Annotated in this window: 57 protein-coding genes and 1 riboswitch (2 of these 58 running past the window's edge); of the genes, 25 read left to right on the top strand and 32 right to left on the bottom strand. The window is 42.8% G+C overall.

Going from position 1 to position 57,671, the window contains the following annotated elements:
* The 15 genes from DPF91_RS17245 to rfbB form a co-directional block, all read right to left on the bottom strand.
* On the bottom strand, positions 1–46 hold the start of the coding sequence (locus DPF91_RS17245; RefSeq protein WP_117235684.1) for a mannose-1-phosphate guanylyltransferase/mannose-6-phosphate isomerase. Its footprint begins 1,400 nt before the window's first position; 46 of the gene's 1,446 nt are visible here — the first part of the coding sequence; the start codon lies at positions 44–46; its stop codon lies beyond the left edge, outside the window.
* 194 nt (positions 47–240) lie between these two features.
* Complete coding sequence (locus DPF91_RS17240; RefSeq protein WP_117235683.1) at positions 241–1,305, bottom strand: glycosyltransferase family 4 protein; 1,065 nt, start codon at positions 1,303–1,305, stop codon at positions 241–243.
* On the bottom strand, positions 1,302–2,918 hold the full coding sequence (locus DPF91_RS17235; protein ID WP_117235682.1) for a glycosyltransferase: 1,617 nt from the start codon (positions 2,916–2,918) through the stop codon (positions 1,302–1,304). The genes DPF91_RS17240 and DPF91_RS17235 overlap by 4 nt, the downstream gene beginning before the upstream one ends.
* A gap of 23 nt (positions 2,919–2,941) precedes the next feature.
* Positions 2,942–3,751 carry a glycosyltransferase gene (locus DPF91_RS17230; RefSeq protein ID WP_164684226.1) on the bottom strand — a complete coding sequence of 270 codons (810 nt, stop codon included), beginning with the start codon at positions 3,749–3,751 and terminating at the stop codon, positions 2,942–2,944.
* The gene (locus DPF91_RS17225; RefSeq protein ID WP_117235680.1) at positions 3,748–4,590 is read right to left on the bottom strand and encodes a glycosyltransferase family 2 protein; all 843 of its coding nucleotides are present in this window, start codon (positions 4,588–4,590) and stop codon (positions 3,748–3,750) included. The genes DPF91_RS17230 and DPF91_RS17225 overlap by 4 nt, the downstream gene beginning before the upstream one ends.
* A gap of 10 nt (positions 4,591–4,600) precedes the next feature.
* Positions 4,601–5,599, bottom strand: coding sequence for a glycosyltransferase (locus tag DPF91_RS17220; RefSeq protein WP_117235679.1), 999 nt, complete (start codon positions 5,597–5,599; stop codon positions 4,601–4,603).
* Positions 5,599–6,792, bottom strand: a complete 1,194-nt coding sequence (locus tag DPF91_RS17215; protein WP_164684224.1) for a glycosyltransferase — start codon at positions 6,790–6,792, stop codon at positions 5,599–5,601. Before DPF91_RS17215 ends, DPF91_RS17220 begins: the two co-directional genes overlap by 1 nt.
* A complete protein-coding gene (locus DPF91_RS17210; RefSeq protein ID WP_117235677.1) occupies positions 6,785–8,341 on the bottom strand; it encodes a polysaccharide deacetylase family protein in 1,557 nt (518 codons plus the stop codon). The genes DPF91_RS17215 and DPF91_RS17210 overlap by 8 nt, the downstream gene beginning before the upstream one ends.
* Positions 8,338–9,708 (bottom strand): phenylacetate--CoA ligase family protein, encoded by a 1,371-nt coding sequence (locus DPF91_RS17205; protein ID WP_117235676.1) that lies wholly within the window; start codon positions 9,706–9,708, stop codon positions 8,338–8,340. The genes DPF91_RS17210 and DPF91_RS17205 overlap by 4 nt, the downstream gene beginning before the upstream one ends.
* Before the next feature lie 26 nt (positions 9,709–9,734).
* Positions 9,735–10,451 (bottom strand): ABC transporter ATP-binding protein, encoded by a 717-nt coding sequence (locus DPF91_RS17200; RefSeq protein ID WP_117235675.1) that lies wholly within the window; start codon positions 10,449–10,451, stop codon positions 9,735–9,737.
* Between the two features lie 10 nt (positions 10,452–10,461).
* Complete coding sequence (locus DPF91_RS17195; protein ID WP_206355582.1) at positions 10,462–11,316, bottom strand: ABC transporter permease; 855 nt, start codon at positions 11,314–11,316, stop codon at positions 10,462–10,464.
* Positions 11,317–11,328: 12 nt separating this feature from the next.
* Complete coding sequence (gene rfbC / locus DPF91_RS17190; RefSeq protein ID WP_117235674.1) at positions 11,329–11,880, bottom strand: dTDP-4-dehydrorhamnose 3,5-epimerase; 552 nt, start codon at positions 11,878–11,880, stop codon at positions 11,329–11,331.
* A gap of 5 nt (positions 11,881–11,885) precedes the next feature.
* Positions 11,886–12,758: a dTDP-4-dehydrorhamnose reductase gene (gene rfbD / locus DPF91_RS17185; protein WP_117235673.1), complete on the bottom strand. Its 873-nt coding sequence runs from the start codon at positions 12,756–12,758 to the stop codon at positions 11,886–11,888.
* A 4-nt stretch (positions 12,759–12,762) separates the two neighbouring features.
* Positions 12,763–13,632, bottom strand: coding sequence for a glucose-1-phosphate thymidylyltransferase RfbA (gene rfbA / locus DPF91_RS17180; protein WP_117235672.1), 870 nt, complete (start codon positions 13,630–13,632; stop codon positions 12,763–12,765).
* Positions 13,633–13,637: 5 nt separating this feature from the next.
* Positions 13,638–14,711 (bottom strand): dTDP-glucose 4,6-dehydratase, encoded by a 1,074-nt coding sequence (rfbB, locus tag DPF91_RS17175; RefSeq protein WP_117235671.1) that lies wholly within the window; start codon positions 14,709–14,711, stop codon positions 13,638–13,640.
* 212 nt (positions 14,712–14,923) lie between these two features.
* On the opposite strand from rfbB, the gene rfaD reads away from it, so the two are divergent.
* The 7 genes from rfaD to DPF91_RS17140 all read left to right on the top strand — a co-directional run bounded on the left by rfaD (position 14,924) and on the right by DPF91_RS17140 (position 22,826).
* On the top strand, positions 14,924–15,865 hold the full coding sequence (gene rfaD, locus DPF91_RS17170; RefSeq protein ID WP_117235670.1) for an ADP-glyceromanno-heptose 6-epimerase: 942 nt from the start codon (positions 14,924–14,926) through the stop codon (positions 15,863–15,865).
* Positions 15,866–16,187: 322 nt separating this feature from the next.
* Entirely contained in the window at positions 16,188–17,354 is a 1,167-nt protein-coding gene (locus DPF91_RS17165) for a nucleotide sugar dehydrogenase (RefSeq protein WP_117235669.1), read from the top strand.
* 76 nt (positions 17,355–17,430) lie between these two features.
* On the top strand, positions 17,431–18,438 hold the full coding sequence (gene lpxM / locus DPF91_RS17160) for a lauroyl-Kdo(2)-lipid IV(A) myristoyltransferase (protein ID WP_117235668.1): 1,008 nt from the start codon (positions 17,431–17,433) through the stop codon (positions 18,436–18,438).
* 21 nt (positions 18,439–18,459) lie between these two features.
* A complete protein-coding gene (locus tag DPF91_RS17155; protein WP_117235667.1) occupies positions 18,460–19,695 on the top strand; it encodes an O-antigen ligase family protein in 1,236 nt (411 codons plus the stop codon).
* Positions 19,692–20,747 (top strand): lipopolysaccharide heptosyltransferase II, encoded by a 1,056-nt coding sequence (waaF, locus tag DPF91_RS17150; RefSeq protein ID WP_164684222.1) that lies wholly within the window; start codon positions 19,692–19,694, stop codon positions 20,745–20,747. The genes DPF91_RS17155 and waaF overlap by 4 nt, the downstream gene beginning before the upstream one ends.
* On the top strand, positions 20,741–21,985 hold the full coding sequence (waaA, locus tag DPF91_RS17145) for a lipid IV(A) 3-deoxy-D-manno-octulosonic acid transferase (protein ID WP_117235665.1): 1,245 nt from the start codon (positions 20,741–20,743) through the stop codon (positions 21,983–21,985). The genes waaF and waaA overlap by 7 nt, the downstream gene beginning before the upstream one ends.
* A gap of 31 nt (positions 21,986–22,016) precedes the next feature.
* A complete protein-coding gene (locus tag DPF91_RS17140; RefSeq protein WP_117235664.1) occupies positions 22,017–22,826 on the top strand; it encodes a hypothetical protein in 810 nt (269 codons plus the stop codon).
* 7 nt (positions 22,827–22,833) lie between these two features.
* On the opposite strand, the gene DPF91_RS17135 is transcribed toward DPF91_RS17140, so the two are convergent.
* Genes DPF91_RS17135 through DPF91_RS17125 form a run of 3 tightly spaced genes read right to left on the bottom strand, consistent with a single transcriptional unit; the run spans position 22,834 to position 25,038 of the window.
* Positions 22,834–23,793: a polysaccharide pyruvyl transferase family protein gene (locus tag DPF91_RS17135; RefSeq protein WP_117235663.1), complete on the bottom strand. Its 960-nt coding sequence runs from the start codon at positions 23,791–23,793 to the stop codon at positions 22,834–22,836.
* A 37-nt stretch (positions 23,794–23,830) separates the two neighbouring features.
* Complete coding sequence (locus DPF91_RS17130) at positions 23,831–24,286, bottom strand: hypothetical protein (RefSeq protein ID WP_123766769.1); 456 nt, start codon at positions 24,284–24,286, stop codon at positions 23,831–23,833.
* 59 nt (positions 24,287–24,345) lie between these two features.
* Positions 24,346–25,038, bottom strand: coding sequence for a 3-deoxy-D-manno-octulosonic acid kinase (locus tag DPF91_RS17125; RefSeq protein WP_117235661.1), 693 nt, complete (start codon positions 25,036–25,038; stop codon positions 24,346–24,348).
* Between the two features lie 104 nt (positions 25,039–25,142).
* On the opposite strand from DPF91_RS17125, the gene DPF91_RS17120 reads away from it, so the two are divergent.
* Together DPF91_RS17120 and DPF91_RS17115 are read left to right on the top strand one after the other, a co-directional pair.
* Entirely contained in the window at positions 25,143–26,192 is a 1,050-nt protein-coding gene (locus DPF91_RS17120; protein WP_117235660.1) for a glycosyltransferase family 9 protein, read from the top strand.
* A gap of 33 nt (positions 26,193–26,225) precedes the next feature.
* Positions 26,226–27,011, top strand: a complete 786-nt coding sequence (locus tag DPF91_RS17115) for a glycosyltransferase family 2 protein (protein WP_117235659.1) — start codon at positions 26,226–26,228, stop codon at positions 27,009–27,011.
* A gap of 76 nt (positions 27,012–27,087) precedes the next feature.
* Here DPF91_RS17115 and DPF91_RS17110 read toward each other — a convergent pair whose 3' ends face one another.
* Complete coding sequence (locus DPF91_RS17110) at positions 27,088–28,119, bottom strand: glycosyltransferase family 9 protein (protein WP_117235695.1); 1,032 nt, start codon at positions 28,117–28,119, stop codon at positions 27,088–27,090.
* Between the two features lie 117 nt (positions 28,120–28,236).
* On the opposite strand from DPF91_RS17110, the gene coaD reads away from it, so the two are divergent.
* Positions 28,237–28,731 (top strand): pantetheine-phosphate adenylyltransferase, encoded by a 495-nt coding sequence (gene coaD, locus DPF91_RS17105; RefSeq protein ID WP_117235658.1) that lies wholly within the window; start codon positions 28,237–28,239, stop codon positions 28,729–28,731.
* Positions 28,728–29,651 carry a glycosyl transferase family 90 gene (locus DPF91_RS17100; protein WP_117235657.1) on the top strand — a complete coding sequence of 308 codons (924 nt, stop codon included), beginning with the start codon at positions 28,728–28,730 and terminating at the stop codon, positions 29,649–29,651. The genes coaD and DPF91_RS17100 overlap by 4 nt, the downstream gene beginning before the upstream one ends.
* Positions 29,652–29,675: 24 nt before the next feature.
* Here DPF91_RS17100 and mutM read toward each other — a convergent pair whose 3' ends face one another.
* The 4 genes from mutM to rpmB form a co-directional block, all read right to left on the bottom strand.
* Positions 29,676–30,485 (bottom strand): bifunctional DNA-formamidopyrimidine glycosylase/DNA-(apurinic or apyrimidinic site) lyase, encoded by an 810-nt coding sequence (mutM, locus tag DPF91_RS17095; RefSeq protein WP_117235656.1) that lies wholly within the window; start codon positions 30,483–30,485, stop codon positions 29,676–29,678.
* A gap of 234 nt (positions 30,486–30,719) precedes the next feature.
* Positions 30,720–31,199 (bottom strand): hypothetical protein, encoded by a 480-nt coding sequence (locus DPF91_RS17090; RefSeq protein ID WP_117235655.1) that lies wholly within the window; start codon positions 31,197–31,199, stop codon positions 30,720–30,722.
* 212 nt (positions 31,200–31,411) lie between these two features.
* Positions 31,412–31,579 carry a 50S ribosomal protein L33 gene (rpmG, locus tag DPF91_RS17085; protein WP_117235654.1) on the bottom strand — a complete coding sequence of 56 codons (168 nt, stop codon included), beginning with the start codon at positions 31,577–31,579 and terminating at the stop codon, positions 31,412–31,414.
* A gap of 13 nt (positions 31,580–31,592) precedes the next feature.
* Positions 31,593–31,829, bottom strand: coding sequence for a 50S ribosomal protein L28 (rpmB, locus tag DPF91_RS17080; protein ID WP_004728407.1), 237 nt, complete (start codon positions 31,827–31,829; stop codon positions 31,593–31,595).
* A 480-nt stretch (positions 31,830–32,309) separates the two neighbouring features.
* Between rpmB and radC the strand changes: the two genes are divergently transcribed.
* From radC to lpxL, 5 genes are all read left to right on the top strand, one after another.
* A complete protein-coding gene (gene radC, locus DPF91_RS17075) occupies positions 32,310–32,984 on the top strand; it encodes a RadC family protein (RefSeq protein WP_117235653.1) in 675 nt (224 codons plus the stop codon).
* Between the two features lie 43 nt (positions 32,985–33,027).
* A complete protein-coding gene (locus DPF91_RS17070) occupies positions 33,028–33,417 on the top strand; it encodes a DUF559 domain-containing protein (RefSeq protein ID WP_117235652.1) in 390 nt (129 codons plus the stop codon).
* 270 nt (positions 33,418–33,687) lie between these two features.
* A complete protein-coding gene (gene coaBC / locus DPF91_RS17065) occupies positions 33,688–34,929 on the top strand; it encodes a bifunctional phosphopantothenoylcysteine decarboxylase/phosphopantothenate--cysteine ligase CoaBC (protein WP_117235651.1) in 1,242 nt (413 codons plus the stop codon).
* A gap of 105 nt (positions 34,930–35,034) precedes the next feature.
* Positions 35,035–35,625, top strand: coding sequence for a nucleoid occlusion factor SlmA (slmA, locus tag DPF91_RS17060; RefSeq protein ID WP_117235650.1), 591 nt, complete (start codon positions 35,035–35,037; stop codon positions 35,623–35,625).
* A 92-nt stretch (positions 35,626–35,717) separates the two neighbouring features.
* A complete protein-coding gene (gene lpxL / locus DPF91_RS17055; RefSeq protein ID WP_117235649.1) occupies positions 35,718–36,677 on the top strand; it encodes an LpxL/LpxP family Kdo(2)-lipid IV(A) lauroyl/palmitoleoyl acyltransferase in 960 nt (319 codons plus the stop codon).
* A 72-nt stretch (positions 36,678–36,749) separates the two neighbouring features.
* Here lpxL and pyrE read toward each other — a convergent pair whose 3' ends face one another.
* A complete protein-coding gene (gene pyrE, locus DPF91_RS17050; protein ID WP_117235648.1) occupies positions 36,750–37,391 on the bottom strand; it encodes an orotate phosphoribosyltransferase in 642 nt (213 codons plus the stop codon).
* 151 nt (positions 37,392–37,542) lie between these two features.
* On the bottom strand, positions 37,543–38,259 hold the full coding sequence (gene rph, locus DPF91_RS17045) for a ribonuclease PH (RefSeq protein WP_117235647.1): 717 nt from the start codon (positions 38,257–38,259) through the stop codon (positions 37,543–37,545).
* Positions 38,260–38,562: 303 nt separating this feature from the next.
* Between rph and DPF91_RS17035 the strand changes: the two genes are divergently transcribed.
* Positions 38,563–39,429 carry a YicC/YloC family endoribonuclease gene (locus tag DPF91_RS17035; protein WP_117235645.1) on the top strand — a complete coding sequence of 289 codons (867 nt, stop codon included), beginning with the start codon at positions 38,563–38,565 and terminating at the stop codon, positions 39,427–39,429.
* Between the two features lie 198 nt (positions 39,430–39,627).
* On the opposite strand, the gene DPF91_RS17030 is transcribed toward DPF91_RS17035, so the two are convergent.
* On the bottom strand, positions 39,628–40,053 hold the full coding sequence (locus DPF91_RS17030) for a phosphate-starvation-inducible protein PsiE (RefSeq protein ID WP_117235644.1): 426 nt from the start codon (positions 40,051–40,053) through the stop codon (positions 39,628–39,630).
* Positions 40,054–40,163: 110 nt separating this feature from the next.
* Positions 40,164–41,534 (bottom strand): NCS2 family permease, encoded by a 1,371-nt coding sequence (locus DPF91_RS17025; RefSeq protein ID WP_117235643.1) that lies wholly within the window; start codon positions 41,532–41,534, stop codon positions 40,164–40,166.
* A 96-nt stretch (positions 41,535–41,630) separates the two neighbouring features.
* Positions 41,631–41,730: riboswitch (purine riboswitch) on the bottom strand.
* A gap of 227 nt (positions 41,731–41,957) precedes the next feature.
* Between DPF91_RS17025 and gmk the strand changes: the two genes are divergently transcribed.
* The 4 genes from gmk to recG all read left to right on the top strand — a co-directional run bounded on the left by gmk (position 41,958) and on the right by recG (position 47,490).
* Entirely contained in the window at positions 41,958–42,581 is a 624-nt protein-coding gene (gene gmk / locus DPF91_RS17020) for a guanylate kinase (RefSeq protein WP_117235642.1), read from the top strand.
* A 164-nt stretch (positions 42,582–42,745) separates the two neighbouring features.
* The gene (rpoZ, locus tag DPF91_RS17015; RefSeq protein ID WP_047049053.1) at positions 42,746–43,018 is read left to right on the top strand and encodes a DNA-directed RNA polymerase subunit omega; all 273 of its coding nucleotides are present in this window, start codon (positions 42,746–42,748) and stop codon (positions 43,016–43,018) included.
* A gap of 42 nt (positions 43,019–43,060) precedes the next feature.
* Entirely contained in the window at positions 43,061–45,181 is a 2,121-nt protein-coding gene (gene spoT, locus DPF91_RS17010) for a bifunctional GTP diphosphokinase/guanosine-3',5'-bis pyrophosphate 3'-pyrophosphohydrolase (protein WP_117235641.1), read from the top strand.
* Between the two features lie 230 nt (positions 45,182–45,411).
* Positions 45,412–47,490: an ATP-dependent DNA helicase RecG gene (recG, locus tag DPF91_RS17005; protein ID WP_117235640.1), complete on the top strand. Its 2,079-nt coding sequence runs from the start codon at positions 45,412–45,414 to the stop codon at positions 47,488–47,490.
* Positions 47,491–47,561: 71 nt separating this feature from the next.
* Here the strand turns inward: recG and envZ are convergent, their stop codons facing one another.
* Together envZ and ompR are read right to left on the bottom strand one after the other, a co-directional pair.
* The gene (gene envZ, locus DPF91_RS17000; RefSeq protein ID WP_117235639.1) at positions 47,562–48,866 is read right to left on the bottom strand and encodes a two-component system sensor histidine kinase EnvZ; all 1,305 of its coding nucleotides are present in this window, start codon (positions 48,864–48,866) and stop codon (positions 47,562–47,564) included.
* A gap of 122 nt (positions 48,867–48,988) precedes the next feature.
* On the bottom strand, positions 48,989–49,708 hold the full coding sequence (gene ompR, locus DPF91_RS16995; RefSeq protein ID WP_117235638.1) for an osmolarity response regulator transcription factor OmpR: 720 nt from the start codon (positions 49,706–49,708) through the stop codon (positions 48,989–48,991).
* 208 nt (positions 49,709–49,916) lie between these two features.
* Here ompR and greB point away from each other — a divergent pair, with 208 nt between their 5' ends.
* Entirely contained in the window at positions 49,917–50,393 is a 477-nt protein-coding gene (gene greB, locus DPF91_RS16990) for a transcription elongation factor GreB (protein ID WP_117235637.1), read from the top strand.
* A gap of 133 nt (positions 50,394–50,526) precedes the next feature.
* Here the strand turns inward: greB and DPF91_RS16985 are convergent, their stop codons facing one another.
* On the bottom strand, positions 50,527–52,416 hold the full coding sequence (locus tag DPF91_RS16985; RefSeq protein WP_117235636.1) for a putative ATP-dependent zinc protease: 1,890 nt from the start codon (positions 52,414–52,416) through the stop codon (positions 50,527–50,529).
* Between the two features lie 182 nt (positions 52,417–52,598).
* Here DPF91_RS16985 and DPF91_RS16980 point away from each other — a divergent pair, with 182 nt between their 5' ends.
* A complete protein-coding gene (locus DPF91_RS16980) occupies positions 52,599–54,923 on the top strand; it encodes a Tex family protein (protein WP_117235635.1) in 2,325 nt (774 codons plus the stop codon).
* Between the two features lie 68 nt (positions 54,924–54,991).
* On the opposite strand, the gene DPF91_RS16975 is transcribed toward DPF91_RS16980, so the two are convergent.
* Positions 54,992–55,456, bottom strand: a complete 465-nt coding sequence (locus DPF91_RS16975) for an ATP-dependent Lon protease (protein WP_117235634.1) — start codon at positions 55,454–55,456, stop codon at positions 54,992–54,994.
* A gap of 101 nt (positions 55,457–55,557) precedes the next feature.
* Positions 55,558–56,355, bottom strand: a complete 798-nt coding sequence (gene bioH / locus DPF91_RS16970; RefSeq protein WP_117235633.1) for a pimeloyl-ACP methyl ester esterase BioH — start codon at positions 56,353–56,355, stop codon at positions 55,558–55,560.
* 84 nt (positions 56,356–56,439) lie between these two features.
* On the opposite strand from bioH, the gene DPF91_RS16965 reads away from it, so the two are divergent.
* Complete coding sequence (locus tag DPF91_RS16965) at positions 56,440–57,165, top strand: ComF family protein (protein WP_117235632.1); 726 nt, start codon at positions 56,440–56,442, stop codon at positions 57,163–57,165.
* A gap of 107 nt (positions 57,166–57,272) precedes the next feature.
* On the top strand, positions 57,273–57,671 hold the 5' portion of the coding sequence (gene nfuA, locus DPF91_RS16960) for a Fe-S biogenesis protein NfuA (RefSeq protein WP_117235631.1). The gene runs 189 nt beyond the window's last position; the window shows 399 of its 588 coding nt (coding positions 1–399); the start codon lies at positions 57,273–57,275; the stop codon falls past the right edge of the window.

Below are 57,671 nucleotides of genomic sequence, written 5' to 3'. Positions count from 1 at the left end.
ATAAGCGACTACCCGTACCGCCAGCCATAATGACGGGAACTAACATAATAAATCTCCTACGAGCCCGATAAATTGGAAAACTCAAGCCAAGATAACTAAACTGTTCAGGTTTGATGATAGCAACCGATAAAAGTATTAGTTTGACCTAAATTAATTCTAGGTATTAAATATCCTTACTTCTATCGATCCCAGTTTTTAGGTGAAACTAAAAAAATAAAAGCTGTCAATTCCTTTCTGCAGCTAGGCAACTGTTTCAATCGCTTTTTTCCAACTTTCATCACTAATTAAACTAAATACTTTATCAACCGTTATCTGTGATTGATTGCAAAATTTAGAATACATTTCTTCATCTTCAAGTAGGTTAATTACTTTATTTGTTGCATCTTCAGGTTCGTGAAATACAAGTTCTTTGCAGTTCAAAAGCTCTTCTGTCGCCGAGCCTCCTTTTACTACGGATGGAATTCCCATAAGGGAAGCTTCCAAAACTGGTATGCAGAACCCTTCGTGCTCGCTTGCTGTAATATATACATCAGATGTAGATAGAATTGATATCATCATATCAGTTGATATTGCACCATGAAATATACATTGTTTCGCAACATCAAGATCACTTGCTAATTCTTTAAGGTAGTTACTGTATCTTAGGTTACAATCATTACCAATGATATTTAACTTCAAAGCTTTCCCAAACTTTTTCTTGGCTTCGGAAATTATAGTAATCAAATCTTCCAGATTTTTATGAGGTACCAACCTTCCTATATAAGTTAGCGTATCCCTAGGACCCTCATTTGTATTAGTTTTCTCCGAAAAGGTAGCTAGCTGATCTGGGAATATTGGTGGAATAACTAGAGCATGTTTACCAACGTCACCTAAGCTTTCTTTTGAAAAGGTGGAGTTACAAAAAAGCAAATCAAACTGGGCAAGAAAAGAGAACTGATCGAATGATTTGCGACACAGGTCTGCTGTTATTGGGTCGAACTCTTCTAACAAACTTGGAGTAGTGACGTTATGAAAATAACAGATCTTTCGACAGTTTTGACTAGACAATCTTTCGATATTTTCATCATAAATAGAATAACTGACAAAAATAATATGCTTATCGTTTGTACTATTCAAGACAGACTCAACCGGAGTAGTACGGTAAACTGCACCGTCAAACGTCGAGCGAAGCGCTGCTATTTTGGGCTGAAATCCCAAACGCTCAGCAAGCCTATATACTCCTAGACAGTGGTTTCCCACTGCATCTCCTTGATGTATATCTGGCGCATAAATGATAAAATCCTGTTTTTGAGTAGCAACGCTCATATAAAGCTCTCCAAAATATTTCTATACTTCTTTGCACAAGTCTCTATTGAGTAATTTTTAGCTATAGTCTCATAAGCGTTGTTTACTTTAACTTCAGTATCATTTGAATTGAAAACTTCTTGCATTAGCTTAGCAGCCACATTTAAGTCAGCATTAGCCCAAAACTGATTCTTAGAATACAAATACTCATCAGGCTTCATACTCACTAGCTCATATGGAACAAGCCAGCTGTTCAAATGATCATTGAAGTCTAAATTTCCCGAAAACGCTGTTACAATCACTGGTTTTTTAAGCAGCATCATCTCCGCAATATTTCTTCCAAAGCCTTCCGAGCGATGTAACGAAATATAGCAGTCTATCGAGCTATAGAGAGCTAATAACTCATCAAACGAAACACGCTCATTTATTACATAAATATTACTTGACTGACTACAATAAACTTCCAATTCCTTCGCAAGCTCAGGCCTTAGATCACCATTATTTAGTTTCACAATCAGAGAAACATCACTACAACATTCTTCAAAAGCTAACAGAAAAGCATCAATGGCCGCATAAGGGTTCTTTCGCGAAACCGAAGAGCAAAGGTCAAAAGATATAATAAATTTATATGAAGGCTTTGAATAAATATTATGGTACTTATCAAAAAAGTGAGAAGAGGTATTTTTATCAGGTGTACCTAGAATGCTCACTGGTAGAGGAACGACTCGTGCTTTCTCTTTCCTAATAGAAGCTGGCAATGACTGGTATACGAATTCCGAATGTAGCCAAACTTCATCGAAATAATCCAATAAAAATTCATTACACGCAGGCCAATCTTTATGCTCTGAAGGACTAGATAGAATATTGACTGAAAGACCAACTGCAAGTGAATTTTCCAAGCCTCCCAAATAGACCATTGCGCTAGGTGCTGGTGTAGCAAATACGTTAATTGGAGCATAGCTATCTTCGAAAGTTTTATCAAAATATTCACTGATAATATCAGCATTATCGAAAACTTTTTTTATCAATCTAGCATCAATTCCAATGCCGATTTCTAAGGCAGGCTCCCCAAAGATGTTAACTAGGTGCTTAAATTTATCTGCGTAACTTCTAAAGCCTTCTTTAGGCTCGATACCAATTGTTATTACAAACTGTTCAAATGTTTCGATTGATTCTGATGAAATGCGTTCACCTTCATTCTCGTAAGCCCAAAAAAGCATTCGTCCTACGAACACTTTTTCAATCTTACTATTACTTTTCAATATCGAAGGATACGCCCATCGGTACATCCACTCATTAAATTCTTTCGATCCAATACTTAGGTTTGACTCGATACAAACGTCAATCATATTGGTGAAAGGAGCCAGACAAGTCGTATTAGAATACCCAGCTTGAAATGAGTAAACGTGGTGCAACATAAAGTCAGAACTTAGGCCTACTGAAACATCGCAATTTGGATACCCCTCTCTGCCTTCAGTCAACCACCAATAAATCAATTTTAGTTCCCAGTTCTGGCTTTCATTGTCAATAGCTGTTTGTATGTCATCGCGCCATTGATAGACGGATAGTAGAAAGTTATTGACTAAATCGGAACTGTTAGAGTGAGATTTATTTACTAAGTCTTTAATTATCATAATAGGGTCTTATCGGACGAGTTTTAAATCAGTTCTTTTAGTTCTTTTAGGCTAAGCTCAAACTTAAGTTCACCCAGTAACTCTGATATTTTACTCCTACCATGAGACCACTTCTCGTCACCATCTATTAAAGACAGATCATGAAACGGAGTGGTGTGAGTTTCATCATTACGAATTCGATATTCGCACACAAAGTGATCTAACCCTTTTAAATCCATCCTATATTTACTAACTAATCTAATAAGAAGCTCATAGTCCTCTAAAGCACAGAGTGACTCATCAAAATACAAATCATCTTGCTTAACCATATGAGTGTCGATCATATAACTATGAATAGGTAGAAAGTTATCAACCAAAAAATAGAAAATATTCGGAGTAAAGTTAAGAAATGGAACTTTACTTTCACAATAATTATAACGACCACTCACATCAAATGTGGCTTTTCTACACCCACCTGCAGAGAATGCCGTGTTTGTTTTTTCAAGTCGTTCAAGAAGATATTCATATGCACCATTATAAATAACGTCGTCATAGTCAAGAAATGCTAAATATCTAGACTCGTTGAGGGCGATGCCTCTATTTAGCATTGTTGAACGAATATCTGAATCATCGTTAATGTTTTCGATTACAAAACGTTTCTTCATCGCCCAATCAGAGGAAAGAAAAGATATATACTCTTTAATCTCTCTAATTATATTTTCCTCGCAATTATGAAGAATAATTAGTGGAGTTACCGTTACATCACCTTGAATACACAAAGAGAACAAGGCATTCTTGAGCAAGTCAAAATCACCTTTGTTGTGATATCTTACAATAACTGATACGTCTTTCATGACCATCTACCTCGGGAAAAATAAAATTTTTCGACAAAATTTGAAACATCGATTGCTTGCTCTTTACTAGCCGGCAAACCGTTCACTTCAATCTGTGGCAATTCTTCATAAGTGCTGTAGATACCTTCAGCCACGAGCACCTCTTCACAAAAATCAACAAACTCTGCGTTGTGGTATTTCTTCCCTAAATAACGACCACTTTCGTAAAAGAATTTAGTGGTTGTTTTTGTAGCTTTTCTATTGATAACAAAATGGGCATATAAAGCATTCGGACAATGAAGAACTTTATAGCCGGCCAATTTTGTTCTCCAAGAAAAATCAACATCCTCACAATACATGAAGAAGTTCTCATCTAGACTACCAACTTTGTTGAGGATTTCTCTAGGATAAAGAGAAGCGCACCCCGAAGCCCAAGACACCTCAAATGTTTCCTTATCATACATTTTTGGGTGCTCTTCAGGAAACTGACTACACTCGACAATCGCTAAAGGCTTCCCTTTGGCAAAAGTGATAATTTCGTAAAAAAAGTATGGATGGAACATCCCATCGGGGTTCCCTGTTAAATAATATTCAGCACCAGTATTGGAGAGCATCTCTTCAACAATTAAGTTAGACGCTACTGTAAATCCAATATTACCCCTACTATCCAATCGCGTTACATTTTCATAAGCTGATAATGCCTGACTTTTATTACCATTATCGATGTATATAAGCTTAATATTCAAATCTAACCCTTTAGACTCAGAATAATTTTTAGCTTGTTTGAGAGAATGTAGCCACATCTCCAATTCTGATTCTTTGGTATTGTATGTCACTATACCAATAGCAAGCTCGACCATTTTTACCTCATTACTTTTGCGAAAAAAAATTTTTCTCCGCTATGGTTTCTTCATAAGTGATAATAAGCTTTTCAATTGCTTCATCCCAAGAATATAGATTGTCAGCCTTAGAACTAACTATTTTATCGTCATTCGAAGTTGCTTCTTTAATTGCTTCCCTGATACTGTAATCATTACTGGGGTCACAATAGACAACACTATCACCGAAATATTCTTTAGTGGAGCCCTCTTGAGTAATGACTCCCTTTGTCCCCAGCGCTTTTGCCTCTAATGCAGCTAACCCCGGAGTTTCCAGAGTACTTGGCAAACAGAATACATCTGCAGCATCATATGCTGAACGAAGTAGAGGGGAATAGTGGTCTATGCCATCTATATGCACTATTTTTTCTGGTGCTAACTCTGCCTTCACTGCGTCGAAATAACTATGATCTCTAACATGCCCAATTAACACTAACTTCCTATCATCAAAAGATTGCATTGCCCTAGCTAAAGACAATTGGTTCTTTCTTGGTTCTATATTAGCTACATTTAAAACAAACTTGCCTTCAATATCAAATTCATTCCTAAACAATGAACCATCTACTTTGTTGAAGAATAGTTCATCTACAGCATTATAAACACTATGAAATTTTTCCCTCTCTATATTGAGAACTTTGGAAAGTTCATCACTTTCCATTTCAGAATTGGTAATAATGGAATCGGACAAGTTCAACTGGGCAGATATTTCTTCATACGGATAAAGCTCTTTTGTTTCTTCTGTAATCCAGAGGCTTGAAGTAACTACTAGTGGTATACCTAAATTACGAATAAAGTTGCAAAAGTGTATAGAGCCACCAACGCAAGAAAAGAAATGGACTAGATCATACTCTACAAAGTTAGGCTTCCAAGGATTAAACAAGTCTACTTGTACCCCTTTACCTTCAAGTGCTTTTTTGTACGCTAGAAGTTGAATCTCTCCTCCACCTGGTGTGTGAAAGGCCATTGGGTATGTTGCGAATAAAACTTTCACTAGTCACTTCCTTCTATTATGGCTAACATTTTTTTAGTGCGTCCAATCCACGTATTATCCCCTATAATTTCCTTAGCTACTCGAGCATCTAATTTCCCTTGCTCAATATGCCTTCTTATGTTTTCAGCAAATACTTCATAACTATCTGAAACAGATATAGCCTCATTTTTAGTATATTCAGTGAAATTAAGTTTCGTTGAAACAACGGGTAGACCCGCTGCTACGTATTCATAAAACTTCATTGGAAACATTGAATCTGTATATTCATTTAACAATGTAGGTAAAATCCCAACATCCATTAGATGTAAAAAATCTGGCAAATCAGAATAAGGAACATATCCCAAATGATAAACATTGCTTAGGGATTTCAGTTCAAAAAAATCATTATTTTTCTGCCCTTCTCGCTCCTGACCAATTATATAGAATTCCAATTCATGACACATGCTCGCCACTTTAAATAGTAACTTAAAGTCAACTTTAAAGTCTGATAGAACACCATGATAGATAACTTTTTTGGCTTTGCTTTTTCTTACAATATGTAATTTTTCATCAGTGGATTTGTTAGAATTTGAAAAATGTCCAAAATCTACTACATTAGAGTGGTAATGTACCGATTCATTAATTTTTGAACAGCGTTTCTCGAGGCTTTTAGTGGTAACAAATACATGATCACAAATATTTAACAACCGTTCTTCATGAGAGTTAAAGTTGCTTTCTTCGATACCCGGTATCTTCGATAGATCGTCAACTGAATGATATATGATTTTATCAAACTCCATCTTATCAACCACATCTTGCACAAATGGGTGATAAGTCCAGGCGATGAGATAATTATTACAAAACCTAGCTAATTCTCTTTTAATCAGAAAATTAAGAATAAAGCTATTTAGCTTTTTTATAAGCTGATAGTTCTTTGGGTTAGGTAGCACCAACGGAGATAAAACTACTAACTTATCACTCTGTTTATCTGCACCGCAAACTAGTGATTGGAGCCCTGTATATACGCGATTTAAAATACGTCTAATATCTTTAGAGCTTCCAATTTTTGGCGCCCTTAGGCCTATACTCTCTACATATATAACAGAGTAGCCTAGATTGGATAAAACCTTTGCAGTATGCTGCTTATTAGTCCAATAGGGTTCTTTCCAATCTGCAGTGGAAAATAGAACAATTGTAGTTTCTGCTCTAGTCACGTATCGCCCCATCAAATACTACCCCTTTATACATAACCTTAGGTATAAATAAGCTTTGTCTAATATACCCTTTTTTTAAGGCTAATGTTGGCACTCCATTAGCAATTATTGGATATAATTTTTCTTTATCTTGTAAAAAGTTCATTGCATCAACTTCGTTCATAAAGCATGGTGTATTTGAATTACTACGAATATAGTCAATTAACTCAAAATGAACATCTTTTCTTTGCTTCTCACTTTCCCAACCATATTGGTATCTATCCGAAAATGGATGATCTAAATAGCCAAATATAGTGTTAGTTTTCTTGGAAATATCAAACGATTTCTTATAAATCCTAATGGAGTCACCTCCATCATCTAAAATACAATCTCCATGAAGCATTACTTGTTGACTATGTCCGATAAAACTATCAGGTAAATCAGCAAGATTTCCTCCATTGAAGGTCAAGAACTCAGGATCATTCTTAATAATGCCACCAATACAGCCTTTGTAGCCCGCATCATTCAGCGCTTTTAACGCATATATAGGAGTATGATGGAAAGGAGAAACAGCATATACAACACGCTTATTGATAACACTCTCTATCAGATCTGCAGAAATTTTTGCTTCAGATAATGCAGACTCATATGAACCTCCCCAATTTGGTGCATGAGTTGCAGTATGAGAAAGTATAGCCTCTCCTGCGAGGTCTAATTCCCGCATAATCGGAAAATGTCGTTCATCGCTCAGGTTCTTGGTGTGGATTGCAAGTGAGAAAGGGATGCTTTCCTCCCTATATGCGTTCCAAAGATAACGACTAGATTCAATATCCTCATCACAGTCTAGTCTCATCGTAATGGCGCAATCAAACCCAGTAGGAACTTCTAATAATACAGGATAACAGTTGCCCCCATCTACCGGGATTGAAGACAGGTAGTATTCTATAATCTGCCATTCATATGAGTCTACTGGCCCCACTTCTCTATTAAACCAAAGGCAGAATTTGTCTTCTAATTCAATAAACGAAGAGTATGAACAGATCAACTCCCCATCCTTGTTAATATTCGACAATACATTCTTTTGATCAAAGATAGCTGGAAATGAAAGAGACCAAATATCATTAGTTGTTTTTATAGCTCCATACCCAAGGTTGTTCCATTCGTCCATAAAATCGAACCTTTCCAAGGGACGGTCATAAGTACAACCAAAACGCCTCTTAGAGTTTTCTGTATACTCGACAATTTCCCTACTTTCAGAGAATTTGTACGTATCAGCGCTTGGGGCTTTACCCCATTCACCTTGAGGCCAATCCCCCAGGTGGAACTGAAAAACATCTGAGTAACTGATAGGAATAGTTCCCAATATAACTAGCTTTTTTATACAACTTATAGCTATAGCACTACCAAGTTGTTGCTCGGTAGGTGAAATTAAAACTAGCGCAGAAACCTTCTTGAACTCAAGATCTTCAAGACTCTCCAACTCCAAAATTTGAGAATCAGAAAATGAACGTTTAAATGCACCAAAGACATATTTAAATGCCTCTAATTTTGAGTTTAATATACCAATCATCTGTCAACCACATGCCTAAATTTCGAACGATGTCCAACACGCACAAAATCATCGTGCTCTACAAACTTAATATTAAAAGCATTGGGCCAGTAGTGCTCTACTTTAGCCTGAACTTCATCTCGGTTGGCACTTAGTTCCAGCGCTAATCGAAGAATCGGCTTATCACTACGTGTATCTATTTGAAACTCTTGTATGCCCCCGACTCTATGGTCTAACACATCTTGAATATGATGAGTTGGGAATTCCTTCCCACGAAGCCTAACAACGTCGTGAATACGCCCTGTCACATTTGTCAAATAAAAACCATCCAACCTTTTCTCTACCGAAGCGAGATCACCCGTCTTGTATCTAATTAGTGGCATCAGCCTATTCCGAAAGCCTGTAAACACTAACTCACGTCGGCCATCACTATGTTCAAAACTCTCAGGGTAGCCTTCAGAGTCATAAACAAACATGTCAGAACGCCCCTCAAATTGATACGCCATAACTCCTAATTCAGCGAGCCCATATCTATTTATTACTCGGCAGCATAGAACTTTTTGAATTTTCTCGCGCATATAGTCCTCTAGCAACTCCCCACTAGATTCAAACACGTCGAAAAGGCACATACTTTTATATTTTCCTTCAATATAACAGGCCAAAGAGTATATAGTTGAAGGATGCGCATGAACTAGGTGTGGCCGTCTATTTCTCAAAGTTCTAATAATTTCTTCTAACCCAGCTTCATCAAGGGAAGAAAAAAAGATATTACTCCGGTTCATTGCAAAACATTTAAAATCTTCTCTATTTGGCCAATCAGGTTGCTCTTCTCCTAAAAACCTACATGCAAAATGGAGTTCAGACTTAGACTTCGAATTACCAATACTATCTCTGGAAAAAAGAGTTATGGCTGAAGAATAATCTGCGGATGCTTGATCATAGTATATGAAACATGACGACCCTGTAGAACCACCAGTTTTACAAACATGATGTCTTATTTCCTTCAAGGGTCTGGACAGAAGTCGATCACCTTGCTCTCTAATTATATCCTTTGTAAGGAGAGGAACATCATTTAGGTATGCTATATCCTTTTTTATAAGATTCGGCGAAAAGGATATATCTTTGAAGAGGTCTCTATAATAGGGAACATTTACTTGAACAAAGCTGAGTGTATCAAAGAGGTTTTGTTGTATAAGAGACTCTCTCTCTGAAAAAGAAAGCTTATAATGTCGATTAAGTTCTTTAAACTTGCTCGTTACATTCCTTTTTTCCATTTTCTCAGCAATTGGATAAGCCAAGTAAGCGCTAACCATGCCTTTTAAAATATTTAGCGGGGGCCTTGAAAAACTATATTCTGAAGCCTTTAATATAAAGCTATCTCTTTTCATCTACTGACCTATATTCGTAATAGACTTTAAACTCTCTCATCAGAAATTATTTTTCCGTGTTCCATATGTATTTTTCTATTACATACACTTTCAATCAAAGTTGGATCATGAGAAGCAATGATTAAAATCGATGATTTATCTATTAACGACGTTAAGCGCTCTGAAGCTTTTTGATTAAAGGCAGCATCTCCAACACTTAGCCACTCATCCATAATGATAATGTCTGCTTCAACACTAGTAGATATTGAGAATGCCAAACGAAGCATCATACCACTCGAATATGTCTTAACAGGCAAATTTAAATACTCACCTAACTCGGTAAAATCTGCAATCTCATCTATTTTGTTTCGAATCGCTTCAGGAGCTAGGCCATCCATGAGACCTTTAATAAATATATTTTCAAAGCCAGTTGCGTCAGGATCTAACCCCATAGAAACATCAAGCAATGATGCAATTCGACCAGTGGTTTGAAGACTACCCTGGACTGGGGAATAAACACCATTTAACACACGTAGTAACGTTGTTTTGCCAGAACCATTATGGCCAACCAAGCCGACACGATCCCCTTCACTTATTGTAAAGTTTAGGCCATCTAAAGCTCTTACTACTGGGTGTTTACCTGCATCACTGCCTATTTTTCCTCCAGTAGTCATATTTATAACTTTCTTTTTTAAAGAACGGTGAGAGTTCTCATAAATAGGGAACTCTACTGTAAGGTTTTCTGCTGTAAGATTTACACTCATAGATATTCCTCTATAACCAGTATGGAACTCGGTCACGACATTTGACCATCAAATAATGGGCGAACAAAAAACCAACAACCAGTGTTACAATTGAAAATACCCACGAAAGTAAATCAATCTCTGAACCTAAAATAGGAGCTCTGACTATTTCTATCATATGGTGGAATGGATTAATATCAGCAGCCCAAGCTCTATCTTTTAGCAATTCTTTAGACCACATAATAGGAGTAAAAAAGAATGCCACTTGTATAATATTAGTTACAATAGGTAATATATCTCTAAACCTTGCACACAGAATACTTAAAACGATGCTAATCCAGACAGTATTCAACAATACGATAAGTAAACCTGGTACAACCCCAAGAAAACTAATTGTCAAATTATGACCAAATAATATCATTAAAAAAACAACAACCGGAAGGCTATGAAGAAGAATAATGAAATTACGCCATACCACCCTCATCACATGGGTAGTAATAGGCATTCTTGCTTGCTTCATAATATAACCATAGGATATGAACGTATTACTACCCTCATTAAAGCAAGTACTAATATACTGCCAAACAACTAATCCTACACCAAGATAAGGCAAATAGTCCTTTATCTCTTGGTTTAATAATGTTGAGTATAGTATACCTAATACGCCAACCATGATTAGTGTGCTAAGTGTGAACCAGAATGGCCCTAATACAGAACGTCTATATCTTTGTTTTATGTCATGCCACCCTAATGTCGACCAGACGTGGTAAGAAAAAATTCCAACTTGAATATCATCTTTTCCCGTATGTGAGTGCCACCGTTGCATATACTTAGAAAAAAATCTATTGAACATACCTTGCTCAGCTTCTCTTGCTATATCTCTCATCTACAACACCAATTACAAATAAACTGCTTCGGCAAAGGTACAACCCGCAATATCTTTAACTGATAAACTAGGTTGTTCATTCTCATTAATCGGCCAATTGATAGCTAACTCTTCATCGTTCCATAAAATTGAGTGCTCTGCTAACGAGTTGTAATAATCTGTGCACTTGTACACAAACTCGGCTACCTCACTTGTCACGTAGAAACCATGAGCAAACCCCTCTGGGACCCAAAGTTGTCTTTTGTTCTCTTCCGATAAATATACCCCAACCCATTTTCCAAATGTCGGAGAGTCTTTTCTGATATCCACAGCCACATCAAAAACCTCACCACTCACAACTCTTACTAGCTTTCCTTGAGTGTTTGCCGTTTGATAATGTAAGCCACGCAAGATTCCCTTCTTCGATTTTGAGTGATTGTCTTGCACAAACTGAGTTGGTTTGCCTGTTACTAGCTCTTCAAACTTTTTTTGCTGCCAAGTTTCCATAAAAAAACCGCGTTCATCACCAAAGACTGCTGGTTCAATAATTTTGACATCGGGTATATCGGTATCAATAACTTTCATAATAACTACTTATAATCTGAAATATTTTGTAGGGCTTGTTGCCAGTCACTTGGCGTAATATCAAACTGCTTTGCTATTTTACCACAATCCATACGTGAATTTGCAGGGCGCTTAGCCGGAGTCGGATAAGCCGACGTAGGGATTGATAACAAACTAGGCTGTTGCTCAATAACACCTTGTGCTTGTGCCATTATGAAAACTTCCTTAGCGAATTCAAACCAACTCGCATATGGCATGCCGGAATAATGATAAATACCCCAATCGACTTTAGATCCAGACTCCACCAATTTGGCCATTTTAATTAATGCGGATGCAATATCGCCCGCATAAGTAGGCCCTCCAAACTGATCATCAACGACACTCAGCTCACTGCGGCTCTCGGCTAGGCGCAACATGGTTTTAACGAAGTTATTACCACGCTCACCAAAGACCCATGCTGTACGCAAAATTAAATGTTTCTCACAGGCTTCCGCTACCGCTTTTTCACCTGCAAGTTTACTCTCACCATAAATACCTTGTGGCCCAGTCATATCCGATTCTTTATAAGCCTTCTCTCCTTGACCATCAAACACATAATCTGTGGAGATATGCAGAATGACAGCCCCGCATTGCTGGGCTGCTTCAGCTAGGTACTTTGGCCCATCGCAGTTAATTGCATACGAAGACTCGATTTCTTCTTCTGCCTTATCGACTGCGGTATGAGCTGCAGCATTGATAATAAAATCAGGATTAAACTGCGCCACGCACTCTGCAACTGCTTCTTCTTGAGTTATATCAAGACCTTTATAGTCGACGGCCAATAACTCAGCCTTGCCCTTAAGCTGTTCGACCAGACAACTACCAACTTGACCATTACAACCAGTAATCATAACTTTCATCAGGTTACTTTCCCTCTACTAGTGACATTAGATACTGGCCATAATCATTCTTCAGCATAGGCTTAGCTAATTTTTCAATTTGAGCATCAGTCAACCAACCTTGGCGCCAAGAGATCTCCTCTAAGCAAGCTACTTTTAAACCTTGAACATGCTCAATGGTTTGTACGAAAGAAGATGCTTCATGCAAACTCTCATGAGTTCCGGTATCTAACCAAGCAAACCCACGCCCTAATAGTTCGACATTCAAAGAACCATCTTGTAGATACATATCATTAATTGACGTAATTTCTAACTCACCACGTTCTGAAGGTGTCACCTGTTTAGCAAAATCTACAACCCGATTATCATAGAAGTATAACCCCGTAACCGCATAGTTAGATTTCGGTTGAAGTGGTTTTTCTTCAATAGAAACCGCTTTCATGTTGTCATCAAACTCAACCACTCCAAAACGCTCAGGATCTTTGACTTGATACCCAAATACAGTGGCACCGCATTTATTATTTGCCGCTGAATACAGAGCCTCTGAAAAATGCTGTCCATAGAAAATGTTATCACCCAGCACTAAACATGCCGAATCACCCCCTATAAACTCTTCTCCAATTATGAATGCTTGCGCTAAACCATCAGGACTTGACTGAATGGCATACTCCAGATTGATGCCAAAATCCGAACCGTCACCCAACAATCGTTTAAAGCCCTCATTATCCTCCGGCGTAGTAATAATTAGAATATCTTTAATACCTGCTAACATTAACGTGGATATCGGATAAAACACCATTGGCTTATCGTAAATCGGTAAGAGTTGTTTAGAAACTCCTCGAGTCAGAGGGTACAAACGTGTACCTGAACCGCCAGCTAATACAATACCTTTCATACCATTTACTCCATACCTAAACGTTCACGCTGATAGCTTCCATCCTGAACATTTTGGCACCACTTTTGATTATCCAAATACCATTGAACAGTTTTTTTAAGACCCGTTTCAAATGTCTCTACTGGTGTCCAAGCTAGTTTATGTTGCATCTTTGAAGAATCAATTGCATAACGACGATCGTGTCCGGGGCGGTCTTGAACATAGGTAATTTGCTCAGAATATGGAACCTCTTTAGGTACAATGGCGTCCAAAATGGAGCAAATAGCTTCCACAACTTCTATATTTTTTTTCTCGTTGTGGCCTCCGATGTTATAAGTTTCACCAATCTCACCTTCTGTCACGACTTTGTAGAGTGCTCTGGCATGGTCTTCGACAAATAGCCAATCTCGAATTTGGTCACCTTTACCATAAACCGGTAGCTCTTTACCTTCTAGCGCATTTAGAATAACGAGAGGAATTAACTTTTCTGGAAAGTGATAGGGCCCGTAGTTATTGGAACAATTGGTGACTATAGTAGGGAGACCATAGGTACGAAGCCAAGCCCTAACTAAGTGGTCACTTGATGCTTTTGAAGCAGAATAAGGACTAGATGGTTCATAAGATGTCGTTTCCAAGAACATTGGAAGCTCTGTTCCCTCAGGCACGTCATCAGGATGAGGAAGGTCACCATATACCTCGTCAGTGGAGATATGGTGAAAACGAAATACCGCTTTAGCATGATCATCAAGCGTATTCCAGTATTCTCGAGTCGCTTCTAATAGCGTATAAGTACCTACAATATTGGTTTCAATAAAAGTAGCTGGTCCAGTAATGGAGCGATCAACATGGGACTCTGCTGCTAAGTGCATTACAGCATCTGGTTTATGGGTTTGAAATACCCGATCCAATTCAGCCCCACTGCAAATATTAACTTGCTCGAAAGCATAACGTTCATTCGGTTCTATAGAGGCTAGAGATTCTAAGTTACCCGCATAGGTCAAGCAATCTACATTTACAACACTATCATTCGTATTTTCGATGATATGACGCACGACTGCTGAGCCGATAAAGCCAGCGCCACCTGTTACCAATATTTTCACTAATTTCCCTTACTATTACCTGCGAAACCTAATTCTATACAACGCATTATACTTAAGACTAAGTCGACAATTAAAATATAAGCTCTCATTTTACATGATACGCAATATGTATGCGAGCACTGGAGACAATATTCAAAACATGAGCAATTAGATATTTTATCCGTAAAGCTATCTTGCTAGAATCCACTAAAGTAAATAGAGAAGGAAAGGTTATGATCATCGTAACTGGCGGCGCTGGCATGATTGGCAGCAACATTGTTAAAGCATTGAATGATAAAGGTATTAACGACATTTTGGTCGTCGACAACCTAAAAAATGGTAAGAAGTTCCAGAACTTGGTTGATTTAGACATCACTGACTACATGGACCGTGACGATTTTCTAACTCAAGTAATGGCCGGTGACGACTTTGGGCCGATCGAAGCAATCTTCCATGAGGGTGCTTGTTCTGCTACGACAGAGTGGGATGGCAAATACATGATGCTCAACAATTATGAGTACTCGAAAGAACTGCTGCATTTCTGTCTAGAGCGTGAGATACCGTTCCTTTATGCCTCTTCCGCTGCAACTTACGGTGAAACAGATACTTTTATTGAAGAGAAGGAGTATGAAGGTGCTTTAAACGTATACGGTTACTCTAAGCAGCAATTCGATAACTATGTGCGTCGCATTTGGGAAGATGCGGAGGAACACGGTGAAACATTGTCTCAAGTTACCGGATTCCGCTACTTCAACGTGTATGGCCCACGTGAGCAACATAAAGGCTCAATGGCTTCGGTTGCTTTCCATCTTAATAATCAAATGAAAGCTGGAGAGAACCCTAAGTTATTCGCCGGTAGCGAAACCTTCAAACGCGACTTTGTTTATGTCGGCGACGTAGCTGCGGTTAACCTTTGGTTCTTACAAAATCGTAAGTCAGGTATCTTCAATCTAGGTACTGGCAATGCCGAATCATTCCAAGAGGTAGCCAACGCGGTTATCAAGCATCACGGTCAAGGCGAGATTGAAACGATTCCGTTCCCAGAACACCTAAAGGGTGCATACCAAGAGTTTACTCAGGCTGATTTAACCAAGCTGCGTGCTACAGGTTGTGACCATGAGCTTAAATCGGTTGCTGAAGGTGTGGCTGAGTATATGAAGATAGTAAATGGTTAGATATAAGCTCATGAGTAAGAGGACGCTACGTTAAAGTTTAAATAACCTAGAAAGGAGTAGTTCCTAGTTCCTTGAAAGAGTATAAGCGAGAGCCCCGATGGGCTCGTCGACTCACACTCGAGGATGACGTTTGTTATATGAAAACAAAACTGCTCACACCCTACGTTAGCACACGAACCGTTTTTCCGTCATTCCCTACAGTGAGGTACGAACGAGATAGGAAATCTTGCTCTTAGGGTTACGGGTTACGGGTTACGGGTTACGGGTTACGGGTTACGGCGGATAGCTTGCCGATATCAATATAATAATTAAAGGTATAATTTTGAAAATTGCAGTTGCGGGTACAGGCTATGTTGGCCTTTCAAATGCTATGTTGTTAGCACAAAACCATGAAGTGGTTGCCGTTGACATCATTAAAGAAAAAGTAGAAATGCTGAATAGCAAGCAGTCTCCTATTGTCGATGCGGAAATTGAAGACTTTCTTGCTAATAGAAAACTCAACTTTACCGCAACGCTGGATAAAACACCTGCTTACCAAGACGCGGACTATGTGGTGATTGCCACCCCGACCGATTATGACCCGCAAACCAACTACTTCAATACTTCATCGGTTGAAGCCGTTATCAAGGATGTGCAGACTATCAACCCAAATGCAGTGATGGTGATTAAGTCTACGGTTCCTGTAGGCTATACCGCGCGAGTCAAGCAGGATCTCAATTGCGAAAACATTCTGTTTTCTCCTGAGTTTTTACGTGAAGGTAAAGCGCTGCTTGATAACCTTCAGCCTTCACGAATTATTGTCGGTGAGCAAAGTGAACGCGCCAAAGTATTTGCGGACCTTCTTGTCGAGGGTGCAGAGAAGTCCAATATTGAAGTACTGTTCACCGACTCAACCGAAGCTGAGGCAGTAAAGCTATTCTCTAATACGTATCTTGCAATGCGCGTGGCTTACTTCAATGAGCTCGACTCTTACGCAGAAGCGCACGGACTCGATGCCCGCCAGATAATCGAAGGGGTAGGATTAGACCCTCGCATCGGTAATCACTACAATAACCCTTCTTTTGGCTACGGTGGTTACTGCTTGCCAAAAGACACTAAACAACTGCTTGCCAACTACCAAGATGTACCGAACAACATTGTTGGGGCGATTGTCGATGCTAACCGCACCCGCAAAGACTTTGTAGCAGAAGCGATTTTGAAACGAAACCCAAAAGTTGTCGGAATTAATCGCTTGATCATGAAGGCTGGATCTGACAATTTCCGAGCTTCTTCTATTCAGGGCATCATGAAGCGCATCAAAGCTAAAGGGGTTGAAGTGATTGTGTATGAGCCCGTATTAAAAGAAGAGCATTTCTTTCACTCACGTGTGATTACAAATTTTGACGCGTTTAAAGCGGAAGCGGATGTTATTGTATCTAACCGTATGAGTGAAGATTTAACGGATGTGGCCGATAAAGTGTATACTCGCGACCTGTTTGGCAGTGATTAGGGGCAGTCCCTAGTTGAAAAATGTACCTAGCTCCGAGAACATTCTGGGAACTAAGACCTAAGAACCAAGATATTTCATGACGACTAAACGTGACGATTTTGACCCAAAAGCTTACAACCCTATTTTTGAGTGGCGTTTTCTCGCTCCTAAATATTGGGGGACTTGGCTTGCTGTCATCCTCTCTTTGCCTATTGCTCTGTTGCCACTTAAAGCACATCAGTGGATGGCTCTCAAGCTAGCCAATAAGTTAGCCAAGTCTAAGAAAGGACCAGCCCATCGAGCACGTGTGAACTTTGAGCTTTGCTTCCCTGAGTTGAGCTTTGAACAAAGAGAACAATTAATTCATAAGGCGCTCTATACTGCGGCGATCTTTATCTTGCGTTTTAGTCTGTTGAGTCTGCGTTCAAAGGGGTGGTTAGAGCAGCAGTGTGAATTTGTAAACAAACAGAACCTAACCAAGCATACCAACAATGGTGAAAATGTCATCTTGCTTGTACCGCACTCGTGGGCAATAGATGTCCCCGCTATTTTCTTAGCGTCTCAAGGTCTGCCAGTCTCTGCTATGGCAAAAAAACAGAAAAACCCTGTTTCTGACTGGCTTATGCATCGCCAAAGAGTTCAATATGGCGGTCGTGTATATGAGCGTTCAGGAGGAATAAAGCCCTTTATCAAATCCGTAAAAGATGGGTACCTAGGCTACTACCTCCCAGATCAAGACCATGGTGCAGAACTCAGCGAATTTGTTGATTTCTTTGCAACAACCAAAGCAACTCTGCCAGGGCTAAGTAAGCTTGCTAAGCTATCTCGTGCAACAATTGTCCCTCTCTTTGCCTCAATAGATCCTGAAACTGGTAAGTACTCATTAGAAGTACTCCCAGCTCTTGAGTTGCAAAGTGAAGATCAAGCCGACGCTCGCTCTATGAACATTGCGATTGAGACCTTTGTTAAGCCTAAACCTGAACAATATATGTGGATTCTGCAACTTCTCTATACCCAGAAAGATGGCAAGAACTTCTATAACTTGTTTAAACCTCGTTATAAGAGTGACTGGAAAGTCAGTTCAAATAATGCCACCAATTCATAATCAATAAGAATAATATTAAAGATGATAATATCCACCAATAATCGTTATATCGTCAGTTCACTTGTTACTGGGATATTTTTTTCATTCTTACTTATTACTGGTTCGAGTTATAAGTTTGCCGCCACCCCGCTGGTATTGGTGGCCTTGTTTTCATTACCATGGACTCTGCGTCATAAATCTAGCCCACAAATAAAGGCTGCGACATGCGCATTGCTGGGGTATTTTTTGGTTACGGTGCTTTCGCTCGTCGTTCATGGGGGTGATCTAGGTCAGCTAGATATGCCTACCCGTGTCATTTTTGCAGCGATAATTATGCTGTTTATTGCCAATATCCCTCCACATATCAAGGTTGTATTTTACTCAATCTGCCTTGGGTCAAGCATCGCTGGCGTTCTTGCCATATACCATTACATGACCGTAGGGGAACGAGCATTTTTTGGCAACGGGTATATGGTAATACAAGCGGGAGGTATAGCTGCCTCACTAGCTACACTATCTATAGTTGCCTTAATTTATGCTAAGAGTGCTAAAAATAAGTTATTAGTAGCAATATCTACTATCGGTGCAACTCTTGGATTATCTGCAACTCTCCTTTCCGGAGCTCGAGGAGCTTGGGTTCTAACGCCTTTCATTGTCATTTTTTTATTTTACATTTACAGAGGCTATTTTTCTCAGCGTTCCAAAACTCTCGCGATATTCGCGACAATGGCTATTATGTTTTTTTCTTACCCAACTGTAGAACCCAGAGTCAACTCTATGTTTTCAGAACTGCATGAGTACAGAAAAAACGACGTAAATACATCATCAGGTATTCGTCTAGAACTCTGGAAATCAGCGACATACTCTGCGATAGATAAGCCGATATTTGGGCAAGGTTTTGATGGTATAGAACACGCAAAACGAGAACAAATTAGCAAAGGCTTAGTTGACAAGAGAGTTTTGGGCTCTACACGTGCACACAATCAATTCTTTGAAGAGCTTCAAGCAAAGGGGCTAATTGGGTTAATTACAATACTAGGCTTTTTTGGACTACCTTTATATCTGTTGCTGGAAAAAGCTCGGAGCTCACTCACTAAAGATAGCCATTACTTTTTTGCAGTAGCGGGAATTGTTCACATCACGTCCGTTATTGGCTTTTGCTTAACTCAGCACTTCCTTGCTCATCATTCAGGTATTCTTTTTTATTCGATAGGTACTGCAATATTCTTCGGTGGAGCATACTCAAAAAATAACAACTCAGAGGGCTCGTCATCATGAAAATTCTCATAATAGGACCGTCCTGGGTTGGTGATATGGTGATGTCTCAATCTCTATACACGACCCTGAAGCAACAATATCCGGAAGCGACTATAGATGTTATCGCTCCAAATTGGTGTAAACCCATTTTGCAACGTATGCCAGAAATAAAGCAGGCCATTGACATGCCCATCGGTCATGGCGAGCTCAACCTGAAAGTTCGTCGTAAACTTGGCATTGAACTACGCTGCAAAGGGTATGATAAAGCGTATATCTTACCTAATTCAGCCAAGTCTGCTCTCATCCCTTGGTTTGCCAATATACCTAAACGCGTTGGCTGGAAAGGTGAGATGCGTTACGGCCTAATTAATGATTTAAGAACAAACAAGAAAGCGTTCCAATATATGGTTGAACGCTATGTTGCATTAGCATACCCAGAACAGGAGATGGTCAACTCTGAGTCATTAGGAGGCCTGCATACGCTGCCTCGCCCTTGCCTAACGATTGATAAAACGGTTCAACAAGCGACATTACGCAAATTCAATTTGTCGATAGACAGTAAGGTTTTAGGTTTGTGTCCTGGCGCCGAGTTTGGCCCAGCGAAAAAATGGCCTGAGACGCACTACGCAGAAGTTGCAACTGCAATGAGTAAAGTAAACAAACAAGTCTGGCTGTTTGGTTCACAGAAAGATCTTGAAACTTGCAATAATATTAGGGCATTGGCACCCGCCGAGCTGCGCCACAATATACATGTATTAGCAGGCAAGACGAGTCTGATTGAAGCAGTTGATTTACTAGGAGCATGTCAAACCGTAGTTGCAAATGACTCAGGCTTAATGCACGTTGCTGCAGCTGTTGGTTGTAATGTGGTCGCAGTTTATGGGTCCACATCCCCCAAATACACACCTCCTTTGGCTAATAAAGTCGAAATAGTGCATACTGAAATTGATTGTCGGCCTTGTTTCAAAAGGGAGTGTGAGTTCAAACACTTGAAATGCTTAACAGAATTATCAGCCATGGTCGTACTTGAACGAATTCAAAAGCTCGAGACGATTACGGTAAGCTCATGTTAATTCGCGCAGTTTATACCCTATTATTGGCGCTCGCCGCCCCGCTACTGCTATTTGGTTTGTACAACAATAAAAGCAACAAGCCCAAGTTTAGCAAACGGTGGAAAGAACATTTTGGTGTAACACCAGAACTAAAGTCAGATCAAAAGCCTATCTGGATTCATGCAGTATCAGTTGGGGAAAGTATAGCTGCAATCCCCTTAATTAAAGCCTTAAAAGAGCAAGCTCCTAATCAGCCGATTTTAGTTACAACTACGACAAGTACCGGTGCAGAGCAGATTTCAAAACTCGGCTCCCTTGTTGAGCACCGCTATATGCCGATAGATTTTAGCTTTGCAGTAAAATCCTTTTTGAAGGTCACTAAACCTCGTCAGATGCTGGTAATAGAAACAGAGCTTTGGCCAAACACTCTAAATGAAGTGAATAAATTTGGTATACCTATAATTATTGTAAACGCTAGGTTATCTAAAAAATCCCGTGATAATTACGCTAAATTTAGACCTATTTTCAACATAATCGAACCATGTTTAACACAAGTATTATGCCAACATAAGTCAGATGCCGAGCATTTTCGTTCTTTAGGTGTACCCAACAGTAAGTTGAAAGTCACAGGCTCAATAAAGTTTGACATTCAAATATCAGAACAAACATTATCGCTAGGGAAGCAGTTACGTCAGGCAATAGGTGAACGCCCAGTTTGGATAGCAGCTAGTACACATAAAGGGGAGGACGAAATAATTATAGCCGCACATAAATATCTTCTTTCAAAGAACCCGAATGCTCTCCTTATTTTAGTACCACGCCACCCAGAGCGCTTTGATGCCGTATTTAACCTGTGCATAAATATGAATCTAAGTACAATTAGACGAACGCAAAACATCCCCCCTTTAGAATCAAATGTTTACCTTGGTGATACCATGGGAGAGATGCTTATATTTATGGCAGCAGCTGACCTGTGCTTCATGGGAGGGAGCTTAATAGGTTCAAAAGTCGGTGGACACAATATTATTGAACCAATCGCATTAGGCTTACCTGTACTGATCGGCCCAAGCTATTATAACTTTAAAGAAATCGTTGATGAGCAGATCAAACTTAATAACGTCAGTGTGATCTCACAAAATTCACTTTTAGAAAATCTAGATACTTTTGCTAACAACTATAAAGGAAATAAGGTGGCACCATCTTCGATAAAGAAAGGCGCTATAGATTCGAGTGTTACTCAGATTCTATTAAATATTTAAAGCCACTTTAATATAAATACGAGATAGCTCCATGAATATAAAAGCGACTTATTTAAAGTTACGCAGAAGGGCAATTAAACGCTATATTAAAATTACCCAACCAAAATATCTTAGATACAAAGCAGACTACTGGCCAGATATATATAAAGAAAATGATACATTCTTTTTCAAGCAGTACGCATTAAAAATAAATCAACTGTCCACGCTATCCTATCAAAACGAAAACATCAATATTATTGGCTCAGGTCCTAGCGTTAAAAATTTAGATTATAAAAAATTTACAGGCCAAAATATTTTCCTAAACGGTGCGATCAGTCTTGCTTATGAGCATAGTCTTCGTATCGATGCGCTCATTATTATGGACGCCAACTTTGTATATAACCGTTTTGACTTAATAAAAAGACTCAAAGAAAAAACAAAGCTCATTCTAAGCTTAGGTGCTCTCTGCGCTATTGCCGAACGAGACCTAAAATTAATCCAAGGCCATGATATCTATCTATTCAACCAGACTGCATTTGATAAAAACAATAAATTTAGCCAAAATATTGATCAGCATGTCGTCGATGGAGGAACAGTGATGGCAATTGCTATTCAAATTTTCTCGGCTAATTTACGTCATAATATGTACTTATTGGGCCTAGATATCTCAAATGCTAATGAGCCTCGGTTTTATGAAAGCCAGGATAGACAAGAAAAAAGTGGCCTGCAGAAAGACTACGAGGACAAAATATTGCCATTCATGACAGAGGCCAGCATTCAAGTCAAAGGTAATATTTTCAACTGTTCACCAGTATCAAAGTTACCATTCACAATCATCCCTTACAGTGATATATACGAATAACTATTGGCTAACTTAAAATAGACTGGTAATAAGTTCTTATCCCCTTCCTACCTTGTGTTAAGAACTTATCAATCTTCTCTATTTCAATCTCAGAAAAAGAGAAGATTGGTGTAAAACTAGTAAGTTGCTCGGCTTGGAGGCTTCTATCATCGAGACCTATATCTTCCATTAACCCTTCAATTTTATGGCTATTTGAACCTATTGCTAAAAAAGGTGTATAACTATTAATTGCATAACAAATAGCATGATAACGCCCTGTAATAATCCCCTCAGCTCTAGCTACTTCCATATGATATTCTTCATCAGTTATTTGTGTTGAAGCCACAAAAAGGTTCCTAGTTTTGTACTTAGTAAAATCAAACTTTCGTATCCCTTTTAGTATATAACGATTAACTTGTTTCCACCGATTTGAGGTATAGCAGATGCGATTGACTGAAAATCCTTCCCTGTTTTGAAATAATTGATGTATTTTCCAGGCTAAACGAAAGTTTACGCTATCACCATAGAGATAACCACGACGCTGTTTCAGGTCAAGCGAATTTGAGTAGAGAGACAAATCAGGAAGAACTATAGAGTGAATTCCGCACTGAGATAGTTGTTGTTGACTTTTCGTTTCTCTGACTGTGACACCATCAAAGTTCTTCAACAATAAAGAAAACTCATTCGGATTGCTATCGTACGTTGCATTAACCAAATATTTTTTAACTGGCAGTTTTGCTACAAGCTGAAGCATTTCATAAGCTCGTTTTGCGCCGTGGTGAAAAGTTCCTTCCCCATTGATAATCACGATATCTGCTTCCAAAAGGTACTCCTTAGTCAAAGGATTATCGATTTTTTTATCAATCTTAAGAGAGTGAATTACTTTTCCTCCAAACTCTTCAATCAGAGCATTTAAATTGCTAATAACTCTCGAGCAACCGTAATGGCAATCAGGAGTCGTATCATTGAGGATTACGATTTTTTTCATTTTAAATAACCTATTTAAATTTAATTCCAATTTTTTTTCATTTTTTCCTCAGCCAGGCCTGCCTTTTAAAGTTGTAACCATGCTTCAAACTATCAAACTTTCCTTTATCGTCGGCTTTATAGTCCATACCATGAACTGTAAGTAAGGAATGCTTATTCCCCGCCAGGTACTGCCTTAATAAGCTATACGTGCTATCAACACCACCAGAGTAAAAGCACATAGTCTTTCCTTGAGCATCCTCTTCATAGGTATCAGGATGCTCAAAAGAGACCGAAACACTTGAAAACCACTTTGGGGCCCAAGCCTCCCATATTTCGGACACTTGATGCGCATTTTCACATATTTGGTTACTCCCTAAGCCTTTAACTCTGATGTTTCGGTTCTGCTGCATTGCAATTAGAAGAAAAAACCAAACAGCAAAATCCATTTTCCTTTGATTCAATTTTCTGACGAAAAGTTCGTGTACTTCTATTGTCTCTTCATCTGATTTCAAAAAAGTTTTTTTATTCTGACAAATCACATTGACTATAATATCTTAATTTTCAATCACAATTATTCCGCCTGTATATATTTAAAATCATCTAATTCCCAGTAAATTTTCTTCTTCTCAAGCTCCTTCTTAAAAGAACGCTTTAATCTATTCCAATTTCCTTTCTTCCAGTGATCACCTTGTTGGACAAAACACTTATCAAAATCAATAATCCATGCCTTGTCTTTGTCATCAATAAGAATATTGTGGATATTGAGGTCGGTATGATTCACTTGCACAGCATGCATCTTACGGATCTCATCACCGATTTTTTGGTACATCTCTTTTGAAAGTGGTTTCTCTTGCAAAATCGTCACTAGATCCTTGGCATTAGGGATTTTTTCACTCAAAAGATCTGCTCGATAGGTTAAACCGCTCTTTACTGCTCTTGCAGCAATCGGTTTAGGTACATTTACACCAGCTTCAATCAGAGTATTTAGCAATTGTAGTTCTTGGTAACTACGTGTTTTCTCCCAACCTGAGAACCAATAACTATCAGACACTAGCTTACCTAATAGGCCACCACGACGATAATGGCGTAGTGCTGCTGCTATTTTATCTGTCTGTACAAACCAAGTTGTACCACGGCCTTGAGCGCTACCAAGCACTTTATCATTACGCTGCCAAAACTTTGCATCGAATCCCTGCTTTGGATCTTCCACTAATAATGTTTCGTCATACCAAATGGATTGATTTTCAAACTGTAAGTGCTTCATTTTTGTAGCTCTCAATGATGATTCAATGCTATTTTACATTTATTGCACCGCTCTGCATAATCCCACTCTTACTACCTCGATTGAACCCGTAAAAAGAAGCGCCTATGACACTATTTACCCAAGCCCCTCAATCACTCTGTATTCTACGTTTATCTGCTATAGGTGATGTCTGTAATACTGTTGCTGCAGTACAGGCAATTCAAAAACAGTGGCCAACAACAGAAATTGTCTGGATAACTGGCGCATTAGAAGCCAAGCTGATTGAAGACTTAGTAGGGGTAAAGGTTGTTATCTTTAACAAAAAAGAGGGTTGGAAGGGTTATAAAAAGCTTTGGTCAGAGTTAAGCGATTATAGGTTTGATGCCCTGCTTCATATGCAATACGCCTTTCGAGCAAGTATCGCTACCTTAGGCATTAAAGCCAAATATAAGCTTGGCTTTGACTCGGTACGCAGTCAAGATTTTCAAACTCTGTTTACTAATGTCAAAGTCCCCTCACCAGAGAGCATGCATGTGCTTGATGGCTTGTTAGAGTTTGGAACGACTCTTGGTGTGAAGAATATGACTCCAAGCTGGAGCATTAGCTACTCAGACTCTGATTTAAGCTGGGCAAAGCAGCAGGTTAATGATGACAAAAAGAACTTAGTCATTGTTCCGGCGGCAAGTAAGGCCTATAAAAACTGGACAGCGGAAGGCTATAGCAAGGTCATTGAACATGCTCAAAGCCAAGGCTGGAATATTATCTTAGCCGGCAGCCCTGCCCAAATTGAGCTTGATTTAGCAGAGAGTATTGAAATACTACTAACCTCACCGGTGACAAACCTGGTCGGGCAAACCTCGTTAAAACAGATGCTTGCTTTACTCGATATTGCCGACCTAGTCATCGCCCCTGATACAGGTCCAGCCCATATGGCGAACGCAATGAACACCCCAGTTATTGGCCTGTATGCTCATCACAACCCGCTTCGTACTGGCCCTTATCAATATCAAAATTATGTAGTTTCTGCGTATGAGGAGGCCATTCATGCAGAGACTGGAAGAGCATCTAATCAGCTCAGCTGGCGAGCGCGAGTGAAAGACAAACAAGCAATGCAGCGAATTCAACCGCAGCAAGTGATTGCAATGTTTGATAAAGTAGCTGCTGAGCTAAACTGACTCTAATCCCTTACAAAACCCTAAGGAACCATTGTGACTAGACCGACTATTGCCGTTGCTTTAATCGTAAAAAATGAAGCCCAACATCTTAAAGCTTGCCTAGAAACTGTGCATGAATGGGTGGATGAGATTGTCGTAATGGACTCTGATAGTACCGACAATACCGAAGAGATAGCTCGTACATTTACTAATAAGTTTTTTGTTAATCCAGAGTGGCCAGGATTTGGCCCACAGCGCCGCTTAGCTCAATCTCATGTTGAATCAGATTACATTCTTTGGCTTGATGCCGATGAGCGAGTAACACCAGAGCTCAAACAAAGCATCTTACAGGCGATTGAGTCTAATAAAGCCGACACCGTTTATCAGGCAGCACGCTTAAGCTGGGTATTTGGCCGCTATATTCGTCATTGTGGGTGGTACCCAGATCGCGTTCTTCGCTTATACCCAACTATGCTCACACAATATAATGACGCCTTAGTTCATGAGAAGGTCGAAATCAGTAAAGAGATGAAGGTTGAAAATCTATCTGGAGACCTTATTCACTTTACCTATAACGACATGAACCACTACTTGGTTAAGTCGGCAGGTTACGCAAAAGCATGGGCTGAGCAGCGCGAAAAGAAAGGTAAGAATAGTAGTATTTCACAAGGTATTCTTCATGCCCTTGGCTGCTTTGTGAAAATGTACGTGATTAAAGCAGGCTTCTTGGATGGCAAGCAGGGGTTCTTATTATCACTGCTTTCCGCACATTCCACCTTCGTTAAATATGCCGACCTTTGGGTGCGAACTGAAACAGATAAGATGCCAGAGACATTCTAACCACATATAACATCTCGAAAGCTAGAACATTAAAGGCGGCCATAGTAGCCGCATTTGTTATTAAGTCATCGTCAAATTATAGGAATTGATTCGCCCAAGGTTGTAGCTCTTCATTTATCTTAGCAATATCAATCCGCGACATGTTCTCTTGACTCTGTTTGTCTTCCGCTTGAGGTGGGCAAAATGCAATATGTCTTCCCTGCGAGTTAATTGGCTGCCATCGTAAAGGGGTTGCTGAACGTTTACTAGGGAAGAAACCAACAGTAGGAACATCTGCTGCTGCTGCAATGTGTAATGGGCCTGTAGAGCCTGCAATAAACATATTGGCACAAGCAATAGAGCGAGAAAAGTCGACTAAGCCATCGTTTTTGTCGTAAACAGTGGCAACAATTCCCTGCTTTGTCATCATCTGCTTTAATTGCTTCGCCTTCCCTTCTTCACCAGGACCTGCGGTCAAAATCACTTCATAGTCACCTTCTAGGCTAGCGATAAGCTGAGTGTACTGTTCAAGGGATAGGTTATTGGCTGAGCCACCACTCCCCGCATGTAGACATAGCCACGGTTTATCAACATTCAGCTCTAATTGCGCGGCAAGCTTGCTGCGTTGCTCTGTTAACTTCTCACTGGGGAAACTAAGGTAAGGCGCTGTCGGTTCAACTATTTTCTTGCCAATGTCTCGTAAGAAAGCACGGATAAGATCAAGATTATACTCATATTCAGGCTTGGCTGACTGCGAACGCTTTTGCTTGATGCGCTGATTATAAAAGATCTGAGCAAACTTAGTTGCAGGTGCAAGGCGGTAAGGGATTTTAGCCTTCCAAACTAACTTTGCATTATAGCTCGTAGAGAATAGGTTGATGGATGCATCAAAATTTTGAGCTTTAATCTCTGCAATTAAGTTCTTTTGCTCCTCCTTGCTCGCTTTCTCAGTGCTGTCGACAATTATCCCATCGATCCACGGGCAAAGTTTGGCTAGTGCGACAGTGTAGTTTGGTACTAATGCAGTGATGTGGCAATCTGGCAGGGATGCCTTTAACATTGCAAAGCTTGGCCATGCCAGCATAAAGTCGCCAATTTTGTCGTTACGAACCACTAAGATCTTTTGCATCATCTTCTCTACTATTGAAATATGCTTATACCTAATGATAACCGCTTCAGTGGGGAAGTAAGAATCTTTTTGTTACTATTGAGGCAGTTAAAAAGAATAATCTATCTGAGTATTGTTATGAACAAAAAGCGTTTATCAAGAGTTATCTACCCTGGCACCTTTGATCCATTAACCAATGGCCACCTCGACTTAATTGAGCGTGCCGCTGAAATGTTTGATGAAGTCATTATTGCGGTAGCTGCAAGCACAAGTAAAAATACGATGTTTAGCCTCGAAGAGCGTGTCAAGTTCGCCAACCAAGTCACCGCCGAACTTGATAATGTGGTAGCAAAGGGGTTTTCTGGCTTAATGGTTGATTTTGCAAAACAAGAGAAAGCTAATGTACTCATTCGCGGTCTGCGTACTACCGTCGATTTCGAGTATGAATTTGCCTTAACCAATATGTACCGCCGCTTAATGCCTGAACTTGAGAGTGTTTTCTTAACTCCAGCCGAAGAGTATGCCTTCCTCTCTTCAACAATTGTTCGTGAAGTAGCAATCCATGGCGGTGATGTCGAGCTATTTGTGCCAAAATATGTTCACACAGCTATCAAAACAAAGGTAGCCCAATGAGTTTTAGAAAGTTCAAATACTACTTCTCTAATAGCCTACAAGTATTAATATCAAATACGATTCGTAGAGCTCTGGCCAATAACCTTGTTCAGACCTCACCTATAGATTCTTATATCCAAGATAGAGTTGATTACTACAACAAGCTTAACACGCAATTTGAACTGCTCGAAAGCGAGTCAACTCATGTAGGAGAGTACAAGAAAACCGGAGGTGCAACCTACTATTTTGATCTTCATAAGGTGGTAAAATCGTTTCCATCACGGTACTTTTTTCAGTTTTTGAACGGAGATATTCGCCATATACCTGAACAGCCATGTTTCCTAAAAAGTCGTCCGATAATAGAAAACAATGATAATGCTGTCCTGCTCAAACTAAATGAAATTCGCCACTTTTATTTTATCGACGACAAGCTCTCTTTTAGAGAAAAGAAAGATATTGCTGTATGGCGAGGGGCAGGCCAGAAACAACACAGAAAGGTTGTGTTACAACAGTTTCACGATCACCCAATGTGCGATATTGGTAGAACCCATCCAATTGAAGGCTCTCCTTGGGAGAAAGGTTTCTTATCTGTTGAGCAACAACTTGAATGTAAGTTCGTTTTAGCCATCGAAGGAAACGATGTCGCTACCAACCTAAAATGGGCAATGTCTTCGAACTCTTTGGTCATTATGTCTAAACCTAAGTATGAGACTTGGTTTATGGAGGGCCGCCTTGAAGCGGGAATTCACTATGTTGAAGTGGCGGGTGACTACTCTGATTTAATTGAGAAAATGGAGTACTACGTCGCGAATCCAGAAGAATCGGAAAGCATCATCAAAAATGCTCACGCATGGGTCGAGCAGTTCAGAGATCAAAAACGCGAGCGTTTAATTTCATTATTAGTCGCGAAAAAATACTTCGAGAAATCGGGACAAATGTAATCTTGTCCTTCCTCTCTTAAGTTTTTACTTCTGACATTCCTCGCAGAAGAAGGTATTGCGTTGGCCTATCTTTTGTTCTTGGAGAGCTTCGCCGCATTCTGGGCATGGCTCTCCGGCTTTTCCGTAAACTAATAACTCTTGTGCAAAGTAACCTGGCTTGCCATCAGCCTGTGCGAAATCTTTCAGCGTAGTTCCACCTAGCTTGATCGCAGTGGCGAGGACTTGCTTTATTTCAGTAACGAGCAGATCCCACTCCTTCGATGTGACTTTATTGGCAGGCCTTTGAGGATGGATACGAGCACTGAATAGAGCTTCATTGGCGTAGATATTCCCAACCCCCACCACCACCTTATTGTCCATTATGAACTGCTTTACTGCTACGCGCTTTGTTTTAGCCCTTTCAGCAATGTATACCGAAGAGAAATCCTCAGTTAGCGGCTCTGGGCCGATATTTTCCAGTAAAGCATGCGACTCTCCAATAGGGCTAAATAACCATGCTCCAAAGCGTCTAGGGTCGTTATAGCGCAACACCTTGCCATTGGCTAGCTTGAGATCCACATGATCGTGCTTAGCAGAGGGGAAATCAGCGTCTAACACTCTAAGAGAGCCTGACATGCCCAAGTGGACAATTGCCGTACCAGCATCGGTCTCAATGAGTAAGTACTTTGCACGGCGAGAAATATTACGTATGTCCTGCCCTTCAAGCTGTTTAAGTTCCAGAGGAATATCCCAGCGCAGCTTAGGAGTTCGGAAAGTAAGAGTTTGAATCGTTTGTCCAATAAGGTGGGGGGAGATTCCCATTCGGCTGACTTCAACTTCTGGTAGTTCGGGCATAAGTATAAGTTCCTAGTTAATAGGCTCTAGTTCCTAGATGTTGAGTTAGTATTTGGTGGAAGAACACCAAGGTGGCAACCTTACATCTAAAGAGCGAGATTCCCTATCTTCGTTCGTGAACTCACTGTAGGCAATGACCGATTTTTAGTCCACTGAAATATCGTCATTCTCGAGCGCGAGTCGACGAGTGCATCGGGGATCTCGCTTTTTCAGTCCTTTCGAACTAAGAGCACTTTATTCGCTTGGAGTTAAATACTCTTCTTCAACCGAAACTGCTATCCACTCGCCTTGCCAGTTTTTAAATAACCAAAACTGCGGTGTTCGGTACCAAGTGATCCTTTGAGGCTCTTCTTGATCTTGATACCAAGCTTCAATGCTTTCAGGATTGCGTAAGTTTGATCTTAGTGACTCATACGTGGTTTGTTCTACTTCGGTACCAACTAGGTTAATCCAACGCTCTGCAAGTTCAACAGCGGGTATATTGGCCGGTTCGGTACTCTGCCATTGGTTATCAATGTTCTCTAATGACCAAGTATTAAAATACAACGCGGTAAGTTCTTGTTCTGGATTCAGTAGGTATGGGTAAGAGCTTTCTTGCTCAGGGATTAAGTAGGTTTTGATGAGCGTAGGCAGGTTCAACACACCGATGAAGACGATGATGCCGAGCATTAACCAGTTGTTCCAACGGCGACGACGGGTTGAGCGTGAGGGCATAAACGAGTTCCTAGTTATATAGATTCTAATTTCTAGAAGAAACTCAGTATGTAATGGCAAAGCAAAGAGTTCAACCCTACTACTCGGCTTCATAATATCTAGGTAACAGGCTCTGCTCCTCAACGAGTATCTGATATGCATAAAAAAACCCAGGCCGAAGACTGGGTTTTTCAAATCTTTCTTCCACAACAGAAGATTCAAAAAAGCATCAATTACTTGATTTTTGCTTCTTTGTACATAACGTGTTGGCGAACTACTGGATCGTATTTTTTGATCTCAAATTTGCCTGGCATGTTACGCTTGTTTTTGTCAGTTGTGTAGAAGTGACCAGTACCTGCAGAAGATACTAGACGGATTTTCTCACGAATGCCTTTAGCCATTGCTTAATTCCTCTTAAACGTTTTCGCCGCGAGCACGGATATCAACAAGAACAGCATCGATGCCTTTCTTATCAATGATACGCATGCCTTTAGCAGTTAGACGTAGTTTAACAAAACGTTTTTCGCTCTCTACCCAGAAACGATGAGTTTGTAGGTTCGGCAGAAAACGACGCTTAGTAGCATTTCGTGCGTGTGAACGGTTGTTACCCGTTACTGGACGCTTACCAGTTACTTGGCATACTCGGGACATGAGTGTCTCTCCAAATCGTTTCAGCTCGATATCAACCTTGGTGGCCGAACCTCCATCTCATATAAATAAGACGCTTGAGGTTAAAAACCGTTATGGAAAACCCATACAAGGCTATCAAAGGTCGCGCATTATACTAACTTGACATGCATTGCTCAAGACCCGAACAGATCCTTTTTACAGGTTTTCGTGATCTTTTTTTGAGCAAGAGCTGATTTGTGTTCAAAAAAATGTCGGGCGATTGTAGCAGAAATCAGCGTTCTAACAACTAAAAGTTGAGCAAAAGCACTGAAAAAACACCACAGTGGCTAAAGGCGTCATTTCTGATACTGAGAGTTTAAGTGTATCACCGAATAACATTCGTTCTTATGTGTATCAATTACATTAAAAATTTAACTCTCTCGCATATCGTAGTTGTGCCACTAGCCTTCCTCATATACTTGAATAATGTCTTATTGCTTTAACGTAATCAAAGGCAACCTAGTGGCTATCAAATCAATTCCTTCTGATTCTATGCCTCGTGAGAAACTTCTAAACTATGGGCCCCAAGCCTTAACCGATGCGGAACTACTCGCTATTTTTCTGAGAACAGGCACAAAGGGGATGAATGTTCTTGAGCTAGCCGACTTTCTAATTAAAGACTTCGGATCATTGAGAAATCTATTTTCCGCTTCGCAAAACGAGTTTTGCAGTCATCGAGGGTTAGGAAATGCCAAGTATGTTCAACTTCAAGCAGCATTAGAAATGTCACACCGTTACCTTGCTGAGACTTTGAAGCGAGGGGAAGCCTTAACCAGCCCTGAACACACCAAGCTGTACCTATCTGGAATCTTAAGAGATAGACAGCGTGAGGCTTTTTATGTTTTGTTCTTGGACAATCAAAACCGCGTGATTAAGGACGAGATCCTTTTTGAAGGCACGATTGACGCAGCCTCAGTTTATCCCCGCGTAGTGGTAAAACGTTCACTTGAGCATAATGCCGCTGCGTTGATCCTTGCGCACAATCACCCTTCTGGCGTCGCAGAACCTAGCCAGGCAGACCGGAGAATAACTCGCAGACTTATCGATGCCCTGTCGCTAGTTGATATTCGGATACTTGACCACTTTGTGATTGGCGATGGCGAAGTGGTGTCTTTTGCAGAACGGGGGTGGGTGTAAATCTCGGTACCCAGAGTTCAATATTAAACCTATAAGATAATTAATGAATACAAAATTAACAAATCTACGTTTAAATCCGGGAGCTCAAAAACTTAAAAGACAGCAGCTCAGAAAAAACATGACTCTCAGTGAAAGGAAGTTATGGTACCGGATTAGAAATAAGCAATTGGGTTGCAAATTTAGGCGACAGTATGGGATTGGACCGTATATTGTCGACTTCTACTGCCCTGCACATAGGTTGATTATTGAAATTGATGGCGATTCACATTTTAGTGATGACGCTATCGAGTATGATCAAGTTCGGACCAACTTTATGCAAGCCAGAGGATTCAAAATCATTCGTTTCTTGAATTCTCATGTAAGCAACGACATTGATTGGGTGTGCGAGGAAATTCAGAAGCAGTTTCAGATTACGAGACATAACCCCTCCTAGCCTCCCCTTAATCCTTACATCAGAAAAATAAACAACGCCGTAAAGGGGAGGAATATTCATACACTCCGATATTCCTCGAACCTAAAAGCATACTCCAAACCATTCTCCCCCTTAGCTCATATTGTCAATAGAACGATGAAGCTCACCAAGGAGGAGCTAGAGGGGGTTGGTGTTGTGTCAAAGAAAACTGATTTACCATTTTGGCTGCTCTTTTCTATAAAGTCCCCTCCATGCTATCTTTACGCAGTAATTTTTTAAGGATTTAAACCCATGCAAACCTTGGTTAATACTCAAAGCCCCCTCAATAGCGGTAGCCTAGCAGGCAAAAAGATTCTACTTGGCATCAGCGGTGGCATTGCTGCTTACAAATGCGCAGAGCTTACTCGTCGTTTGATAGAGCGTGGTGCAGAGGTTCAGGTAGTGATGACCAAGGCAGCCAAAGAGTTTATTACTCCGCTGACAATGCAAGCAGTGTCCGGTCGCCCAGTTTCAGATTCACTACTCGATCCAGCTGCTGAGGCTTCTATGGGGCACATAGAGCTTGCTAAGTGGGCAGACCTAGTGCTACTGGCTCCTGCGACCGCAGACCTTATTGCACGCGTAGCAGCAGGCATGGGTAACGACTTACTATCAACTCTAGTTTTAGCAACAGATGCTCCTGTCGCCGTCTCTCCCGCAATGAATCAACAGATGTATGCCAACATTGCAACTCAGGAGAATATCGCCACTCTGCGTCGTCGTAAGATGATGATTTGGGGCCCAGCAGCAGGTGAGCAAGCGTGTGGCGATGTTGGTATGGGCCGTATGCTAGAACCAATGCAACTAGTCAACTTATGCGAAGAGTTTTTGGGTGAGAAAGACCAACCTTTAGCTGGGAAATCTGTTGTTATTACCGCAGGTCCAACACGTGAAGCGATAGATCCAGTGCGCTACATCAGCAACCACAGCTCTGGGAAAATGGGCTTTGCCATTGCAGAAGCAGCGCAAAAGCTAGGGGCTGACGTGACACTCATTGCCGGTCCAGTCAATCTTGCAACGCCAGAGGGTGTACAGCGAATCAATGTCACAAGCGCCGAGAGCATGCATGAGGCAGCAATGACACATGCAAGCAACAACCAAGTATTCATCGCCTGCGCAGCTGTGGCTGACTATCGCCCAGAAGCGATTGCTGACCAAAAAATTAAGAAGACCGACGACAATGATGCGATGACTATTCGTATGGTGAAAAACCCCGATATCGTCGCGAGCGTTGCAGGATTAACCAAAAACCGACCATTTACCGTTGGTTTTGCAGCAGAAACTCAAGATGTTGAACACTATGCTCGCGGCAAACTGACTCGTAAGAATCTGGATATGATCTGCGCGAATGACGTTTCCGTTGCAGGGCAAGGCTTCAATAGTGACGATAACTCACTCAAGGTTTTCTGGCCTGAAGGTGAGCAGTCACTTCCTCTCACGTCCAAGCAAGAGCTTGCTATCCAACTCATGAAATTGATCGATTCCCAACTTTAAAATACGACAGGTATAACTTTTTTAGCAGCTAGCGTAGGGTTATACTCTGAGGTCTGTTCATTGAACAGACCTAGATATTTAGCGGTAATCAAAAGGAATCGAAACGTGGCCGGAACCAGAAAATCAAATCGTCGTGATGAAATCCTACAAGCTCTTGCTCATATGCTAGAGTCGAACGAAGGCGCATCACGCATTACAACGGCTAAACTAGCAAAACAAGTGGGCGTATCAGAGGCTGCGCTGTATCGCCACTTCCCGAGCAAGGCTCGCATGTTTGAAGGGCTTATCGAGTTTATCGAAGAGTCTCTGATGTCACGCATCAACCGTATTTTAGATGAAGAAAAAGACACGCTAACTCGACTTCGTCTTGTTCTGCAGTTGATTCTTGCTTTTGCAGAGAGAAACCCGGGTCTGAGCCGGATACTCTCTGGTCATGCTCTGATGTTTGAAAACGAGCGCTTACGTGATCGAATTAACCAGTTGTTTGAACGTATTGAAGCATCTCTGCGTCAGATCCTGCGTGAAAGAAAGCTGCGTGAAGGTAAGTCCTTCCCAGTTGATGAAAAGATTCTTGCTGCTCAGCTTCTTGGTCAGGTTGAGGGTAGCTTGAACCGTTTTGTACGTTCTGATTTCAAATACCAACCAACCTCGAACTTTGAAGAATACTGGGCGCTACTCAGCGCTCAGATTAAGTAGTTAGGCGCAAACCCGAATAAAACCAAAAAGATAATTGCGCAAAGACTAGGGTCTGTTGACCTTAAGAACCATTACCTTTTCATAGGATCAAGATGAGCAAAGATTCAAAAGATAAGTACGAAGCACCCAAATTCTCTCTCGCTCTGCTGCACCCTAAAAGCTGGGGAGTATGGCTAGGCTTCGGTTTTCTCGCATTGGTAGTCAATATCTTACCATACTCAATCCTACTGAAGTTGGGGCGTGGATTAGGACAACTCGGTATGCGCTTTGGTAAAAAGCGTGTGCATGTAGCTAAGCGCAATATTGAGCTCGCCTTTCCGGACAAACCCACCGAAGAGATAGATGAGTGGGTCGAGGACAATTTTAAGAACACTGGTCTCGCGCTTATTGAAACAGGCATCACCTGGTTCTGGCCAACGTGGCGATTTAAACGTTTGATTGTCGCTAAAGATATCTCTGTTCTTGAAAAACATCGAGAGAACAACAAAGGCGTTCTACTATGCTGCGTTCATGCACTAAACCTTGAGATCACCGCTCGTGCTTTTGCCGTGTTGGGACTTGCTGGTCACGGTGCATTTCGCCCACACAACAACCCCGCTTACAACTTCATTCAGTACTGGGGCCGTACGCACAATGGCAACAAACTGATTGACCGCAAAGACCTCAAGCAGATGATCCGAGTAATGCGCCAGGGCGGTCGCTTGTTCTATCTACCAGACCACGATTACGGCCGTAATAAATCAGAATTTGTACCCTTCTTTGCAATTGAAGATGCCTGTACTACCACAGGTACTAGCATTCTGGCTTACACAAGTAAGTGTGCCATTGTTCCTGGTTCAGGCTTTAGAAATGATGAGGGTAAGTACGAGATCATCGCAGATCAATCTATCGAAGCTGATTACCCACAAAAAGATGAGAAAGCCGCTGCTGCTTATATGAATGGTTTTGTGGAAGAAGTCATCTTGCGAGCACCAACGCAATGGATGTGGCTACACAAGCGCTATAAAACGATGGAAGACCCGAGTGTTGAGAAAGGGATTAGATATAAATAAGAGTTTCTAGAGGAAGGACAGTACCTAGCTCCTAGAATAAAGCTCTAGGAACTAGGTACTCATTTCTAGGAGCTAGATACCGTATTGAGCACGATACGCTTTAACCGCTTCTAGGTGCTCTGGGTCTGTGCCTTTCTCTTCAAGGAAGGTCACTAGGTCTGTTAGGCTAACAATAGAGATGATTGCACAGCCGAAATCACGTTCCACTTCTTGGATTGCAGAAAGCTCGCCCTTACCTTTTTCTTGGCGGTCGATTGCGACTAGCACGCCAGCAAGGTCAGCACCATTTGCTTGAATGATTTCCATTGATTCACGAATCGCAGTACCCGCTGTGATTACGTCATCCACCAGCATAATACGACCTTCAAGCGCAGAGCCAACTAGATTGCCACCTTCACCGTGGTCTTTTGCTTCTTTACGGTTAAAACAGTAAGGAGTGTCTACATCGTGATGATCAGCAAGTGCTACCGCTGTCGTTGTCGCAATTGGGATGCCTTTGTATGCTGGGCCAAATAGCACGTCAAACTCAATACCAGAATCCGCTAGCGCCGCTGCGTAAAAACGACCTAAGCGCGCTAGGTCACGACCTGTGTTAAACAATCCAGCATTGAAGAAGTAAGGGCTCTTACGACCAGATTTTAAAGTAAACTCACCAAACTTAAGTACTTCTTTCTCTAGTGCAAACTCAATAAATTCACGTTGATATGCTTTCATGTTTTCTCTCGACATATAAAAGTTACTAGGTTCTAGTTGCTAGTCCCTAGAGGGAACAAACCTAAAGCAGAGACTAGAACTATCTAGGAACTAGGCACTCATTTCTAGGCACTTCTCAAAAAAATAGCCCCCATTGGGAGCTATATATCAATTAATCGGCTAGTGCAGCCTTCTGTGCAACAACAATATCGGCAATGCCTTTCTTCGCCGACTCTAGCAGCGCCATTAGCTCTTCATGGCTAAACGGTTCGCCTTCTGCTGTGCCTTGAATCTCGATCATCTTGCCTTCTTCGGTCATCACTACATTCATATCGGTGTCAGCGGCAGAGTCTTCAACGTATTCAAGGTCACACAGTACATCTTCACCAAGAATACCCACAGAAACAGCGGCTACGTGGCCCTTCATTGGGTTCTTCTTAAGCGTGCCGTTATTCAGAAGGTGTTGGAATGCATCTGCCATCGCAACGCTTGCGCCAGAGATAGACGCTGTGCGCGTACCGCCATCAGCCTGAATCACATCACAGTCTACTGTGATCATGATTTCACCCATTGCTTCTAATTCTACAACCGCACGTAGGCTGCGAGCAATCAGGCGCTGGATCTCCATTGTACGACCGCCCTGCTTACCACTTGCTGCCTCACGACGAGTGCGAGAGTGAGTTGCACGAGGTAGCATGCCGTATTCTGCTGTTACCCAGCCTTTACCTTGGCCTTTTAGCCAACGAGGTACATTGGTTTCTACCGATGCATTACACAAAACTTTGGTGTTACCAAACTCTACCAATACAGAACCTTCTGCGTATGCAGTGTAGTTGCGAGTTATTTTGATAGAACGCATTTGGTCTTTAGCGCGATCATTTGGACGCATGGTGAACCCTTTTAGGCTGTAATAATTGGTCGGGGAGTATAGCAAAGGAAGAAAGCAGATGGTAGAACGCTTCGCTGCAGAAAAAGATGGTAGAGTCGTATTTCCTAATACACTCTGTAAGCTAGCGATATTGGGTTTCCATTTTGCTCCTACTCTATTTTCTACAATCTTTAGGACGCAGTCCGTTCTATACTCTATCAATTTAGCCTTTAGCCTAGCGATCTGTTCTCCGTTACCTATAACCAAGTTTCTGCTACTATTAGCACCGCGTTATTTTCACAAGATTATAGACAGGAAAATTCGATGATTTTTAGTATGACCGCGTACGCGCGTAAAGAGATTAAAGGCGATTGGGGCTCTGCAGTTTGGGAGATCCGCTCGGTAAACCAACGCTACCTAGAAACTTACTTCCGCATGCCAGAGCAGTTCCGTGGACTAGAGCCAGTGCTGCGCGAGCGCTTCCGTAAGCGCCTTGCTCGTGGCAAGGTTGAGTGCCACCTACGCTTTGAAACTAATCCTGCTGCAAAGAGTGAGTTGATCATCAATGATGCGCTTGCTCAGCAAGTGATCAATGCAGCAAACCAAATCAGCGGCATGACTGGCGAGTCTTCTCGTCTAAACCCATTCCAGATCATGAACTGGCCTGGTGTAATGGAAACGCCTGAGCAAGACCTTGATACCATCAATAAAGAGCTGCTTTCTGCCTTTGACCAAGCGTTAACCGACTTCATCGAAGCTCGCGCAAGTGAAGGTGAAAACATGAAGGCACTGATCGAACAACGCCTAACGGCTATCACTGATGAAGTAGTTAAAGTACGTGCTCGCATGCCAGAAATTCTAGAGTGGCAACGCGAACGTCTGCTTAACAAGTTTGAAGAAGCGAAAATTGAGCTTGAAGGTGCTCGTGTTGAGCAAGAGCTGATCCTTCTGGCACAGAAATCAGACGTAGCCGAAGAGCTCGACCGTCTAGATTCTCATGTAAAAGAAGCGACCAACATTTTGAAGAAAGGTGGCGCATGTGGCCGTCGTTTAGACTTCATGATGCAAGAGTTCAACCGTGAATCAAACACGTTGGCATCGAAATCTATCAGCACAGACATCACGGCATCAGGTGTAGAGCTTAAGGTTCTCATCGAACAGATGCGTGAGCAGATCCAGAATATTGAGTAATAACTACAGAGCTAGAGAGCTAGAGAGCTAGAGAGCTAGAGAGCTAGAGAGCTAGAGAGCTAGAGAGCTAGAGAGCTAATGTTGAGGGTTGACGTGAAGGCGTCAAACCTTTTTAGTGCTTCGGATTAAAGAATCTAGATATCTCGTTTTCCAGAAGCGAAGCGTTCTATAGGACGAAGTCCGTTCTAGATTGTTTCTTTACTCATCTTTCTCATTGGTTCTTCTATCCACATACGGCCAATAATGATGCCCGACACGAATCAGTAGTGTCGCTGCCGCTAGGATAAACGCCGCCACCGATAGCCAAACGACTAAGACGGCATCCAGCTCCTTCATCCCTAATGTGATGTAGCGAGCAATCGCCATCATCGCAATATAAATCGGGTAGCGAACCGGGATCTTACCGTTGACCACGAACTGCTGAACCATAGCGAGTACTTCGAGGTAGATAAACATCAACAGGATATCGGTCAGTAATACGCGCTTTTGTTCAAACACGTGGAAGAATTCTTCCACCATCGCAAACAAGGTTGCAAGCGTAATTGCCACAAGCAAGATTGCCTCTAGAGAAGCAAATATCTTCAAGAAGGGTTTGGTAAAACCTTTAGGTAAGTGAGACGCCATAACTCTCATTCGGCCGATAACTTAAATTTGTTAGCTACTATAGTTGAAAATTGGTGGATATAAAAAGGCCCCGTACGAGACGAGGCCATTCATAAAGATATTTAAGCGACTTAAAGCAGGATTAAGTACGTCATGAATAGTGCACATAGCACGTAGATGACTGGGTGTACTTCTTTACCTTTACCCGCGACTACCATTGAGAATGCGTAGCTGATGAAGCCCATTGCCATACCATTTGCTGGCGAGAAGCTTAGAACCGTAAACATAATGGTGAAGAATGCGGCAATACGAGACTCTTTCTGCTCCCACTGGATTTGACCTAGACGGCCAATCATGTAGATACCCACAACCACCATCGCTGGAGCTACCATCGCAGACGAGAAAATAGAGAATAGAGGGTAAAGGAATAGCGAGATTAAGAACATGCCTGCTACAACAACAGCCGCAAGTCCTGTCTTCGCACCTTGAGAAGACGCAATGCCTGACTCAGAGAACGCAGTAATAGACGTTGTACCCAATACAGAACCAATCACCGTACCACCTGCATCTGCAACAAGCGCAGACTTAGCATTCGGAACCTTACCATCTTTATCGATGATACCCGCATCGCGACCAACACCCACGATAGTACTCAAGCCATCAAAGAAGTCGACAATGAGGAAAATAAGCACAATAAACAGAAGATCGAATAGCTTATCTGCTGTTAGTTGAGAGAAGTCAAAGATAGCACCAAAGCTGCCTGACATGCTTGGTGGCATTGAGACCAACTGCTCTGGGATTGGCGCATTGTTAGTACCCAAGAAGGTGTCAGCAATAATCGTCAGCACGATTGCAGTAATGAAAGAGATAAATGTCGCTAACTTGATGTCACGTACCATACAGCCCAAAGCAACAAAGATACTGATATAAGCAACGATCACTTTAGAGTCTGCAATATCACCCATGCTCACTAGAATGAATGGGTTCGATACAATGATGCCTGCATTCTTAAGGCCCAGAAACGCAATGAATAGACCAAGCGAAACCGTAATTGCATTCTTCAAGTCTTCAGGGATCGATTCAATCATCGACTTACGAATGTTGGTCATTGATAGAACGAGATAAAGCACGCCTGACAGGAAAATACCAAATAACGCTTCATGCCAAACCAGTGCCACAGAGCCACTTAGCAGCATACCTTTAAAGAAGCCGTTCATGCTCATGCCTGGTGCAAGCATCACTGGGTAATTACCCCAGATGCCCATGATTAAAGTTGCAGCGGCTGCAGCCAATGCCGTAGCCGTAAAGACAGCACCCTTATCCATTCCGGGAATATCACCAAGAATTGCTGGGTTCACCGCTAGAATGTAGCTCATCGCTAAGAAAGTAATAAAGCCGGCGTAGAGCTCTGTGCCGATGGTGGTTTTTCTTTCCGTGATCTTAAAAATTGAATCCAGTTTGCCAGAAGAATCCTGGGCTTTAAGGGTGGTGTCGATACTCACAATCAAACCTGTAGAACAATAAATGGATAGGGTTTACGAGTTCGAGCGCGGTTAATGTTTGAAAGGAAAGTTCTAAAGCCAATGTAGGATAAAGGCGCTATAAAACTCATTCACTGTAGTCGCTTAGATAGGCTAAGCGGTAGAAACATCTGATCCAATTCATCAAACATATACAGCAACCGAAAACGTTTGCGCGAATTGTAAAGATATTGATTAGAAACTCAACAAAAATGTGACTTTAATCTCACTTCACCGAGTTTCGGTCTTTCTAAGAGCGTTTGCGTATTTATCCGCTTTCTCTACATAGTCGGTGAAATTGAATAAAATTTGTTTCAAATTCAGGGTTCATGCTACTCTTCGCCTCCATTTTTCTGTCTATGATTAGAGCAGATAGTTTTTCACCAACCAGATGAGAGCAAACTCATGGCTACAGGCACCCTTTATATTGTTTCTGCACCGAGCGGCGCAGGTAAATCTAGTTTGATTTCAGCAATGCTAGAAAAGAACCCGACTTACGCAATGAAGGTTTCTGTGTCGCACACAACTCGTGGCATGCGTCCTGGTGAAGAAGATGGTGTTCATTACCATTTTGTTGAGAAACACCACTTTGAAGACCTAATTGGTAAAGGTGAATTCTTAGAATACGCAGAAGTATTCGGTAACTACTACGGTACTTCTCGTGTCTGGATTGAAGAGACACTAGAGAAAGGTATCGACGTATTTCTAGATATCGACTGGCAGGGTGCTCGCCAAATTCGCGAACAAATGCCAAAAGCGAAGAGTGTTTTCATTCTTCCACCATCAAACGGTGAGCTTGAACGTCGTCTAAACGTTCGTGGTCAAGACAGCGCAGAAGTCATAGCAAAACGCATGGCAGAAGCAAAATCTGAGATCTCTCACTACAATGAATATGACTACGTGATCATCAATGATGATTTCGACGCTGCACTGATGGACTTTAAAGCAATCATCCGTGCAGAGCGCCTAAGAGAAGAGAAGCAAGCGGCTAAATATAAAGGCATGCTCAAAGCGCTTTTAGCTGAATAGAGTTTGAGAACCTAGTGCCGAAATTCTAGTTCCTAGAGATGAGTTTCCTGAACTCTTTTCACTAGGTACTAGGCACTAGGAACTGCTCACCTATAGACTAGTCACTTAATTATCTTGTATAATTTCCCATCGCACTTAATTTTAGTTAACTATTTGGAGTCCTCATGGCACGCGTAACTGTTCAAGACGCTGTTGAAAAAGTTGGCAACCGTTTCGACCTAGTTCTTATTGCGGCTCGCCGCGCTCGTCAAATGCAAACTGGCGGTAAAGATTCACTAGTGCCAGAAGAGAACGATAAGCCTACGGTTATCGCACTACGTGAAATCGAAGAAGGCCTAATCACTAAAGAAGTTCTAGATGCACGTGAGCGTCAAGAGCAACAAGAACAAGAAGCAGCAGAACTAGCGGCAGTAAGCAGCATTGCTCACAACCGTTAATCTTTTGCCTATTACTAAGTAACTCTCTTACGGGCCTATAATTTGTATCTATTTGATAGCCTCAAAGACGTTGCCCAAGAATACTTAACAGAGCCTCAACTAGAGGCTCTGCGTCAATCTTATATAGTGGCACGCGACGCACACGAAGGTCAGACTCGATCTAGTGGCGAACCTTATATCATCCACCCAGTTGCTGTTTCCCGCATCCTTGCGGAAATGCGCCTCGATATTGAAACCCTCCAAGCTGCACTCCTGCACGATGTTATTGAAGATACTGAAGTCACCAAGGAAGAGCTCGAAGCTCAATTTGGTAACACGGTAGCTGAACTCGTTGATGGTGTATCTAAGCTCGATAAACTGAAATTCCGCGACCGTAAAGAAGCTCAAGCAGAGAACTTCCGCAAAATGGTTCTTGCGATGGTGCAAGATATTCGCGTGATCCTTATCAAGCTGGCAGACCGTACGCACAATATGCGTACCCTTGGAGCATTGCGCCCTGATAAAAAGCGCCGTATCGCACGCGAAACGCTAGAGATTTACTCTCCGCTTGCACACCGCTTGGGTATCCACAACATCAAGACCGAGCTTGAAGAGCTAGGTTTTGAGGCGCTTTACCCTAACCGCTACCGCGTTCTTAAAGAGGTGGTTAGAGCGGCGCGCGGTAACCGCAAAGAGATGATTCAACGCATCCACAGTGAGATTGAAGGGCGACTTGAAGAAGTTGGCCTAAGAGCTCGCGTATTTGGTCGTGAGAAAAACCTTTTCTCTATCTACAACAAGATGAAGACCAAAGAGCAACGCTTCCATACCATTATGGATATCTACGCGTTCCGTGTTGTGGTTGAAGACCCAGACACCTGTTACCGAGTGCTTGGTCAAGTACACAGCCTGTACAAGCCACGCCCAGGTCGCATGAAAGACTACATCGCCGTACCAAAAGCCAACGGATACCAATCTCTTCATACCTCTATGGTTGGCCCACACGGTGTTCCTGTTGAAGTACAGATACGTACCGAAGACATGGACCAAATGGCAGACAAGGGTGTCGCGGCACACTGGTCATATAAGAGCAACGGTCAACGCTCTGGTACTACAGCACAGGTTAAAGCACAGCGTTGGATGCAAAGCCTACTTGAACTGCAACAAAGTGCCGGCAACTCATTTGAGTTCATCGAGAACGTTAAGTCCGACCTGTTCCCTGATGAGATTTTCGTCTTTACGCCAAAAGGGCGTATTGTCGAACTGCCATTGGGTGCAACCGCGGTAGACTTCGCTTACGCCGTACATACCGATGTCGGTAATACCTGTGTGGGTGCTCGTGTTGATCGTAACCCTTACCCATTGAGTAAGGCATTGAAGAACGGTCAAACCATCGAGATCATCAGTGCACCGGGTGCTAGACCTAATGCAGCATGGCTGAACTACGTAGTGACCTCTCGTGCTCGTACTAAGATCCGTCAGGTTCTGAAGACTATGCGTCGTGAAGAGTCGATCACTCTAGGCCGTCGATTACTGAATCACGCACTTGGCCGTCATACTATCGATACGATCTACCCAGAGAATGTTCAGGAAGTACTGACCGATCTGCGTTTAGAGAGCGTTGATTCCCTACTGGCTGCTATCGGTTTGGGTGAGTTAATGAGTATCGTGATTGCACGTCGCCTACTCGGTGATACCGATGAACTAACACAAACCAGTTCTATTCCATCGGAAAGTGATCGCAAGCTACCTATCCGCGGTGCTGAGGGTATCCTGCTGACATTCGCTAACTGTTGTCACCCAATTCCGGATGACCACATTATTGCTCACGTCTCTCCAGGTCGTGGTCTTGTGGTTCACCGTGAAACCTGTGCCAACGTTCGTGGCTATCAGAAAGAACCGGATAAGTACATGTCGGTAGAATGGTCTGATAATTACGACCAAGAGTTCATTGCTGAACTGGCTATTGACCTGCAAAACCACCAAGGTGCGTTAGCAGAGCTAACCAATGTTATCTCGAATACAGGTTCTGACATCCACAGTATCTCTACAGAAGAGCGAGATGGACGTCTATATACCGTGACGATGCATTTAACCACTAAGGATCGTGTTCACCTTGCTTCTATTATGAAGAAGCTGCGCATCATTCCTAATGTGTTGAAAGTACGTCGCCGTAGGAGCTAAGAGAAGTTCCTAGAGTCGAGTAGCTAGACCCTAGAAAAGATAAGAGACCGATGTGAGAGCATCGGTTTTTATTTGTGTACTTTGTTATTCATGGGTGTTCGCTCATAATTATCTCTTCCTCTAGTTACTAGAAACGCTCTTTCTAAGAACTTAACATCACTTTATCCTGTACAAATACACAGCCCAATGATTAACTATCTGTTATAGAACAACATCATTATGAGCTTGCTATGTCCCAACTATTGTCTGCGATTCCACTTACTTCACTCTCTGGAGTGGGTGCAAAGGTTGCTGAAAAACTGGCAAAGGTGGGCTTAAACAGTGTCCAAGATCTCCTCTTTCACCTCCCGCTTCGTTACGAAGATCGCACTCGTATTTACCCAATAGCCACGCTTCACGCTGGTTTATGGGCAGCGGTGCAAGGCAAAGTAATGAGCGTCGATACCATCTTTGGCAAGCGTAAAATGTTGGCTGTTAAGGTGAGTGATGGAAATGGAACCATCACCCTGCGTTTCTTTAACTTTAATGCAGCTATGAAGAACAGCTTCGCTGAAGGCAAACAAGTACATGCATATGGTGAGATAAAGCGTGGTGGTATGGGGCTAGAGATCATGCACCCTGACTACAAATTTTACGCAGCGACACAGAAACCTGATGTGGAAGCCAACCTGACTCCGGTTTATCCAACCACAGATGGTTTAAGACAAGTCACACTCCGCAACCTAACGGACCAAGCACTACAATTACTCGATGGTGCAGCTGTTAATGAATTATTACCCTCTGGGCTGTACAACCACCAGATCACGCTTGGTGAAGCTCTGCATACAATTCACCGTCCACCGCCAAGCATCAACCTTGAAGAGTTCGATCAAGGCAAACATCCAGCTCAGCTTCGACTCATTCTTGAAGAACTAATGGCGCAAAACCTATCTATGCTAGCCGTGCGTTCTCATGGTCAACTAGACAACGCCTTACCTCTGCCAGCGAAAGGCACTTTAAAGCAGCAATTACTCGACCAACTACCGTTCTCACCAACCAATGCTCAGACCCGAGTTGTTAGAGAGATAGAAACTGACATAGAAAAGCCTCACCCTATGATGCGCCTAGTTCAAGGGGATGTGGGCTCAGGAAAAACCCTGGTCGCAGCATTAGCAGCATTAAGAGCAATAGAGCATGGTCATCAAGTAGCCTTGATGGCGCCAACCGAGCTTCTTGCCGAGCAGCACGCCATTAATTTTGCCAACTGGTTCGAATCCATGGGGATCACGGTCGGCTGGCTTGCAGGTAAACTAACTGGTAAGGCGAAAGAGAAAGAGCTCGAACGCATCGCTAATGGTGAAGCTCAGATGGTGGTTGGTACTCACGCCCTATTCCAGCAGCATGTTGAGTTTAAGCAGCTTGCTCTGGTCATCATCGACGAGCAGCACCGATTTGGTGTCCACCAGCGTTTAGAGCTACGTGAAAAAGGCGCAAAGCAAGGAGCTTATCCTCATCAGTTAATTATGACGGCCACCCCAATTCCTCGCACCCTAGCGATGACCGCATATGCTGATCTTGAAACCTCAGTCATTGATGAGCTACCGCCGGGGCGAACACCGATTCAAACCGTGGCGATTCCTGACACCAAACGCGATGATATCGTTGAGCGCGTTCGCAATGCTTGTCTAAATGAGGGGAAACAAGCCTATTGGGTATGCACCCTTATCGATGAATCTGAAGTGCTCGAAGCACAAGCCGCGGCCGATACGGCGGAGGAGTTACAACGCAAGCTGCCGGATGTCAAAATTGGTTTAGTGCATGGCCGAATGAAGCCGGCCGAGAAACAGGCGGTAATGCAGCAGTTCAAAGACAATGAGCTGCACTTATTGGTTGCCACAACAGTAATCGAGGTGGGTGTGGATGTACCAAACTCCAGCCTGATGATTATCGAAAACCCGGAACGATTAGGTCTCGCTCAGCTCCACCAGCTGCGCGGTCGTGTTGGTCGAGGCTCAGTCGCGAGTCACTGTGTGCTGCTTTACCATGCGCCGCTGTCCAAAACAGCGCAAAAGCGCTTAGGTGTACTGAGAGAAAGTAATGATGGCTTCATTATCGCCCAACGAGATCTGGAGATTCGCGGCCCAGGTGAGCTTCTAGGCACCAAACAAACTGGGCTTGCTGACTTTAAGATTGCAGACCTTATACGTGACCAGCATCTTATCCCACAGGTGCAGAAACTGGCTCGATACGTACACGACCACCACCCAGACAGCGCAAAAGCAATCATTGACCGCTGGCTCGGTGAGCGTGATTTCTATGCGAAGGCATAGAAGTTCCTAGAGGCGAGTTCCTAGTGACTAGAGGATGTCCTTTCAAGGAACTAGGCACTAGGAACATCTACCTATCTCACAGGAAAACTAATCTGCGCCTTCAAGCCACCTTCCGAGCGGTTGGTCACAATCACTGAACCATGATGTTGACCCACGATACGCTTCACAATTGCTAGCCCTAAGCCTGTGCCCTCACTACCACGAGCAGTATCTCCACGAGTGAACGGTTCAAAAAGCTTGGATATCTGGTCTTTCTCGATGCCTGGGCCGTTATCTTCGACACAGATCCATACTAAGGTGTTGTCTGCTGTAATACCGGTTGAGATCTTCACCCAGCCGTTACCATAACGAATCGCATTGACCACAAGGTTGCTCACAGCACGCTTAATCGCAATTGGACTACCAAAAGCAGGTTTTGCATTCGGTTCAAGCTCAGAGACAATCTCTATTTCGTACCCACCCTCTGCAATCGCCACATCATTGGCAATATCACTAAGATGCACGGACTCAAAAGTTTGAGTGTTAACCGGCTTCAAGTAGTCCATGAACTGGCTGATGATCTCATTGCATTCTTCGGTATCGTTAATAATGCCCTCAGCCAGATAACTATCCTCTGGTGACATCATTTCTGTCGCCAAACGGATACGAGTCAGTGGCGTACGCAAGTCATGACTGATACCCGCCATGAGCAATGCACGGTCCTCTTCGAGCGCCTGAATACCTTTCGACATCTGATTGAAGCTGCGAGTTACTGAACGGATCTCTGATGCACCTTTCTCAGGCAATTGAGGAGGAATCTCACCACGTCCAACCGCTTTAGCTGCTTTCTCTAGCTCAATCAAAGGTCGGTTTTGCAAACGAATAAACAGCCAACCACCCGCGACAATGATTAGTGCCATGATCAGGCTGTTATGGAATAACGGAGCAAAGTCCTCTTGCTGGAGCTCAGACAAAGGAATTCGAATCACGCTGTCAGGGATAGAATCTATCTGCATCCACAAGATATAGCTCTCAACCCCAAGCGACAATCGCACCTCGGTAGGAATACCGAGTTCATCGGTCATCTCCTCAGACATCAAATCTACCGACATCGCGCTGTTGTAATCCTGAGCGGTCGGCTCTTCCATGGTATGCACCGTCACCCCTAGCTGCTCTAATACTCGGCGCTTAATCGGCGCTTCAAGATCATCGCTTGAGTTCAGTTCGGTGCTGTCGTCCAGCATCAGGCTCATCTCATGAGCAAGGATCTTGTTGAACTGCTGAAGGCTTGGCATCAGTGCGTAGTTAAACACCGCGTAGTACGAGTAAACCTGACTCGCGAGCAGCAGAGTAAGCAGTAAAAGAATCGATTGAGTAAAGGAGCTACGGATGCGCATATACTGGGTCCTAGAGGCTAAGTTCCTAGTATCTAGATTATAAGCGCGAGCAAAGAATTGATAGTGGGAATAAAAAAGCGAGCGCCTCTAGGAACTAGAATCAGGCACTCGCTCTCATTCGATTAGGCTTTTTTACCGTCCGGTACGAACACGTAACCTAAGCCCCAAACCGTTTGAATATAGCGAGGTTTGCTTGGGTCTTCTTCAAGCATGCGGCGCAAGCGAGAAATCTGCACGTCGATTGAACGCTCCATCGCGGAATATTCACGGCCACGCGCCATATTCATCAGCTTGTCGCGAGACATTGGCTCACGTGCATTCGTTACCAATGACTTCAGTACAGCAAACTCACCAGAAGTGAGTGGCATTGGCTCTTCACCGCGGAACATCTCACGAGTACCCAGGTTCAGAGTAAAGTCACCGAACTCTACGATAGACTCTTCTGAGCTTGGTGCACCCGGCGCTTCAACCACTTGGCGACGCAGTACCGCTTTAATACGCGCAAGCAGTTCACGTGGGTTGAACGGTTTTGGTAAGTAATCATCAGCGCCAACTTCCAAACCAACGATACGGTCAACTTCATCACCTTTAGCGGTTAGCATTAGTATCGGCAGCATGTTATTGGCATTACGTAGACGGCGACAGATAGACAGACCATCTTCACCAGGTAGCATGAGGTCCAACACCATTAGGTGAAAAGTCTCACGAGTTAATAAGCGATCCATCTGCTCACTGTTCGCAACACTACGAACTTGAAATCCTTGTTCTGACAGGTAGCGCTCAAGCAATGCACGTAGGCGCGCATCATCATCAACGACTAAAATCTTATGGTTTTCTTGCATCTGGGTTCCACCTAATTATCAGAATGGGTGCTAAAGCAATGATTGTAATGGCTCGTTCTGCCGTTAAATTTAGCTCAAGTCAAAATGTAACATTAGTATGCGCTAAGCAGGACGAAGAATTGTTAACGTTTGTATCATTTTTGGCTACTCTAGAACGAATACCAATATATTTATATTAGCAAGACTAATAAAAAGTAACGTCAAGATAATGAAAACTAACCTAATTACTCGTGAAGGCTACGATCGTTTAAAGCAAGAGCTCGACTTCTTATGGCGAGAAGAGCGACCAGAAGTCACTAAAAAAGTCACTTGGGCAGCCAGCCTGGGAGATCGCTCCGAAAATGCGGATTATCAGTACAATAAGAAGCGTCTGCGCGAAATTGACCGCAGAGTTCGCTACCTGCGTAAGCGCTTAGACCAGGTTAAGGTCGTCGATTACTCCCCTCAACAAGAGGGCAAGGTGTTCTTTGGCGCATGGGTTGAGATCGAGAACGACAATGGCGATGTCAAAAGCTTCCGCATCGTTGGCCCTGACGAAATCTATGGTGGAGTGAAAGACTATATATCTATCGACTCACCAATGGCCCGTTCACTATTAAAAAAAGAGGTCGACGAGGACTTCGTGGTGAGAACCCCGGAAGGGGAGAAAGAGTGGTTCGTGAATAAGATTTGGTATAAAGACTGAAGTTCCTAGATAGGGCTGAGCCTAGTTCCTAGACGCACAAAGCTAATGCTAATGCTAATGCTAATGCTAATGCTAATGCTAATGCTAAATACAAAACTCTAGGAACTAGGAACTAGGAACCAGTAACTAGGTGTTACTTACCTAGAATATAACGATCATCACTGCTCACCACCACGCCGTAGCGCAGGAAGTTCTTGCCAAGAATCATGCTGTATTCGAAGCGAGAGCGGTCTTGTAGATTCACTCGGACGGTTTCTCGAATATCGCCTAGTTGAACGTCCATCATCACGACAGGGCGAACATTGTCCTCTTCTCCGTCTTTACCACGGATGGTCATAGTATCCACTAGGCGGCGTTCAAACTTCTGCTCATCACCATCATCATTCTTATAGGTGAAGCTCACCATATCAACGCCATCTTGATTGTACTGCTTGATATCAAGGGCATTCATAGACGAGACATCGGCACCCGTATCGAGCTTCACAGGGAAGTTCAAGCCTTCAACTCGTGCTTTTTCAATGTAACCAGCTTTGATTAGGTCATGTGGAACCAACAGATTTGTCGTGCGCGTATTGATTACCACACCATCTTTGTCCATCTTACGCCCCATGTGCAGCACTGGCTCTAGGTTCCCTTCAGATAAACGGTCGAGTGCCACTTCTAGCTCTGATTGACCCTTGCGAGTCTTCAGGTCCACTTTAACGATAGGACGAACTTGCTCACCGATGCGGATCTTACGCTCAACACGCTTAACGACTTTTTTGTTCTCATCGTTATCTTTTGGCATGTAGAAGGTTGCCGTTTCGCCTTTGTTAGCACTTGAGATTTCGTAGTCTTGAACGCGAAGTACTGGTGTATTAATACCTAAAGAAGGGACTGCGAGTACTTCAACACCGTCTAGTTCAGCGACTTCTTCAGGAGAGATCATCGTCGTCACACGCTCTTTATCGAAATTTTGGAACTCAACATCATCGCCATCCAACATGTACTTATCTTTTGAATACATCATGAAGTGTTGGCTTAGATTATTAGCACCAATACGCAACTGGGTTGAGCTCTTTGTGCGATCTTTTAGGTACATCAACATCTGCTCATCGAACTCATCACCCATTTTCACTGGCATAAAGATCAATGGACGTTGCTCGCCACTCATTGAAAGCATACGCACAATTGGGCGCGTCATGGTTTCGCGGTTGCCTTCTTTGTCGATCAGATCAAAGGTCACTTTGTCCTTAGCTTTATTGACCTTCACGTTCTGCGCATTGATGTTTGAGTACGTAGAGCTGGTTGAAAAACTCACTTCCATTGGCATATCAAACACTGTCGCTCGTTCTTGGCGACCAACAACCAATGCATCTGGCTGCTCTTGTAGGTAGTCATAACCTGCGTACACCCAAGCATTCTCCTTAAGGAACGTCTTACCGATAAGGATTGGTGCAGAGAAATGGCCACGCTCTGTCAGGCTTACATCGGTGTTCACCGTCAAGTCTGCAATGTTGAGAGGCGCATTGATTACTGGACGATACAACGGCTCTACACTGGTGCGACTGCGAACAACACTGATGCGGTGCAATGGACGCTTAAGTTTCACCTTTTCACCGGTGTACGGATGCCAAAGCTCATATTCGACAAAGGCTTGTAGGTTGCGCTCTGGTGTCTCGAAGCTCTTTAGCCACCAGTTGCTCTTGCTACCACCAAACTCATCAATGATAGCCTTCATCAGCGGCTTATCTTTCAACCCCTTATACTTAGGGTTCTCACTGTAGACGTGGATATTTTCAGCGTGCATAGAGGTGGTGTCTGCACCCGTATCAATTTTTCCAGCAAAAGGAATGCCTTCCAACTCAGGAATATCAGCGTAATAGACGTGCTCCAAACGTCCTAGTACCGTCTTGTCGTCTAAGTGGTACGCAGGGTTTTGAGTTGTAAAGTCAGTTTGACTAGAAGAAGCGGCGTTAGCCATAGTGCTATGTCCCATAAATGTGGCAAGCGAGATCGCAAGCGTGAGGGAGAGTTTATTCATTCTCTATTTCCTTTAGAAAGTGACTCTATTCCATTGAAATTATTAATTAAGCGTACTCAAAAAAGCCTATGAATGACAAATAATTAACCGAAATATTTCCACTCTAGGACATACACCTAGATTTTTGGGGCATCCTACCCCATATAGAGCCTTAAGATTGAAATAAAAAAGAGAATACACGGATGAGCCAAGCAATCTGTCAGCAAATTGCAAGCGAATTAAACGTACGTGCGGACCAAGTCAATGCCGCCGTAAATCTGATTGATGATGGCAACACAGTGCCATTTATTGCGCGTTACCGTAAAGAGGTCACCGGTGGCCTTGATGACACCCAACTGCGTAACCTAGATAACCGCCTATCTTACCTCCGTGAACTTGAAGAGCGTCGTCAAACCATCCTGAAGTCAATCCAAGACCAAGGAAAAATGACTCCAGAGCTAGAAAAAGAAATCACCGGTGCAGACAGCAAAACGCGTCTTGAAGACCTTTACCTACCCTACAAACCAAAGCGCCGTACCAAGGGTCAGATCGCTATTGAGGCAGGTTTAGAACCACTGGCCGACCTATTATGGACTCAACCAGAGAACCAACCAGAAACCGCAGCAGAACAATACATCAATGCCGACAAAGGCATTGCCGATAGCAAAGCGGCGCTAGATGGTGCTCGCGCTATCATCATGGAGCGTATTGCAGAAGACGCGAACCTGCTTGAAAAGATTCGTCAGCACCTAACCCGTAATGCTGAGCTAGTATCGCGCGTAGTAGATGGTAAAGAACAAGCCGGTGAGAAGTTTAAAGACTACTTCGAACACAACGAAGCGATCAGCAAGGTACCTTCACACCGCGCACTAGCCATGCTTCGTGGCCGCAACGAAGGCTTCTTACAGCTTTCTATGAATGCAGATCCAGAGCAAGACGAAAGCATTCGCACGTCTTACTGCGAAGATATCATTGCAAACCATTACGGTATCCACCTGAGCCAAGCTCCAGCGGATACATGGCGCAAACAAGTCATTAGCTGGGCATGGCGCATCAAGGTATCGATGCACATGGAAACTGAGCTAATGGGTGCGATGAAAGAGCGAGCGGAAATCGAAGCGATTGACGTATTCGCAACCAACCTTAAAGACCTATTGATGGCAGCGCCGGCTGGCCCTCGTGCCACACTCGGTCTTGACCCTGGTCTACGTACTGGCTCTAAGATTGCTGTTGTTGACTCTACAGGTAAGGTGCTCACCACAGAAACCATCTACCCTCACCCACCACAAAAGCAATACGACAAATCGATGCAAGTGGTCGATCGCCTAGTTCGTCAGTTCAATGTTGATCTGATTGCAATTGGAAATGGCACTGCCTCTCGTGAAACCGATAGCTTCGTCGCTGACGTGATCAAAACGGGTAACCACAAGGTACAGAAGATCATCGTGAGTGAAGCCGGTGCATCGGTATACTCCGCTTCTGAATTAGCAGCGAAAGAGTTCCCGAACATGGATGTATCGCTGCGCGGTGCAGTATCTATCGCTCGTCGCTTGCAAGACCCATTGGCAGAGCTCGTTAAAATTGACCCGAAATCGATCGGTGTTGGCCAATACCAGCACGATGTAAGTCAAAGCATGCTAGCTAAACGCCTTGATGCGGTCGTGGAAGACTGTGTAAACGCCGTGGGTGTTGATGTAAACACTGCATCAGCGGCCCTATTGACTCGCGTTGCCGGCCTATCGAGCACCATTGCACAGAACATTGTGGATTACCGCGATGAAAATGGGCGTTTTGAAGCGCGTACAACTTTGAAGAAGGTAGCACGCCTTGGCCCTAAAGCGTTTGAGCAGTGTGCTGGCTTCCTACGTGTGATGGATGGTAAAAACCCACTTGATGCGTCTGCCGTTCACCCAGAAGCTTACCCTGTGGTTAAGAATATCTCTGAGAAAAACAGCAAAGATATCAAAGCACTGATCGGTAATACCGAGTTCCTACGCAACCTAAAGGCGTTGGACTACACCGATGACAACTTTGGTGTTCCAACCGTAAGCGACATCATCAAAGAACTGGATAAGCCGGGTCGAGACCCTCGCCCTGAGTTTAAAACTGCAACCTTTGCCGATGGCGTTAACCAAGTCTCTGACCTTGAGCCAGGTATGATCCTCGAAGGCGTTGTATCCAACGTGGCAAACTTCGGTGCATTTGTCGATATCGGTGTCCATCAGGATGGTCTCGTTCACATTTCAGCACTGACTGATCGCTTTGTTTCAGATCCTCGAGAGGTCGTGAAAGCCGGTGATATCGTGAAAGTGAAGGTGATGGAAGTCGACGTACAGCGTAAGCGTATCGGTCTTTCTATGCGCCTCAATGATGAACCTGGCAGCAGTGCGCCACGTGGACAGAGCAGCGGACAAAACAAACGAGATAATGCATCTCGTCAACGCAAAGAACCTCGTCGCAATGAGCCGGCACAGAATGGTGCCATGGGTGGTGCGTTTGCAGCGGCATTTGCTAAAGCGAAGAAGTAATAAAGAACCTAGAGTACGAGTGCCTAGCTCCTAGATTTTCTAGGCACTAGGAACTCCTTCCTAGGATCTTATAACACCGCAATTACGTCTGAAGGCGTATGCGGCGCAACGGCGTGTCCATAGTGATACTTGATCACGACACGCCTTTTTTCTATCACGGTCTGCATGATGGCAGCCTCGAGCACCTTTTTAGGTAGCTTGAAACGCATGGTATAGCCTTTACCTTGTGACTCACTGTAAGAGCTTAACGCGAGCAGTTCAAACAGCCTATCCATCGGGCCTTTTTCTGGCTCTTCAATGATGGACTTTTCTTCCTCATGCACATCATACTCTGGGTGCTCTGAAGGGTCCCACGCCGATTGTTTACGGCGCTTATCATCTGCTTTGACCTTGCGCTCAGCATTAGCCTTAGCGAGCTCAACCGTTGGTTGAATCGGCTCACGAACCTTATTATCTCGCGCCGCTTGCTCTGTCTGAACGTTTACCGAAGGGGTTATCAACGGCACACTGACCGAATTGGGTGAAACAATCACAAAACCTCCCTCATGTAATCAATCGTATTGTCTCAGTAGTTCCTTTATCGACCAAGTTGCATAAAAATTTAGCGAATTTTTAACAAAATAACAGCGCGACTTTATAATGCAAAACGCGATACCTGAGCACAAAACTCTTGATGTTCAGTCATAAAAGGGGCGTGAGAAGACTCGGAAAACACAAAACACTCTGTGTGAGGCAATTGTAGATTAAGCTCCTTGCTCACTTTGAGAGGAACTAATCCATCTAAGCGACCATAAAGCCTTAGCATCGGGGATTGAATCTGCTCCAAAGCATCACGCAAATCGACTTCAGCCAAGATCTTTAATCCTGCCAATAACGAACGAGGGTTAGGCTCTGGTCGAGAGAAAACAGCCTGCTTTAACTGCTTAACATCCTGTCGCGCAGAAGGGCTGCCCATTGCTTGCAACGCCATGAAGCGCTCGACGGTTAACTTAAAGTCATCAATCAACTGATCGGTAAAAGCGGTGAGTACTTGAGGCTGAATACCACGCCACGCAGCTTTACTGATACCACTCTCGTTAATTGAGGCTTTCTCAGCTGCAAACTTAGGTGAGCTCGCAACCGTAATCAGTTTATTCACTCGATTTGGATGATGAATCGCTACATAGCTTGCCACCAACCCGCCCAATGACCAGCCTAACCAGGTCGCTTTCTCTGGTGCTTGTGCAAGCACTTGGTTGGCAATATCCGCCAGGTCCTCACCGTGGCTTTCAGCGCTATGTCCATATCCAGGTAGATCGACAATGTGCAGAGTAAAATGTTGGGACAATTGCTCTGCAGCCTGTTGCCATACCGCACCATTCATTCCCCAACCATGGATCATCACCAAATCAGGGCCGCTACCGAGTGTCTGCCAGTATAAAGATGTGCTCATTGTCCAATTACCTACTACTAAATCCATCAATCCAATTTGGCTCTCATTGCTACCGTAACTGTTGTTCTAAACAGGAGGCTCGCCATGAATTTCATCAACCGTATATGGCAGCATTGTGCCAGTCAATGCCAATTGTGTGGTCTAACCTTATCCGATAGGGACCAACACTCGCTATGGTGCAACGATTGTATTGAACACGCCTTTCCTCAACAGTCACGCTGCTCACAGTGCGGGTTGAAGACCTCTATTCCTTTAGCTCAATGCGGAGAGTGTTTAAAGTCCCCACCGCCATGGCGAACGCTTACCTGCATCGGAGATTATCACCAGCCACTCTCGGGTTACGTACAGCAACTCAAGTATCACGATAAGCTTCATTTCGCGGAGGTATTATCACCACTGCTCGCAGAAAAAATAGGCTCACCAGCCACACTTATTACCTCGGTACCCATGCGCTGGCGACGCTATTTGTGGCGAGGCTACAACCACAGTCATATCCTCGCCAAACACCTTCATAGACAGTTCGTTCAAGCAGGTATCGATTGTCAGTACCAACGGCTCTTCACCCGAGTAAAGGCAACACCCACACAGCAAGGACTGAACAAACAAGCACGACTATCCAACTTAAACCAAGCCTTCCTCTTGAGAAAAGAAGCGCTCGCCCATATAAAAAACCATGAGCATGTGGCCATTGTTGATGATGTAGTGACCACAGGCAGTACAACTCGACAGTTATGCCAACTTCTACTTGAAGTAGGGGTTAAAACCATTGATATTTACTGCCTATGCCGAACTCCTGAGCCTAGCTCATAATAAGTTATGACTTTTCTGACGGTAATTTATTATGAAAAAGAGTGGATCGTATCCAACTCAGGAGTAGAATAGAGCCAATAACCTACAAAATTACTCAGGTATTCGTCGTGTCAAATCCTATTACTATTACAGAGACTGCACAGTCTCACTTTGCTAACCTTCTTGGTCAGCAACCTGAAGGTACAAACATTCGTGTTTTCGTTGTAAACCCAGGTACTCAAAATGCTGAGTGTGGTGTGTCTTACTGCCCACCTGAAGCTGTGGAAGCGACGGATACTGAATTTGAATACGGTCCATTCTCTGCATTTGTAGATGAGCTGAGCCTGCCATTCCTTGAAGAAGCAGAAATTGACTTCGTTACCGATAAAATGGGTTCTCAACTAACGCTTAAAGCACCTAACGCGAAGATGCGTAAAGTGTCTGATGACGCTCCACTCGTTGAACGAGTAGAGTATGCAATCCAAACTCAAGTGAACCCGCAACTTGCTGGTCACGGTGGTCACGTA

Origin of the sequence: Vibrio maerlii (assembly GCF_003415655.1) — a bacterium.
GTDB lineage: Bacteria > Pseudomonadota > Gammaproteobacteria > Enterobacterales > Vibrionaceae > Vibrio > Vibrio maerlii.
Note: the sequence above shows the minus strand (reverse complement) of the source record. Positions and strands in the feature narration are given on the sequence as shown.

Bases quoted from the DNA above. Each gene is read 5' to 3' on its own strand.
- DPF91_RS17240 (WP_117235683.1), bottom strand. From the start codon at position 1,305: ATGAGCGTTGCTACTCAAAAACAGGATTTTATCATTTATGCGCCAGAT.
- DPF91_RS17235 (WP_117235682.1), bottom strand. From the start codon at position 2,918: ATGATAATTAAAGACTTAGTAAATAAATCTCACTCTAACAGTTCCGAT.
- DPF91_RS17230 (WP_164684226.1), bottom strand. From the start codon at position 3,751: ATGAAAGACGTATCAGTTATTGTAAGATATCACAACAAAGGTGATTTT.
- DPF91_RS17225 (WP_117235680.1), bottom strand. From the start codon at position 4,590: ATGGTCGAGCTTGCTATTGGTATAGTGACATACAATACCAAAGAATCA.
- DPF91_RS17210 (WP_117235677.1), bottom strand. From the start codon at position 8,341: ATGATTGGTATATTAAACTCAAAATTAGAGGCATTTAAATATGTCTTT.
- DPF91_RS17205 (WP_117235676.1), bottom strand. From the start codon at position 9,708: ATGAAAAGAGATAGCTTTATATTAAAGGCTTCAGAATATAGTTTTTCA.
- DPF91_RS17200 (WP_117235675.1), bottom strand. From the start codon at position 10,451: ATGAGTGTAAATCTTACAGCAGAAAACCTTACAGTAGAGTTCCCTATT.
- DPF91_RS17195 (WP_206355582.1), bottom strand. From the start codon at position 11,316: ATGAGAGATATAGCAAGAGAAGCTGAGCAAGGTATGTTCAATAGATTT.
- rfbC (WP_117235674.1), bottom strand. From the start codon at position 11,880: ATGAAAGTTATTGATACCGATATACCCGATGTCAAAATTATTGAACCA.
- rfbD (WP_117235673.1), bottom strand. From the start codon at position 12,758: ATGAAAGTTATGATTACTGGTTGTAATGGTCAAGTTGGTAGTTGTCTG.
- rfbA (WP_117235672.1), bottom strand. From the start codon at position 13,632: ATGAAAGGTATTGTATTAGCTGGCGGTTCAGGTACACGTTTGTACCCT.
- rfaD (WP_117235670.1), top strand. From the start codon at position 14,924: ATGATCATCGTAACTGGCGGCGCTGGCATGATTGGCAGCAACATTGTT.
- lpxM (WP_117235668.1), top strand. From the start codon at position 17,431: ATGACGACTAAACGTGACGATTTTGACCCAAAAGCTTACAACCCTATT.
- DPF91_RS17155 (WP_117235667.1), top strand. From the start codon at position 18,460: ATGATAATATCCACCAATAATCGTTATATCGTCAGTTCACTTGTTACT.
- waaF (WP_164684222.1), top strand. From the start codon at position 19,692: ATGAAAATTCTCATAATAGGACCGTCCTGGGTTGGTGATATGGTGATG.
- waaA (WP_117235665.1), top strand. From the start codon at position 20,741: ATGTTAATTCGCGCAGTTTATACCCTATTATTGGCGCTCGCCGCCCCG.
- DPF91_RS17140 (WP_117235664.1), top strand. From the start codon at position 22,017: ATGAATATAAAAGCGACTTATTTAAAGTTACGCAGAAGGGCAATTAAA.
- DPF91_RS17135 (WP_117235663.1), bottom strand. From the start codon at position 23,793: ATGAAAAAAATCGTAATCCTCAATGATACGACTCCTGATTGCCATTAC.
- DPF91_RS17125 (WP_117235661.1), bottom strand. From the start codon at position 25,038: ATGAAGCACTTACAGTTTGAAAATCAATCCATTTGGTATGACGAAACA.
- DPF91_RS17120 (WP_117235660.1), top strand. From the start codon at position 25,143: ATGACACTATTTACCCAAGCCCCTCAATCACTCTGTATTCTACGTTTA.
- DPF91_RS17110 (WP_117235695.1), bottom strand. From the start codon at position 28,119: ATGCAAAAGATCTTAGTGGTTCGTAACGACAAAATTGGCGACTTTATG.
- coaD (WP_117235658.1), top strand. From the start codon at position 28,237: ATGAACAAAAAGCGTTTATCAAGAGTTATCTACCCTGGCACCTTTGAT.
- DPF91_RS17100 (WP_117235657.1), top strand. From the start codon at position 28,728: ATGAGTTTTAGAAAGTTCAAATACTACTTCTCTAATAGCCTACAAGTA.
- mutM (WP_117235656.1), bottom strand. From the start codon at position 30,485: ATGCCCGAACTACCAGAAGTTGAAGTCAGCCGAATGGGAATCTCCCCC.
- DPF91_RS17090 (WP_117235655.1), bottom strand. From the start codon at position 31,199: ATGCCCTCACGCTCAACCCGTCGTCGCCGTTGGAACAACTGGTTAATG.
- rpmG (WP_117235654.1), bottom strand. From the start codon at position 31,579: ATGGCTAAAGGCATTCGTGAGAAAATCCGTCTAGTATCTTCTGCAGGT.
- rpmB (WP_004728407.1), bottom strand. From the start codon at position 31,829: ATGTCCCGAGTATGCCAAGTAACTGGTAAGCGTCCAGTAACGGGTAAC.
- DPF91_RS17070 (WP_117235652.1), top strand. From the start codon at position 33,028: ATGAATACAAAATTAACAAATCTACGTTTAAATCCGGGAGCTCAAAAA.
- coaBC (WP_117235651.1), top strand. From the start codon at position 33,688: ATGCAAACCTTGGTTAATACTCAAAGCCCCCTCAATAGCGGTAGCCTA.
- lpxL (WP_117235649.1), top strand. From the start codon at position 35,718: ATGAGCAAAGATTCAAAAGATAAGTACGAAGCACCCAAATTCTCTCTC.
- pyrE (WP_117235648.1), bottom strand. From the start codon at position 37,391: ATGAAAGCATATCAACGTGAATTTATTGAGTTTGCACTAGAGAAAGAA.
- rph (WP_117235647.1), bottom strand. From the start codon at position 38,259: ATGCGTCCAAATGATCGCGCTAAAGACCAAATGCGTTCTATCAAAATA.
- DPF91_RS17035 (WP_117235645.1), top strand. From the start codon at position 38,563: ATGATTTTTAGTATGACCGCGTACGCGCGTAAAGAGATTAAAGGCGAT.
- DPF91_RS17030 (WP_117235644.1), bottom strand. From the start codon at position 40,053: ATGGCGTCTCACTTACCTAAAGGTTTTACCAAACCCTTCTTGAAGATA.
- gmk (WP_117235642.1), top strand. From the start codon at position 41,958: ATGGCTACAGGCACCCTTTATATTGTTTCTGCACCGAGCGGCGCAGGT.
- rpoZ (WP_047049053.1), top strand. From the start codon at position 42,746: ATGGCACGCGTAACTGTTCAAGACGCTGTTGAAAAAGTTGGCAACCGT.
- recG (WP_117235640.1), top strand. From the start codon at position 45,412: ATGTCCCAACTATTGTCTGCGATTCCACTTACTTCACTCTCTGGAGTG.
- envZ (WP_117235639.1), bottom strand. From the start codon at position 48,866: ATGCGCATCCGTAGCTCCTTTACTCAATCGATTCTTTTACTGCTTACT.
- ompR (WP_117235638.1), bottom strand. From the start codon at position 49,708: ATGCAAGAAAACCATAAGATTTTAGTCGTTGATGATGATGCGCGCCTA.
- greB (WP_117235637.1), top strand. From the start codon at position 49,917: ATGAAAACTAACCTAATTACTCGTGAAGGCTACGATCGTTTAAAGCAA.
- DPF91_RS16985 (WP_117235636.1), bottom strand. From the start codon at position 52,416: ATGAATAAACTCTCCCTCACGCTTGCGATCTCGCTTGCCACATTTATG.
- DPF91_RS16980 (WP_117235635.1), top strand. From the start codon at position 52,599: ATGAGCCAAGCAATCTGTCAGCAAATTGCAAGCGAATTAAACGTACGT.
- bioH (WP_117235633.1), bottom strand. From the start codon at position 56,355: ATGAGCACATCTTTATACTGGCAGACACTCGGTAGCGGCCCTGATTTG.
- DPF91_RS16965 (WP_117235632.1), top strand. From the start codon at position 56,440: ATGAATTTCATCAACCGTATATGGCAGCATTGTGCCAGTCAATGCCAA.